This window comes from Lactobacillus agrestimuris (assembly GCF_943193025.1).
GTDB lineage: Bacteria > Bacillota > Bacilli > Lactobacillales > Lactobacillaceae > Lactobacillus > Lactobacillus agrestimuris.
The window spans coordinates 57,672-102,458 of sequence record NZ_CALPCQ010000004.1; the positions used below are offsets into that span (position 1 = coordinate 57,672).

The following is a 44,787-nucleotide window of genomic DNA, read 5'->3' on the forward strand; positions in this document are numbered from 1 at the left end:
GATCAAGGTGATGGTGCCAAGATTACTTATTATAAGGCCCAAAGTGGTGACGATGAAGCTCACTTTATTATTTCTAAAATTAAAGATGAAGTAGCTGATAGCAAGTATAATTACAAAGACTTCGCCGTTTTGTACCGCACTAACGCTCAATCACGTACAGTCGAAGAAGCTTTTGTTAAATCAAATATTCCTTATCAAATTGTTGGTGGTCACAAGTTCTACGACCGTAAGGAAATTAAGGATGTAATGGCTTATCTGAAATTGGTGGCTAATCCATCCGATACCATGAGTTTGAATCGAATTATCAATACACCTAAACGTGGAATTGGTGCTGCAACCGTAGATAAGTTATTGGCATTTGCGGATGAAAACAATTTCGATGCTTTGAAGGCGATGGATAACGTTGCGATGTCATCTATTTCAACTCGAGCAGCGGCTAAACTTAGTGATTTTGCTACTAAACTTCATGATGCAATCAATTTTGCTAAAGATCATTCAGTAACCGGCTTAACTGAAAAGGTCCTTGAAGACTTTGACTATAGTACTACCTTAAGAAATGAACATACGATTGAAGCTGATACTCGTCTTGAAAACTTAGATGAATTCTTGTCAGTTACCAAGCGTTTTGATGATAAATATGAACAAGACGAAGATGATTCAAATCCATTAAGTGATTTCTTAGCTGAAGTTTCTCTTTTAAGTGATCAAGATGATATTGAAGATGATGATAACCAAGTAACTTTGATGACTTTACACGCTGCTAAAGGACTTGAATTCCCAGTCGTATTTTTGATCGGAATGGAAGATGGATTGTTCCCACTTTCTCGTTCAATGATGGATGATTCTCAACTTGAAGAAGAACGTCGTCTTGCTTATGTTGGAATTACTCGTGCCAAGAAGAAGCTATTTTTAACTAACGCATATTCCAGAATGATGTATGGCAGAATTCAAAATAATCCTGCTTCAAGATTCTTGGATGAAATTGAAGATAAGGATATGGATATTGAAAGCTCAAGTGGTGTAAGTTCTGTGGCTAGCTCATATGGTAAGCAAGTTGCTCCTTTTGCACGTAAAGCTGAAGCTGCCAGAGCTGAAGTTTATACTGCTAAGAAGGCTTCCGGTGCTGTTGGTGCAGAAAAGAAGGGCTGGAATGTTGGCGACCAAGTTGAGCACAAGGCTTGGGGCCGCGGCGTAGTTATGAAAGTTAATGGCGAAGGTGAAGATATGGAACTTGATATTGCCTTTGCTAATAAAGGTGTTAAACGTCTTCTTGCTGCATTTGCACCAATTAAGAAGGTATAATAAGAATATATTTAAAAAATAGTCAGGAGGATAAGATGGCAGATATAACTCTTGATGAGGCGAAAAAGGAAGTTGTTGCGTTAAGAAAGCAACTTAATGAATGGGCCGAAGCCTATTACTCAAAAGATGCGCCAGAAGTTGAAGATAATGTTTACGACCAAAAGTATCAACGTTTGATTGAACTTGAAAGTCGCTACCCTGAATTAGTTACACCTGATTCAATTACTCAAAGAGTTGGTGGTGAAATCGATAGTGAGTTTACTAAGGTACGACATGATGTGCCAATGCTATCGATGGGGGATGTCTTTTCAAAAGATGAACTAAAAGAATTTGATGCGCGAATTCAAAAATTAGTTGGACATCCAGTAGCTTACAATGTCGAATTAAAAATCGATGGTTTGTCACTTTCACTTGAATATGAAACAGGGAAGTTAGTCCGCGCTTCTACTCGTGGTAACGGTTCAGTTGGTGAAGATGTAACTGCAAATGCACGCTATATTAGCGACATTCCACAGACTTTGCCGAGACCATTAACTACAGAAGTCCGTGGTGAATGTTACATGGGTAAAGAAGCTTTTGCCAAGTTAAACCAAGAACGTGATGAAAAAGGTTTACCAGTATTTGCCAATCCGCGTAATGCTGCTGCTGGATCTCTTCGTCAGCTTGATGCCAAAGTTACTAAGAAGAGAGATCTTAGCACTTTCATTTATACTTGGGTTAACCCACCAGAAGACATTACTAGTCAGCACCAAGCAATTGAAGCAATGCATGATCTCGGCTTTCATATCAATGAAACGGGTCGTAAGTTAGCTAATTTAGATGAAGTATTTGCCTTTATTGATGAATACACTGAAAAAAGAGATAGTTTAACTTACGGAATTGATGGAATTGTATTAAAGGTTGATGATTTAGCTTTACAAGCAGAGCTTGGTAATACCGTTAAAGTTCCTCGTTGGGAAATTGCTTATAAGTTTCCACCAGAAGAACAAGAAACTATTGTCCGTGATATTGAATGGACTGTTGGCCGTACTGGTGTGGTTACTCCAACTGCGGTTATGGATCCGGTTCAACTTGCTGGAACGACTGTATCACGTGCCGTTTTGCATAATCCAGACTTGCTTAAGCAAAAAGATGTCCGCATCGGTGATACAGTAAAAATTCATAAGGCCGGGGATATTATTCCAGAAATTTCGGAAGTTGTTTTATCTAAACGTCCTGCGAATTCAGTACCTTATGAAATTCCAACTGTGTGTCCATCATGTGGACAAAAATTGGTGCACTTAAAAGATGAAGTTGCTCTGCGCTGCATCAATCCATCTTGTCCTGCACAAGTTGAAGAAGGAATTATCCACTTTGCATCTCGTCCGGCTATGAATATTGCTGGATTAGGACCAAAGATTGTTAAACAATTGATTGATAATGACTTAGTTCATAATGTGGCAGATTTGTATCACTTAACTCCGGATGAATTAGGTAAACTTGATCACTTTAAAGAAAAATCTATTAACAACTTATTAACAGCTATTGATAATTCAAAGAAAAATTCAGTTGAACTTCTTTTGACTGGACTTGGAATTGATCATGTTGGTGCAAAAGCAGCGCGCTTAATTGCACAAAAGTTTAAAAATATGTCTAAGATTATGGCTGCAAGCGTGCAAGAAGTCGCAGCAATCGATACAATAGGGACGACGATTGCGGAATCTTTAACAACTTATTTTGCTCAACCTTCTGCTCAAAAATTAATTGAAGAGCTTGAAGAAAGTGGTTTGAACATGGAATATCTTGGTCAAGATATTAGTTCAGATGATATTGAAGATAATTTCTTTAAGGATAAGACGGTTGTTTTAACAGGGAAATTAGCGCATTATAGTAGAAGTGAATTTACTAAGAAATTACAGGCTTTGGGAGCTAAAGTTACTGGTTCAGTTTCTAAAAAGACTAACTATGTAATTCATGGTGAAGATGCCGGTTCTAAGCTTACAAAGGCCGAAAATCTTGGTATACCGCTTTTAACTGAAGAAGAAGCAATTGCACAAATAGAATAAAGGACAATCTAATTGTGAAAAAATATTTTCAAATTTTAGCTTTACTTGGAGTTGCGACAACTTTAACTGCTTGTGGTAATTTGAAAAAGTCAGATTTGGCTAATAATGCTACCACAACTTCAAATACGCGCACAAAAAGCTATCAAACGACTAATACTGGTAAAAATGGTTATACGGTTTTACTTAAAAATGGCCGCTATGTAACTAGTCAAATCAATGGTCTAACGGCCACTGATAACGATAATTCGGTTGATACTCGTGAACTTGAACGTGGCTTAATTCAAATCTCTAAGAAGATGTTTTCACCAAGTTCATATGTCTTCCAAGAAGGTCAATATTTAGATTCTTCAACTGTAACTGATTGGTTAGGAAGAAAGTCCAAAAGTAATCCAGATGGACTTAATCCAGCTGCCGGAACTAAGAAAAACTATAATCCATACTATTTAGAAGAAATTATTGAACAGAATTATTTACAAGGCTCCAATTCTTCTTACCATCTTGGTGGGATGAGTTTGGGATTGGCCATGAATTCAGTTGACTACTATCAAAAAGTAAAAGATGGTCCTCAATATCAAATGAATATTTCTCGAAGCACTCAACGTGCTCAAGGTGAAAAGATGGCCGAACAAATAGTGGCTCGTTTGCGTAAAAAGAAGGCTTTAAAGAATATTCCAATTACTATTGGACTCTTTTCTAAAACTAGTAAAGATTCATTAGTTGGAGGAAGTTACTTTGCTTATGGGACAGCGGCCACTAATAGTAGTAAAATAACTAAATGGAATACTGTTTCGGAAAAAACGCAAGTTTTACCAACAGTTGGTAATGCTAAAGCTATTAATAGTCATGATGCGTCGAATTTTAACAGTTTTAAGACTGCCATTCAAAATTACTTCCCTAATACTAGTGGAGTAACAGCAACTTTACGCTATGAGAATGGCAAACTTGCTCAAGAAAATATTTCAATTACCACTCAATTTTATGGTTATGAGCAAATTCAAAGCTTTACGCAATTGGTTTTATCAACAGCTAAGAAATATTTAGCTAGCGATGTTCCAATTGAGATAAAGATTGGTTCTGTTGATAATGTACAGGCGTTAATTGCTAAGGAAACAGCTGATAGTAATTACCAAGTCCACATTTACGGCGGCGAATAGGAGGTATTTGAGTGGAAATCACAGAAGAATTGATTAAACACGTTGCTGAACTTTCAAGACTTGAATTCAGTGATGATGAAGTCGAAACATATACAAAACAGATGGATTCTATCATCAACATGGCTAATGAACTTTCAGAAGTTGATACTGAAGGTGTTGAAGAAACAGTTCAAGTCGTTGATCGCGATACTGTTTTCAGAGAAGATAAGCCAGAACATTGGCAAGGACAAAATAGAGAAACATTAATGGAAAATGTACCTGAAAAGGCTAATGGCTTCATTAAGGTTCCTGTAATTATTGAGAAGGACGATAACGAGTAATGAATTACTTAAACGAAACTATTGACTCATTAAACAAAAAACTTGCCAGTGGTGAACTTTCAGCAGAAGATTTAGCAAAAGCTACTACTGAAAACATTAAGGAAACTGACAAGAAGTTAAACGCTTGGATTACTGTTGAAGATGATGCAAAACCTGCAGAAAATCTTAACTTTGCTAAGAATAAATTGGCTGGTATTCCAATTGCTATTAAGGACAACATTGTAACTAACGGTGTTAAGACTACTGCAGCAAGTCATATTTTGGATAATTTTATGCCAATGTATGATGCAACTGTAATCACTAAGTTAAAGGATGCACAAGCTACCTTTGTTGGTAAAACCAACATGGATGAATTTGCGATGGGTTCTTCAACTGAACACTCATACTTTGGTGCAACCCACAACCCTTGGAACTTAGATAAGGTTCCTGGTGGTTCATCTGGTGGTTCTGCAGCAGCAGTTGCTGGTGGTCAAGTTGTAGCCGCACTTGGTTCAGATACTGGTGGTTCAATTCGTCAACCAGCTGCTTTTAATGGTATTTTTGGTATTAAACCAACTTATGGTCGTGTATCACGTTGGGGTCTTATTGCGTTTGCTTCATCACTTGACCAAATTGGTGTAATGACTAAGCGTGTTAAGGACTCTGCTGAAGTTTTAAACGTAATTGCTGGTGGTGATGAACACGACTCAACTGTATCAACTCGTGAAGTACCAGACTTTACTAAGTTTATTGGTCAAGATGTTAAGGGGCTTCGTGTAGCTGTTCCTAAGGAATACATGGATGCAGTTAGTGGTGAAATGCGTGAAGTGATTCAAAAGCAAATTGATACTTTGAAGGATGCTGGTGCAATTATTAACGAAGTTTCACTTCCACATACTAAGTATGTTGTTCCAACATACTACATTGTTGCTTCAAGTGAAGCTTCATCAAACCTTCAAAGATACGATGGTATTCGATACGGCTATCGTGCTAAGGATGCTAAGAACTTGCTTGATGTTTACCTTAAGTCACGTTCAGAAGGATTTGGTACAGAAGTTAAGCGTCGTATTATGCTTGGTTCATTCGCCCTTTCAGCAGGTTCATACGACAAGTTCTTTAGACAAGCTGCTAAGGTTAGAACTTTGATCTGCAACGACTTCGAAAAGATTTTTGCAGAAAATGACGTAATCGTTGGACCAACAACTACTGAACCAGCATTTGGTATTGGTGAAGAAGTATCTGACCCAATTAAGATGTACAACAACGATATTTTGACAATTTCGGCTAACTTGGCAGGTATTCCTGCAGCTAGTGTTCCAGCAGGTTTAGTTGATGGAATGCCAGTCGGCTTACAAGTTATGGCTAAGCGTTTCGATGAAGGTAGCGTCTTCAGAGTTGCTGACTTTATTGAACGTTCTAACAAGTTTTATGAAAAAACACCAACTGCAATGGAGGATTAATTGAATGAATTTTAAATCGACTATCGGACTAGAAGTCCACTTCGAATTAAAGACCAAGAGTAAGATTTTCTCTCCTTCGCCAGTATCATATGGTGCTAAGCCGAACACAGAGACAAACGTAATTGACTGGGCTATGCCTGGTGTCTTGCCAATGGTTAACAAAGACGTATACCGTTTAGGTATTATGGTAGCTTTGGCAACTAACGCACATGTTTTGCCAACTACTCACTTCGACCGTAAGAACTATTTCTATCCTGATAACCCAAAGGCTTACCAAATTACTCAGTTCTTCCAACCACTTGCTCGTGACGGTTACATCGAAGTTGAAGTTAATGGTAAAAAGAAGCGCATCGGTATCCATGAAATGCACATCGAAGAAGATGCCGGTAAGAACACTCACGGAACCAATGGTTTCTCATATGTTGACTTAAACCGTCAAGGTGTTCCACTTCTTGAAGTTGTTTCTGAACCAGATATGGAAACTCCAGAAGAAGCTTACGCATACCTTGAAAAATTACGTAAGATTGTTCAATTTACTGGCGCTTCAGACGTTAAGATGGAAGAAGGTTCAATGCGTGTTGATACCAACATTTCTATCCGTCCTGCTGGTCAAAAAGAACTTGGTACTAAGGTCGAAATGAAGAACTTGAACTCATTTGATCACGTACGTCGTTCACTTGCTTATGAACAAAAGCGTCAAGAACAAGTTCTTTTATCAGGTGGTAGAATTCAAGTTTCAACTCGTCGTTTTGATGAAGCAACTGGTAAGACTGTGCTTGAACGTGTTAAGGAAGGTGCGGCAGATTACCGTTACTTCCCAGAACCTGATATTGCACCAGACCACATTAGTCAAGAATGGATCGATGAGATTGCCAAGACTCTTCCTAAGTCAGCATATGAACGTTATGATGACTATGTAAATAAGTTTGGTATTAAGCCATACGATGCAAATGTTTTGCTTCAAACTAAGGAAAGTTCAGACTTCTTCGATGCAGCCGTAGCAGCTGGTGCAGACCCAACTCTTGCAGCTAACTGGATGAACACTCAAGTTAATGGTTACTTAAACGATAACCGTGTTGAACTTGCTGATGTAAAACTTACTCCAGAAAACTTAGCTAAAATGATCGAATTGATCAAGGATGGTACTATTTCATCCAAGATCGCTAAGAAGGTCTTTGCTGAAACTATCGAAAACGGTACTGATCCTAAGAAGTATGTTGAAGAAAAGGGGATGGTTCAATTATCAGACCTTTCAGTTCTTGAACCAATGGTTAAGAAGGTTGTTGATAATAACCCTCAATCTGTTGAAGACTTCAAGAATGGTAAGGACCGTGCTATTGGATTCTTGGTTGGTCAAATCATGAAGGAAACTCGTGGTAAGGCAAACCCTAAGGTTGTTAATAAGCTCCTTAACAAGGAACTCGCAAGTCGTTAATTTTATAGAAAAACTAGGTAGTAATTATGACTAAGAAAGCAAGATTAATTTATAATCCTGTCTCAGGTCACGAACAAATGCCAAAGAATGTGGCCGATATTTTGGATGTTTTAGAACAGGCTGGTTATGAAGCTAGTGCCTTTAGAACAACTCCTAAGCCAATGAGTGCTCAAAATGAAGCAACACGTGCAGCCGAAGAAGGCTTCGATTTAATTGTTGCTGCAGGTGGAGATGGAACCATTAATGAAGTTGTTAATGGTTTGGCATTTTTGGAAAAGAGACCCAAAATGGCGATTATTCCAGCCGGTACAACAAATGATTATGCGCGTGCTTTGGCTATTCCACGTGATGATATCTTAGAAGCTGCGAAAGTTATTTTAAAGAATAATAGCCGCAAGATGGATATCGGAAAGGCTAATTTTGGCGATCGAACACAATACTTTGTAAATATTGCTGCTAGTGGTTCATTAACTGAACTTACATATGGTGTTCCTTCGGAAGTTAAGTCAGCACTTGGCTATGCAGCATACTTAATTAAAGGTGCTGAAATGCTTCCGAGACTTACTTCAAATGAAATGCGTCTAACTTATGATGATGGCGTATATGAAGGTAAGTTATCAATGTTTCTTTTAGGAATGACCAATTCAATTGGTGGTTTTGAACAGATCATGCCGGATGCTCAACTTAGCGATGGGTTATTCCAATTGATTGTGGTAAAACCATCTGATCCAGTTAATATGATGAAATTAATGGCTCTTGCATTGAATGGTAAGCATGTAGATGATCCAAATATCATTTACACTAAGACTACAAGTCTTAAGGCAGAATTGATAGGGGAAAGTAAGGATACTGAATTACCGGTAAACCTTGATGGTGAAATTGGTGGTTATTGTCCAGTAACTTTTGAAAACATGAAACAACATATTGAATTCTTTGTTGGTGGACCAGAAAATTAATGACATAAATAAAAGAGGATTAGCACGAAGCTAATCCTCTTTTTTGCATATTCAATTTTTTATCTGTCGCTGCTCATACCAAAGATTTGAAGTAAGAACATAAAGATGTTAATGAAATCAAGGTATAAGTTAAGAGCACCCATGATTGCAAGTGAACTATCAGATACTTGACCATTGTAACTTGAGTAAATGCGCTTAGCACTGTGAGCATCGTAGGCAATCCAAAGAGTAAAGATAATTACGCCGATGAATGAGAAGATGTAAGTTACTGCAGCGCTGTGTAAGAAAAGATTTACAAGCCAAGCTACTAAGAAACCGATAGTTGCTGCACCGAGATATGAACCCCAGTTGGTTAAGTCACGTTTAGTGAATGTACCAAATAATGCCATTGCAGCGAAGATTGCAGCTGCTGAAACAAATGCACCACCGATTTGAGCACTAGTAAAAGCACCAGCGATAAATGAAAATTCAAAACCGTATACAACGGATAGAATCATTAATAATACGAATCCCAATCCTGGATTTGCTGCGGCTTTAAAGCTGATACCAAGACATAGGAAAATTGGTACGATAACTACGATCCAGTAAACAGCTTGTGGCATAGTAGCAAGTGCATTTGAGAAAAGTGTAGTGGTGATATAAGCAGTAGCTGCAGAAACAAGTACTGCGAGTACCATCAAACTGTACATTTTAGTCAAAAAACTGTTAACAGCAGATATATCTTGAACGTGTTTACGTTCAGGATTTGGTGAGAAATTGTCCATAAAAAAATCCCCTCTACTCTATATTTATATATACGACTACATAAATTATCATAAAAATAGAGAGGACTAAAGTCAAATTGTTGAATTTAATAATTATTTAGTTTGTTTCTTTGCCCATTTCAAGCCGATTCCAGTAATACCACTTAAAATAGAGAAGATTGGTGAAAGTAGACTAAAGAAGGTAAATGGTAAGAAGCTAAGAACGGGAACTCCCAAAGTTGAAGCAGCGAATGATCCAGCAACTCCCCAAGGAATAAGGTAGTTGATAACACTACCACCATCTTCAAGGACACGGCTAAGTGCAAGGGGTGAGAGGCCAAGCTTGTCGTATGCGACTTTGAAGGCACGACCTGGTAAGATTACTGAAAGGTATTGTTCACCAACGAAAAGGTTAATTCCGATACCAGATAAAATAGTTACGGTAATCAATTTACCTGGAGTATTAAGATGAGATACCAGTGGATCCATTGCACTTTGAACAATTTTGAACTTCATAAGCATACCGCCAAGAGAAAGAGTAGAAATGATCAAAGCAACGGTTCCCATCATGCTGGAAATACCACCACGAGTAAGAAGTGCATTAACAGAAGCATCACTAGTTTTAGCGACGAAACCATTAAGAATTAAATTGTTTAATCCTGAAACAGAAGTATGTGGATCTTGAATGAAAATCATAATTACTGTGGCAGCAATGTTAATAAATAAGGTAGGAATAGCAGGAATCTTTCTCCACGCACAAATTAACATTAATATAATTGGAACAGCAGCCCACCAGTTGATAACAAATTGGCTTTGTAAGATTGATGAAGTGTGTTCAATCTTGCCTAAATTTGAATTACCACTGTTACCTAAAATCCAGAAAAGAATAAATGAAACAAGAAAGGCTGGAATTGTGGACCACATCATATTTTTGATATGAGCGAAAAGTTCGCTTTCAGCAACAGCTGAAGAAAGGTTAGTTGAGTCCGAAAGTGGAGACATCTTATCGCCAAATACCGCACCTGAGATAATTGCACCAGCAACTAAAGCTGGGTTAGCATTCATGCTGGTACCGATACCAAAAAGTGCAATACCAACAGTTGAGATGGTAGTAAAACCACTACCGACAGCAGTACCAATAATGGCACAAACAATGAAAACAGATGGGATGAAGAATGAACCACTAATAAGTTTGAAACCAAGGACCATAATTGATGGTATGATTCCAGCTTTGATCCAAAGACCAATCAAGGCACCGATTAAGATAAAAATAAAGATTGGAATAATTGCAACGGCAATACCTTCTTTAATTCCGTCTTGGATTTCTTCCCATGTAAAACCTTTAAATTTAGCCCAGAAAGTTAACAAAAGAACAGTAAACAATACTGGAACTTCTGGTGACAAACCAAATTTAATAACCGCAAATCCTAGAATCATCAAGAGAATTGCGAGAATGGTTAATGATTCTGCAAAAGAGACTTTCTTTTTCATAATTCTTCCTCCAAATAAAAAATCCCGCTGACTATTTTAGTCAACGGGACGATTGATAACCGTGGTACCACCCAGTTTATGAGCATAAGAACTCAAACTCTATCAGATGATAACGGTTCTGAATATTTCCGAACAATTTTAAAAACGTTGTAATTCATAAACTCCGCCTGTCTGGCTCACACTAACCGCCAGTTCTCTGAACGCTGAACGAAGTCACTACTTATTCGTTTATTGTTGGTCATTATGATAGCAAGATTAAAAAAAGCTGTCAATAGTTTAATTAGAAAATTGTGTTTAAATTTCTTACATTGTAAAATAGTAAGCAGGTATTTTTTTAGAAATGAGCGACATATATGGAAAAAAATCAAATCGTAGAATTAGAAATTACAGATCTTTCATACGAAGCAATGGGAGTTGCTCATTATGAAGGTTTAACAATTTTTGTAAATAATGCTCTTCCTGGTGAAGTAGTAAAGGCTAAAATCTTGAAGGTGAAGAAAAAGTTCGCCTTTGCTAAGATCGAAGAAATTATCAAAGAAAGCCCAGATCGAATCACTGTTAAGCTTAACCAATGGGTACAAACCGGTTTGGCTTCACTTGCTCACATTAAGTATTCAAGTCAGCTTGATTTTAAACGCAATCAGGTTGTTAACTTGCTTCATAAGGCAGGAATGGACGACATTAAGGTTAATGCAACTTTGCCAAGCCCTGAAGAAACAGGCTACCGTAACAAGGCGCAAGTGCCAGTTCGTGAAGTTAAGGGACAACTTGAAATCGGATTTTTCAGACGTCATTCACATGATTTAGTGCCAATGACCAATTTCTTTACAACTGATCCAGAAATTGATCGTGTACTTGTGGCAACTCGTGATATTTTACGTAAGTATCATGTTCCAGCTTATGATGAACTTCATCACAAGGGTGAAGTTCGTTATCTTGAAGTTCGCCGTAGTCGTGCAACTGGCGAAATCATGGTTATTTTGGTTTGCCTTCATAAGGACTTTGAAAACTTGGCAAATGTTGCGAGAGAAATTAGTGAAATCGATGGTGTAACTAGCGTAATTTTGAATCACAATCCTAAGAAGACTAATGTGATTTTAGGTAATCACGACTATGTTTTAGCAGGAGAAGATCATATTACCGATAAAATTGGTGACGTAAAGTTTAATATTTCACCTAAGTCATTCTTCCAAATTAATTCACTTCAGACACCTCGTCTTTATAATTTAGCAATTGAAATGGCTGATCTTAACAAAGATGATGTTGTGATCGATGCCTATTCTGGTATTGGTACTATTGGTCTTACTGTAGCTAAGCACGTTAAGGCGGTTCGCGGGATGGAAACTATTAAGGATGCCGTGCGGGATGCTAACAATAATGCTAAGCTTAACGGTATCCACAATGCTAAATATGTGACTGGCAAGGCTGAAGAAGTGATGCCACGTTGGGCAAATGAAGGACTCAAGACTGATGTAATCTTTGTTGATCCACCAAGAAAGGGTCTTACGCTAGAATTTATTGATGCTGCAGTTGCAACTAAGCCTAAGAAGATTGTGTACATTTCATGTAATCCAGCAACGCAGGTTAGAGATCTTGAGTTGTTTAAGGAAAACGGATATAACTTTAGCGAGATTACTCCAGTGGATATGTTCCCACAGACACCACATGTTGAGAGTGTTACTGTGCTTGAACGGAGGTAAAATGAATGTCAGATAAATTAAAGAATTATCTCAGCGTGGGTATTTTTGCATTCTTTGGAGGCGCGCTACGCTGTTATTTAGGAACATTATGGCAGTCAAGTGGCGATATGGTAGCAAATGTTACAGGTTGCTTTTTGCTGGCGTTTCTAACTTATTTTTATCTGCAATTTCGAGAAGGAAAAGATTGGTTGAATACTGGACTTTCAACTGGATTTGTTGGTTCTTTTACAACTTTCTCAAGTTTTAATTTGGATACTTTGAAGTATTTGCAAGCTGGAGATGGTAAATCCGCATTTTTATTCTTTTTCGGGTCAATTGTATTAGGTTTGCTTTTTGCGGTGATTGGCATGTGGCTTGGAAATCTGGCTGGAATGAAGTTGGCAGGTGACAAGTGATGGTAGTTGTAACTGCGGGTGTAGGCGCGATTTTTGGCGCAATTGTTAGATATGCAATCACGAATTATGGTAAAGCCCATTGGTCAAGGAATTTTCCTTATGCAACTTTACTCATTAACTTAACTGGTGCCTTTATTTTGGGATTTTTATTTACTTTAAAACTTCCAATTTTTCCTTATGCATTCTTAGCAACGGGAATTTTGGGAGGATATACCACTTTCTCAACGCTGAATACAGAGCTGCTTAGCAAAATTGATGACAAAAAATACTCTATCTTTTGGCTTTATCTTTTGACTTCTTATCTAGGCGGAATTATTTTGGTTTATCTTGGCTTCTTGTTAGGTAATCTAATTTAAATATTTTAAAAGCATGATACACGATCATGCTTTTTTTCTACATTCAAACTTAATTTTAGGAGCAGTATAATTGATAAGCTAATATCTTTGAATTTTTTAATTCTTAAAACAATAATATAAGTAGCAAGAGAGGAGAAGGTTAAAATGAGAATCAGTAAATTAGTTGCAGGAATTTGCTTAAATGTTCTAGCACTATGGCTTTTAATTGATGGTGTTGTAAATGGCTTTATGGGAGTATGGGCCAACCAAAATATTGTTAGTGGAGTTTTAGAAATCATTTTGGCAGGACTATTTATTGGAGCAGGAATAGTTTATATTGCGCTTGAAAATAGTGATGGTCTTGGCGGTGATATTACAGGTTTTGTTCTACTGATTCTTGGTGGCATTATTGGAATTATAGGTGGATTCTATAATAAATGGATGTTTTTATATGCTGTTATTAGCTTAATCTTTGGAATTGGCTTCTTTGTATGGCATCTAAGAGAAAGATAATAAATTAAATAATCAAAAAGTTATGATCAGCAAAATTAAACAAGAAAAAAGCATGAATTCTCAAATTGAGATTCATGCTTTTGTTTGATTTCAATAATTTTAAAGCCCAAATGAAAGTTTGTAGGCAAGGACACCTACAATTCCACCTAAGATAGGTGCAACTACAGGAACCCAACCATAGCCCCAGTGTGCATCAGACTTGTTAGGGATTGGTAAGAATGAGTAAACCAATCTTGGTCCGAGGTCACGAGCAGGGTTTAAGGCAGGACCAGTTGGACCACCAACTGCCATAACTAATGCAGTGATTAAGAATCCTACACCGATGTTGGCAATATCAACTGATTGCTTAAAGAACATACCACGGTATAAACCAACGGCAGCGAATAATAATACTCCAGTACCGATAAATTCAGATACAAAACCATTCAATCGACTATTAGTTGAGTCACTGGTTGCAAAACATGCAAATACAATATTAGGATTCTGTGATTCCTTAATGTGTGGCCAGTAAACTGCCATAATAAGAAGTTGTCCAGCAATTGCTCCAAGCATTTGAGCAATAAGATATTGAACTACATGTGACCATGGGAATACGCCACCTACTGCTTGTGCAACAGTAACGGCAGGATTAAGATGGTTACCTGAAATTGAACCAAACATCATTGCTGGGATCATAACACCAAAACCAAAACCGAAGGCAATTAACAACCAACCACCGTTTGCTTTACCATCTTCAGGGTTTGCGGTGGTACCCTTTAAAAATGAGTTGGCAACTGCACCGTTACCAAATAAAACTAAAATCATAGTACCGAAAAATTCAGCTATGTATTTCGCTATCCAAGTATGTTCCATAAAAGTACTTTTTCCTTCCTCTGAAAAAATAGATGAAAAATAAACTGCAAGAAAAAGTATACCGAAAACTCGGCGTGAAACATAGTCTTTTTTTAAAATATTTTTTAAGATTTTTAAGAAAAAATTATTTCTTTACACTAACCGCTTTCAAGAGTGATAATTTAATGTACTAGTAGATGAGCCCTTTTGGGCTCTTTTTCATTGGAGAATGAGGATGAATAAAAAGCAAATTACGATGGTTACTTTTGCCTTGATGCTAGGTAACGTGATGTCAGGTCTAGATGGAACGATAACTAATACAGCTATTCCAGCGATAGTATCAGCTTTACATGGAATTCAATTCATGGGTTGGATAGTAGCAGTTTATTTATTAGGGATGTCGGTTTCAATTCCAATCTGGACTAAAATTGGTGAAAGAATAACGAATAAAAAAGCCTTTGAGCTCGCTTTAATTTTATTTGTTATTGGATCAACTTTAGAAGGAATTGCACCAAATATTTATTTCTTTTTGATTGCAAGAATGATCATGGGAATTGGTGGAGGAGGAATGGGTTCTCTTCCTTACATTATTGCAGGTTATGTTTTCAAAAATATCAAGAAACGAACACAGGTCCTTGGATATTTAACTGCCAGCTTCAACGGTGCCGCAATTTTAGGTCCACTTGTAGGTGGATGGTTAATTGATTCACTTTCATGGCACTGGGTATTTTACATTAATATTCCCATTGGCTTATTAGCTTTAATTATCTGTTTTGTTTACTTTAAACCAGTTACACCAAAATCAATTCCAGTTTTCGATTTATCTGGAGCGGCCTTTTTGACTTTAAGCTTAATTATATTTTTAATTGGAATTCAGATGCTGGGGATTGCGGCCAATTGGATCGTTGCCTTATTTATCATTATTGGCATAGGATTAGCAATTGGTTTTATTTGGAATGAAAAGAAAGCACGTAATCCAATAATTCCGCTCACGATTTTTAAAAAGCATGAGTTAAATGGTGATTTCTTACTATTTGCGACAACTTGGGGCGCATTTATTGCGGTTAATACATATTTACCAATGTGGGCCCAAGCCTTACTTGGAATGTCGGCTTTGGTTGGAGGAATGACTTTGATTCCGAATTCGATTGTCGAAATTATCGCTTCACAAACTGTTGCGACTTTGCAAGAGCACATTCGGACTTTTGTTCTGGTTTTAATCGGAATCATTACAATGATGATTTCAGTTGGTGGGATATTTTTGGCAGATTTACATACGTCATTATGGATATTAACGATAGTTGCTGCTTTTTCAGGAATTGGTGTTGGTTTCATCTTCGTTGCTTTACAGGTAAAGGTTCAAATTGATGCGGGGATGAAAGATATGCCAACGGCAACTTCTACTTCGTATTTGATCAGAATTCTTTCACAGACTATCATGGCCGCAATTTATGGGGTAATTATGAACCTTTCACTTGAACATGGAATTGCCCATAGAACTGATATTACAATGAATATGATGAATAAACTAAGTGATGCATCATCTGCTAAAACTCTTCCACAAAATTTAGTTCCAACTATGAGAACAATTTTCCATGCGGGCATTAAAGAAATCATGTTGGTATCATTTATATTGCTTTTAATTGCATTTGTAATGAATTTTTACTTTAATTGGAAAAAGGAAGAGCAATAGGGTTGAGTTTTTTAATTTTAGCCCCCATAATTAATGTAATGTGTAAAGTCTTGATCTCTTTAGGTGATCAAGACTCTTTATTTATTTTAAAAGTGAGGCGAAATGATGAACAAAAAGCAAATATCAATGGTGACCTTTGCCATGGTCTTAGCTAATGTAATGGCAGGGGTGGATAGTACAATTATTAATACTGCGATTCCGGCTATCGTGGCTGATTTACACGGAATTCAATTTATGGGCTGGATCATTGCTTTAATGTTACTTGGAATGGCTGTTTCCACGCCAATTTGGAGTAAAATCGGCGAAAAAATTGGTAATAAAGCGGCATTTGAAATTTCATTATTGTTATTTGTCCTTGGATCATTATTTCAAGGTTTAGCACAAGATATTTATTTTTTCTTAGTTGCTCGTACAATCATGGGAATTGGTGCCGGAGGGATGGGATCAATTCCTTATATTATGGCTGGACAGATTTTTACTAATATTAAAAGGAGAACCAAAATTTTAGGTTATCTTGGTGCCAGCTTTAGTGTGGCAGCGATTGTTGGACCATTAGTTGGTGGATATTTGGTTGATTCTTTGTCATGGCATTGGGTCTTTTATATTAACGTTCCGATTGGACTTGCAGCTACAATTTTATCGGTACTTTACTATCGTGAAGATGTTGTTAAACAAAAAGAAAGTTTTGATATTTTAGGCTCATTTTTGTTAGTAGTCGGCTTGGTTTTAGTCTTACTCGGCATTCAAATGCTAGGTATGATCAATCCAATTATTATCGTAATTTCAATTATTGTTGGTTTGATTTTGTTAATTCTTTTCTTCAAGCATGAAAGAAAAGATGCAAATCCAGTTATTCCGATCTCAATGTTTAAGAATAGGGCCTTAGTTGGTGATTTGTTGCTATTTTCACTTACTTGGGGTGCCTTTTTAGCGGTTAACACTTACTTGCCAATGTGGGCACAAGGCTTACTTGGCGCGAGCGCTTTGGTCGGAGGTATGACTTTAATTCCTAACTCGATTGCGGATACTACCGGAACACTAGTGGTTAATCCACTTAAAGCACGCTTTAGTGATAAGGGCTTAATTTTGATGGCAATCATTTGTATGATGATTTCAAGTTTAGGTCTTGTTTTAATTCCAATTAATACTAATTTTGAATTGCTTGCTTTGATTGGGCTCTTTTCTGGTTTTGGTGTTGGTTTCATCTTCGTACTTTTACAAGTTAAAGTTCAAGTTGATGCAGGTGAAGAAAACATGGCGCCAGCAACATCACTTTCTTATTTAATTAGAATTCTTGCTCAAACTATTATGGCTGCTATCTATGGTGTGATTATGAATCTGGCTTTGGATCACGGAGTAAAAACTCATCATGGAATTACAATGAGCATGATGAATAAACTAAGTGACGCTAAGTCTGCAGAAAGTTTACCTACGCAATTGTTGCCAACTATGAGAGGGATTTTTCATAATGGCTTAAGAGCAATTATGATTTGTGCAACGATTTTATTGATTGCATCAATTATTATTAATCATTACTATAATTCTAAGAAGACAAATTAACTCTATTTATAATACCTGGGCTTGTTACAAAGTTCAGGTATTTCTTCAATATGCGGAAAATTTGATATAATAAGCAAGTAATTGTTTTTATATTAGAAAAGAAGGATATTATTTTAGAATCTAAGCCCGCCCGATGGGGCACAAGAGCATACCGTGACGCTAAAAAGTTGTATTTGAGTGCGTTTCCTGCTTGGGAACGATTCTCAATGCCATCACTTCTAGCAATGTCACTTCGACCAAGTGTAAAATTTCATGCACTCTATGATAATGATAAGTTTTGTGGGATTGCTTACTATGTTGAAAGTGATTCGACAGTATATTTGACCTATTTGGCAATTAATAAAGATCTGAGGGGACAAGGTTACGGATCAAAGATCTTAACCATGCTTGAGGATCGTTATTCAGATAAACAAATAGTGATTGATATTGAACCAGTTATTCCTACGGCTAAGAATTATAAGCAAAGAGTGAGCCGTTTACGCTTTTATGAACGCAATGGTTTTCACCGAACTGATCAAAAGTTAAAGGATCAAGATGGTGAGTTTGAAGCTTTAACGACTGGGAAGAGGTTTGATAAATCAGGATTCATTCGAACTTTGAATAAGATGAGTTTTGGTTTGTATCAATTTAAAGTTGAAAAGTAAAACTAAAATCAAAAAAAGACGGCTAAGGCCGTCTTTTTGCGATCTATTGATAAATTTTACCATCTTGCTTTTTCTTTTCATGAAGTGCCTTTTCACTAGCTGCTTCCTTAGGCAAGATCCAGTTTAAAAGCATTCCCATGATGGTACATAAAGCAACTGAAGTTAATTGGAATGAACCAAGTTGGAGATAAGCACCACCGATTCCAACAACTAAGATAACTGAAGCAATTAACATATTACGCTTTTCGCTAAAGTTGATCTTATTGTCGATTAAAATTTGTAAACCATTTGATGCGATAGTTCCAAAGAGTAAGAATGAAATACCTCCAATTACGGGCATTGGAATTGATTCGATTACTGCTGCAACTTTACCGATAAAACTAGTTAAAATTGCACATCCTGCAGCACCTGCAAGTACCCAAACTGAGTGAACTTTAGTCATGGCAAGGACACCAATGTTTTCACCGTATGAGGTTGTTGGAGGACCACCAATGAAACCAGCGATAATTGTTGATAAACCATCTCCAAGCATAGTTCTGTGAAGACCAGGATTCTTGAAGAAGTCACGTTTAGTCAACGAGTTAAGAACCATAATGTGACCCATGTGCTCAGTCATAGTAACAAAGGCGATTGGAGCCATAGTTAAGATGGCTGCTGGATACCATTTGAAGTGATAGCTAATTCCTGGCATGTCAAGAGCTGGAAGTGAGAACCAAGCAGCCTTAGCAACACCAGAGAAGTCGACAATTCCTAAGAAGCAGGAAAGAACGTATCCACAAACAATTCCCAACATAATTGAGATTAAACTTGTGAATCCTTTAAAGCACATTTGGAAGATTAAAGTCATTATCAAAGTGAAAATTGCAACTCCAAAGTATGTTAAGTCGTACTTTTGGTTTTTAAGCATCGCATCATTTGCAGCAGTTGTTGCAAGTGATAGTCCGATTACGATAATGATGGGTCCAACCACAATTGGTGGCAAAACCTTGTTAACCCAACCGGATCCAACTTGTCCAATAATGATTGAAACAATGACATAAACTAAACCCGCAGCAACTGCACCTTGAGCAACTGCTGGATAGCCGTCAGTTTTCATTAAAGCCTGCATTGTTGCAACGAAGGCAAAACTTGAACCAAGATATGCTGGAATTTTAAATCTTGTACAAAGCATGTGTACGAGCGTACCAACGCCAGATGATAGAAGTGCAATACTTGGACTGATTCCGATTAAGATTGGTACCAATACAGTTGAACCGAACATAGCAAACATGTGCTGCATTGATAACAAAATTCCTTGACCTAGAGGCGGCTTTTCGTAAACATCTAAAATAGCGTCATCATTATGAAATTTTTCGTTATTTTCCATTCCTACTCCTTTACCTTTTTACAATAAATTTACTTGATGACCTAAAGAAAAAGACCGTCTGAACTCAGAGTCCAAGACGGTCTTTCTGTTTTTGGCATGCCAAAAATAGCATACAAACGCAGATTTCCTTCTTAGCCTCACGGGACTAATTTAAAGGTCATCGATATTAGCTATTATTTAACTAGGTTTTTCAATAAATGTCAACATGAAATATCATCAACTACTATTCATATAATTGTAGTTTGCTAATTTTGAATGTTATACTCAATTTAGTAAACGGTTACAGTTTTGGAAATAATTCATCAATTAAAGAAGAATATCCTTCTTTTGGAGTAGGTTTATGGTAATAAATGAAAAACAATTGGAAAAGCTGGGAGCTTTTGAAATAAGTTCGGAAATGTTGAAATTGGCCAAGAAGAATCAAAAGAGTAATGTCTTTTTGAATGCTGGTCGTGGTAATCCCAACTGGATAAATACTTTGGCAAGATTGGCCTTTTGCCGAATTATGGAATTTGGTGTGAGGGAGTCGCGTTTGACAATCGATATTGGAGACATGGCCGGTTACGTTCAAACAAATGGCATTTATAATAGATTATTAAAGTTTCTTAGTCCAGATGACAGACGTGAAGATAAATTTATTGTTGATTCTTTGACTTATTTAGATAAAGAATTAGATTTACCGCTTGATGAAGTAGTTGCTGAAATGACTAACGGGATTATCGGTAATAATTATCCTGTTCCAAATCGAATTCTAAAATATAGTGAAATTATTCTAAATAAATATCTTGAATCCACTCTTTATGATGGCGAAAAGCTAGCTGATTCAACCGACTTATTTGCAACTGAAGGTGGAACAGCGGCCATTGTGTATGCATTCCATTCTTTATCAGAAAACCATCTATTAAAACCCGGTGATAAGGTTGCAATCAATACACCAATCTTTACGCCATATTTAGAAATTCCAGAATTAAATGACTATGAATTGATGGAGCTTGATTTAGGATCTCATGAAAAAGATGATTGGGAAATTCGTGCATCGGAACTTGAAAAATTAGCAGATCCATCAGTTAAGGCTTTCTTCGTTGTAAATCCAAGTAATCCGGGTTCTAAAGCATTTGATCGTAAGGCACTTACAGCAGTTAAGCATGCAATTGAGAAGAATCCTAACTTAATGATTATTACCGACGACGTCTATGGCACTTTTGTTTCTGACTTTAAGACAATTTATAGTGTTGCACCGCATAATACCATGCTTGTTTATTCATTCTCGAAACTTTATGGTGCAACCGGTTGGCGTTTAGGTTTAATTGGATTAAATCAAGAAAATATTTTTGATAAGAAGATTAGTGAACTTGATGAAACTGATAAGAAAGAATTGGCTACGCGTTATGAGCATGTTGTTGTTGATCCAGCCAAAATGAAATTCATTGATCGAATTACTGCAGATAGTAGATCAGTTGGACTTTATCACACATCCGGGCTTTCTACACCACAACAAATTATGGAAGATCTTTTTGCTTTGACTCATTTAGTCTATGCATCAGGTTCAGTGGATTCATATATAAATGAATCGAGATTATTAGTTAATAGACGTTATGAGGATCTCTATAAGAGTATTGGTGCTAAGGAAGATGTGAGTCGCACTAATGCTAAGTACTATTCATTAATTGATATTTATAAAATTGCGGAAGAAAAGTATGGTAGTGATTTTGAAAAGTATCTTGAAGATAATTTTGAACAAGTTGACTTTTTGCTTAAATTGGCCGAGAAAAATGGAGTTGTGCTTATGGATGGTGTTGGATTTGGCAGCAAAGCAGGAGAACTCAGAGTTTCAGAAGCAAATTTGCCAACTAAGAAGTACAAAGTAATCGGTCAACAAGTACTAGATCTTTTGCAAGAATATCATGAAAGTTTTGAAAAGAAAAATAAATAGTCGCTTTCAAACTGTATTGTTTGAAAAAGACTATTATTAGTTCTAAAGTTGAGGTATTAGGAGATATTTATGATTTGATGAAAGTGTGAGTATTATGACAAATAATGCGAGCCCAAAAAAGTTGACATTTATGTCAATTTTCTTTTTGGGTATTAACGGAGTTATTGGTTCTGGGGCATTCCTATTACCACAAACTATTTATAAATACATGGATTTGATGAGTGTTTTCGTAACAATTTGTGCAGCTATCACTGTAAGTATGGTTGCTCTATGTTATGCTGACTTATCAAGTAGATTTACTGGATCCGGTGCAGCATGGCTTTATTCATATAATGCATTTGGTAGATTCATGGGATATGAATTGGGGATTTTTACCTGGTTTTTGGGATGTTGTACTTATGCAGCCGAAATCGTTGCTCTTCTTACAACATTAAAGAGTTTCTTACCAATTTATAACAATCAGGTTGTTTACTTTGTAACAGCATACGGATTGATTGTACTATTTTCGATTATTAACTTCTTTGGACGTTCTTTGGTAAAAGCAGTGGATAATATTTCATCTGCGGCCAAAATAATTACGATTATTTTCTTTATTATTGTTGGTGCTTTCTTTATTCATATGTTGAATTTCCAACCAGTTATTCCAAAGGTTGCAACTACTAGTGTTGGATCATATTTCAAGAATTTTGGTGCGGCATTTAGTGTAGTCTTTTACATGTTTACTGGATTTTCATTTATTCCTATTGCTGCTAAGCAAATGAATAATCCCGAAAAGAACATTCCTAGGGTTTTGATTGCAGTTATGATTACTGTTACCATTCTTTATTCATTGATGATGCTTGTAGCAATCGGTATCTTAGGTAGCAAGATGGTTAATTACAGTACTCCAATTGCAGCAGCATTCCAAAAGGCTGTTGGTGAATGGGGCTATGTTTTAATTATTGCCGGAATGCTAATCAGTATTTTTGGGGTAGCTTTTGCTAGTTCATTTAATACTCCAGCATTAATTGCTTCACTTTCTAGTGAACACTCAATGCTTCCAGCATGGATGGGTAAAAAGAATAAGCATGATGCACCTTGGGTTGGTATTCTTATTTGTGCAGTTATTACTGGTATTTTAGTGACCCAATCATACTTGTTCTTAGTTTCATGTATCGTTCTTGCATCATTTGTTCAATATGTTCCATCAATTATTGCGGTAATTAAATTCAAACATACAAATGAATTTCCAAACCATGGCTTTAAGCTTCCTGGCGGCTATATTATTCCAGTTTTAGCTTTGTTAATTTCCTTCTATATGGTAACCAACTTTACTTGGAAGACTTTGCTTGTTGGTATCGGAGTTGGAATTTTAGCTGCTGTTCTATACTTCTTTATTAAAAAAGATGAGAATGAAGAGAAGAAACATCAAAGTTATCTTGAACAGATGAGAAATAAACCGACAAATTCATAAAAAATCCTAAAAGAGTTCCTGTAGCTAAGTAGTACAGGAACTTTTTTTAATCTATTTGTTTAACAACATTAAATTCAAAAAGAATTAAGTTTAAAACTACGATTGCAGAAGTAATTAGGAAAACCATACTGTAAGAGGATAGACCAGAAATTGTAGATCCAAGCAGTGGTCCAATAATATTACCAATATACATAGCTGACTGATTCCATGAAAAAATTCTTCCAGTAATTTTTGGAGGACAATTTTTGGTAAGCATAGTCTGTACTTGTGGGAAAAGACAGGCATCTGAAAATCCGACCATAAAACGAAGAATCCCAAGTTGAATTGTATTTTGGACAAAGGCCGTTAAAAAGAAAAATATAATTGCCGCAATAAATCCACCGATAATAATTTTATGGGTTCCAATTCGATCACCTAAAGCACCAAATCTTGAGGCTACTAAAAAGGTAGCAATTCCTGGTAAAGCGGCAATAATACCAGAAATAAAGACTACATTGCCATGACCGTTAAGAAGCTGTCGAACATATAAAGAAACGATTGGATTAATTGAATTGTTGGCTGATTGAATAATTAAAGTTGTGAGTAATAATCCGAAAATCAAACGTGGGCTACGCAATTCTTTGATGACACCACTAGCTTTATCCAATTTATGTTCCTTGATTGGTTTAAAGTCAGTTTCATGAACAAAAAAGAGTGAGAGAAAGAAACAAATTAATAGTAGTCCGCCCGTAATGAAGAAAGTTACTCGATAATTAACAATTGATGCCATTGCACCACCCACAAAGGGTCCAAGTAAATTTCCAGCAGTAAAGGATGATGCCATAGTACCTAAAGCTTGACCGGCTTTAGCTTTTGGTGTTTCTGTAGCTATTAAGGTATTAGAGTTTGAAACAAAGCCAGAAAAGAATCCTTGAAGCATTCTTAAGAAAAATAATTGCCAAACATTTTGGACGAGCCCCATTGCAGCTAACACTATAGCCATTCCAAATGATGCCCGAAGAATCATTAATTTGCGTCCTTTTTGATCAGCTAATTTTCCCCACCAGGGTGAGACAATTGCAGAAACAAAGTAAATTCCAGAAAAGACGAATCCTGACCAGAAATTTAATTGTTGGTGGGTGAAGTTACCAAGTGTATCAATGTAGAGTGGTAAGAAGGGCATTACTTCAGAAAATGCAATACCTGCTAAAAAGACGGCAATTGATAAAACAAATAAATTTTTCTTCCAAATAGGTTTTTCAGCACTCAAGTTAAAGACTTCTTTCTTATCGTTTTTCTTCTAATAATCTTACTACAGATTAGTTTTTGATTTAGAAAGAAATAAAAATTTAGTAGAATTAATGACAGATAGAATTAATCATCTTGGGAGGATTAATATGAAAAAAGAACAAGAAATTAAAATGTTGAAAGAGTTCTCAGACGCAAATTCTACTTCAGGTTTTGAAGAAGAATTCGTTAAAATGTTTAGAGACTATGTTCAGGATACAGCAAATGTTGAAATTGACGGGATGCTTAACCTTTACGCTTCAAAAAAAGAAAATAAGGGTAATCGTCCGGTTGTTCAACTTGATGCACACTCAGATGCTGTTGGCTTTATCACACAAGCAGTTCGTCCAAATGGGATGATTAAGTTTGTTCCACTTGGTGGTTGGGTTAAGTACAACATCCCTGCTTTGAAGGTTAAGATTAGAAACCGTGATGGTGAGTACATCCCAGGTGTTGTTGCAACTAAGCCGCCACACTTTATGACGGCTGCAGAAAGAAACAATGTTCCAGAAGTAGCAGATATGTCAATTGATGTGGGCTCTCTTAGTCGTGAAGAAACTATTAATGACTTCAAGATTGATACCGGTTGTCCAATTTTTGTTGATGTGAAGTGTGAATACAATGACAAGACCGGTCTTTTCTTTGGAAAAGATTTCGATGATCGCTTCGGTGCGGGTGCGATGGTTGATATTTTGGATAATTTAAAAGGTGAAGAAGTTAACTTTGATCTTGTTGCTGCTCTTTCTTCGCAAGAAGAAGTTGGTCTTCGCGGTGCATATGTTACAGCGAGAAAGGTAAAGCCTGATTTATGTATTGTTCTTGAAAGCTGTCCAGCTGATGATACCTTTGAACCAGAATGGTTATCACAAACTGGTTTAAAGCGTGGACCAATGCTTAGAGATATGGATACAACATTTCTGCCAAATCCTAAGTTCCAACAGTATGCATGTGATTTAGCTGATAAGAATGGCATCCCTTATACTCGTTCTGTTAGAACAGGTGGGGGACAAGATGGTGCTGCAATTTACTACGAAAACGGTGCTCCGACTATTGTTATCGGTATTCCTGTTCGCTATGAGCATTCACCATACTGCTTTAGCGCATATAAAGATTTTAAGGCTTCAGTTGATTTAGCAACAGCTATCATTCGGGATATGACAAAAGAGAAACTTGATAGTTTTAAGTTGATTTAATTTACTGATTTTGAATAATTATGGTATAGTGTAAGCAGTTTATGAATAAGTCACTAGGGGTGCTGCAAAGCTGAGATAATACCCTTTGAACCTGAACAAGATAATACTTGCGTAAGGGAAGTGTGAAAAGAGAAAAATTTCAACTCCTTTTGACTTATTATTAGTCGAAAGGAGTTTTTTATGTTTAAGAGATCTTCAAAATGGGATATTAAGGCAATTATCTTAGTTGCTTTAATCGGAATTATCATGGGTGTAATTTATACCTATGGTTTTAATAATCTTTATAATTTAGCAAAATTAGCACTGCTTCCAACAGGTTATGCACCTGTAATGGATATGGCTTTTTCAGGCCTATGGTTTATGGCTGCGCCACTTGCTATGTATTTTGTTCCAACTGTAGGGTCTGGTACTTTAGGTGAAGTACTTGCATCTATAGTTGAAATGGCAATTGGAGGTCAATGGGGAATTTTGACTGTAGTTGAAGGCTTAATTCAAGGGGCAGCTAATGAGATCGGATTTTTCCCTAAAAAAGCACGTTATGAAAAATTTACTTGGGCTAGTGTTTTAACAGGTGCAGTTTTCGCTAGTTTTGGCGCATATATTCCACAATATTTTATTTATGGCTGGTATAAGTATTCAATTAGTTTACAAATCGCAATGCTAATTGCGGGAGTGATCTCGGCACTTGTTTTTGACGGAGTGTTAGTAAAATTAATTACAAACTTATTTGATAAAGTTTTAAAACCAGAAATAGCTTAGAAAAAAATGCTATATCACAAATTAATTATGTGATATAGCATTTTTGTTTTATTTATTTGTCAAAATTGAACTTATCTTCGTCTTAAGCATATCGATTGCAACATTATTTGCACCGCCCTCAGGGATGATAATATCGGCATAGCGTTTAGTTGGCTCAATGAATTGGTGATACATTGGCTTAACAGTAGAAAGATATTGATTAATTACAGAATCAAGTGATCTTCCACGCTCTTTCATATCTCTTTCTAATCTGCGAATAAAACGAATATCGTCATCTGTGTCAACATATGCCTTAATGTCCATAAGATTCCGGATATCTTCATTAAATAGAACTAATATTCCTTCGAGAATGATGATATCTGCTGGTTCAATATGAACTGTTTTATCGCTTCGAGTGTGAGCAGTGAAATCATAGGTTGGCATTTCCACAGATTTGCGATGTAAAAGCTGGTTTATTTGAGCTTCCAAAAGTGGCATATCAAAAGCATCGGGATGATCATAATTGATCTGCTTACGTTCTTCCATTGAAAGTCCAGTATTGTCTTTATAGTAGGAATCTTGAGTTAAAATTACAATTCGATCTTGGTCTTTGTCGGCAATTCCTTCAGCGATTTCATGAGCTATAGTAGTTTTTCCACTTCCAGAACCACCAGCAATACCAATAACCACGGGTTTATTAAGTGCTGTCATCTTCTTCTCCTTTGTTAATCAAGTATCATATTAACGGTAAAAGTCTGCTGTGACAATACCCAATCCGTGATTATGAGAGCTTATTAAGAAAAATAAATAAAATAATCTTTTTATTTTAAAGCTATATTTGAATAGTTATGGATTTAAATATCGTACAATATATAAAATTATGCAGTGTATAGACCCGTAGAAAGTAAACTATTGAAGCAGTTTGATATTTAATTGTGTGGAAATTAGTAAGATTATCTTTTTTATTTTTTAAAAAAAGGGTAAAATGTAGATAATATTATTTAAAGAAAGGTGATAAACCACATGACACCAATTATTGAATTTCAACATGTTGATAAATATTATGGTAAATTTCATGCCTTAAAAGATATTAATTTAACTATTCATGAAGGCGAAGTTGTAACAATTATCGGACCATCCGGCTCAGGTAAAAGTACGCTTATCCGTACAATGAATGGGCTTGAAAAGATTAATGACGGTAAGTTAATCGTTACAGGTTACGACTTAGCTGATAAAAAGACCGACATCAATAAAATTCGTAAGAATGTGGGGATGGTTTTCCAACACTTTAATTTATATGAAAACCACACAGTTTTAGGCAATATTGAACTTGCTCCAAAAGTTGTCCTTCACCGTTCTAAAGAAGAAAATGAAGCAATTGCTATGGATCTTCTTAAAAAAGTTGGATTAGAAAATAAAGCTCATATGTATCCACGTAATCTTTCTGGAGGACAACAACAACGTGTAGCAATCGCTCGTTCACTTGCAATGAAGCCAAAGGTAATTCTTTTTGATGAGCCAACAAGTGCTCTTGATCCAGAAATGATTCAAGATGTATTAGATGTCATGAAGTTCGTTGCTGACGAAGGAATCACAATGGTTGTGGTTACTCACGAAATGGGTTTTGCGCGTGAAGTTGGAAATCGACTTCTTTTCTTTGACCAAGGTCATGTACTTGAAGACAGAAAGCCAGAAGAATTCTTTGAACATCCAAATACTGAACGTGCAAGAGAATTCTTAAGCAAAATCATTACCAATTAATTGAGGTGGTACTATGCGAAAAATATGGAAGAAGATTATTCTTGTTTCCATGCTTTTAATCGCGGCTGTAAGTTTATCCGCCTGTGAAAGTTATGGTAACGAGCTTCAAAATAAGAATGCTGTTTATAAAAAAGTAAATGCATCAAAAACGATTATCTGGGGAGTTAGGAATGATACCAGATTATTTGGCTTGATGGATATTAAAGAAAATAAATTGGTTGGTTTTGATATCGATCTTGCTAAAGCAATTACCAAGCAGATGTTTGGTAAAGATGGTAAAGCTGTTTTATTTCAAACTTCTTCAAAAACTAAGATTCCAGTTTTAAAAAATGGTAACGTTGATGCTTTGATGGCAACTGTAACCGTTACGCCAGAACGTGCTAAAGTTGTTGATTTTTCAACGCCATACTTTAATGCTGGTCAATCTTTGCTTGTCCCTAAAAATAGTAAAATTAAGAATGTTAAGGATTTGAATAAACCTGGTATAGTAGTTGTTGCGGTTAAAGGTACAACTGCTGTAGCCAATATTAGAAAATTTGCGCCTAAGGCTCGCGTTCTTGAATATGATGATTATGGTCAAGCCTTTACTGCATTAAAGGCCGGTCAAGGTCAAGCTATGAGTACTGATAATGGTATTTTGGCTGGTATTGCATCAGAAAACAAAGGCTTCCATGTTGTTGGGGGCACCTTTACCCACGAACCATACGCAGTTGCAGTTAATAAGGGTGAAGACAAACTCGCTAAGCAAATTGATAAAGCTTTGAAAGAATTAGAAGAAAACGGAACATATGACCGTTTAATGCATAAATGGTTTGATGGAATTCCTGGATTTAGTATTAAGGAGGCTGAAAGATAATGTGGTCATTATTAACTGATAACTGGCAGACTTTCCTTATCGGCTTCTGGAATACTGTTTGCTGTAGTATTTTAGCTTTGATCTTTAGTTTGATTATCGGATCAGGTTTTGCAATTTTGGAAACCAATCCAAATAAGTTCTGGAGAACTATTGCTAAGATTTATATTGAAATTTTTAGAAATATTCCGCTTTTGGTTATTGCAATGATTTTCTACTTAGTAATTCCACAATTCTGGTTTAAGATGAATGGATTTACTGCAGGAACCATTGGCCTTACTCTTTATACTTCGGCTTTTATTGCTGAAACTGTTCGTTCAGGAATTGAGTCAGTTGGTGATGGACAAATGGAAGGTGCAAGAAGTAATGGTATGACTTATTGGCAAGCAATGCGCTATGTCATTTTGCCTCAAGCATTTAAAATTGTGATTCCACCGCTAGGTAACCAATTTGTCAACTTAATTAAAAACTCATCAGTTTTAGCCTTTGTTGCTGGATTTGATTTGATGTATCAAGGGGATGTTATTGCCTCAAGTACTTTCCAAACAATTCCAACTTATATTATTGTTGGACTCTTCTACTTGATTTTAACTTTACCTCTTTCGTACTACATGCAACATTTGGAAAACAAGTAAAAGGAGGAATGAATTATGGATTTTGGTCAAGCTTATTCATGGATTAATATCCAATTCCTTCTTCGAGGATTGTGGGTAACAATCTATGTTTCAATAATTTCAATTTTATTAAGTTTTATTATTGGCCTAATTTTAGGAACGATTCGTTATACAAGGGTTCCTATTTTATCAAAGATTGTTGGCTTTGTAGTTGATATTATTAGAAACCTGCCACTACTTTTAATTATCTTTTTCACGTATTTTGGCCTTCCAGCAATGGGCTTGCAGGTGAACCCAGTGGTAGCTTCAATTATTGCTTTGGTAGTCTTTGAATCGTGTATGATTGCAGAAATTATCCGTGCCGGTATTGCTTCAGTTCCAGTTGGACAAATGGAAGGTGCAAGAAGTAACGGTATGACTTATATTCAGGCTTTGTTCTATGTCGTTATGCCACAGGCCTTAAAGAAAATGATCCCAACGCTTTTGTCACAATTTGTTTCATTAGTTAAGGATACTTCACTTGCAACAATCATTATCTTGCCTGAGCTCTTATACCATGCTCAAATTGTTTACAGTCAAGATACTAATTATATGATTCCAATGTACTTGATTATTGCAGTCATGTACTTTATTGTTTGTTTCTGTTTATCAATGTTTGCTAACTATTTGCAAAAACGTTTTGATACAAAAACAAACTAGTTTTCTTTAAAATACTAACTACATGATATATCAAGTGTAGTTAGTATTTTTTATTGGGTAAAAGTTATGGATATTAATAAACAACTTACCGACCTTGAAAGAGTCGAATTAACTAAAAAAGCTTATGATGAATTAAAACTCGGTGAACAAATTGTTGTTAATGATCACTTAATTGGAACAGTAGTGGAAGCAATTTATGCTCAGGATGGAATGAGAGCATTTGTTATTGCTAATCAAACAGAAGTTACGATTTTATATAAAGGTTCATATGGAATTTCTAAAGGCAATCCAACTACTTGGAGGGATGAATGGCTACGGACGAATTTGCCAATTTTGGTTGCGTTATTAGTTAATGAACGACGAGTTCCTAGTCAATTGAAATCTGCGGCTCAAGTTTTAAATAAAACTCTTAAAAAGCACCCATATGTGCATTTTTATTTATATGGACATTCACTTGGTTCAATTAATGCACAGTATGCTTTGGCAAATTGTCATCATCCACAGCAAATTGCTGGAGCTTATCTTTATGAGGGGACAAATATTTGGCTATTGCTAGATCAAAAGCAACGAAAAATTGTTAATAAACTTCGTCCGAAAATAAATAATTATGTTGATATTTATGATCCAGTAACTTTAGGAATTACTGCTAGTCATCATATGGTTGGAAAGCTTTGCTATGTAGATAGTGAACCGATGCCTCCAATTAAGCAACATATGTGGGGCGGTTACCAGTTTGATAAGGAGGGAAAATTAAAACTCCGTGAAGTTGATGCCGCCTTTTTAGAGGAAAGTATGAGCGAACGAAAGTTATTAAAACGTTCGAATGATTTGGCCAAAACTATTGAAACAATGGGACAAAAGTATCAAGTTAAAGAACTTGTTACTAAAAAGAGGTTGGCTTTGCAGCATCGACTACCTGATCATGAGTCTTGGAATAAATTAACAGAAATTTTTGATAAAATCGGTTACTTAAAGGATAGAGATAATTGACACAGTATATTAATATAAATAAAAATTTCGAGACGTTTAATTAGTATTATGGGTGAATACCTGTTATGGTGGAGCTGTTAGAGGTTTTAAGAAATAAGGAGGATAATATGAAATATCCAAAGACTAAAGAAGTTTTGAATCAATTAGTAGCAGATTTAACACAAATGCACATGATTGTGCACCAACACCACTGGTACATGCGTGGCAACCGCTTCTTAAAGCTTCACCCATATTTAGATGATGTAATGGCTGAATTAGCTTCTCAACTTGATTATGTATCAGAAAGATTAGTTACATTAGATGGTAGCCCTGTTTCAACTTTAGGTGAAATTGTGGAAAAGACTAAGATCCCTGATGAAAAAGGAAATTGGGATGAAACTATTGATGAACGTTACGCTAAGATCGTTGATGGTTACCATTATCTTGATAAATTATATGAAAAAGGTATTGAAGTCAGTGCCGAAGAGGGCGATGACTCAACCAACGATATGTTAATTTCATTCCATACTGCAATTGAAAAGAGAATTTGGATGATGTCAGCCGAAATCAACAAGGCTCCAAATCTTGATAAATAGATATTAAAAATTAAAAATGGCTTCTCTGCGCATTTAACAGAGAAGCCATTTTTTGTGCCAAGCTTTATACTTATTTCAATTTGAATAAAAAAGAAACAACGCCAATTTAAATTTCTTTCAAAATATTTTTTTGATTTCTTTCTGTTATTGTTATGAAAGAAATAATATTATCTATAACTTTTATAGGTGATTTAAGTTGTAAAATCATTTTCTATTCCTCATGAACTCTGTAATTTTAGCAATGGATCCGTTATTTTGAAATTATTGCCTTTTAAAAAACATATGTTATATTAATACATGTTCAAAACATATACAAACACAGAGATATAGATTAAGTCGGAGAAATAAAAATGTTATCAAGAAATAATAAAATAAAAAAGATGGAGCAAGCTGCTCAACGTCAAAATCACTTTAGTATTAGAAAATTAACTATTGGTACTGCTTCAGTTTTACTTGGTACTTCATTGTACTTTGGCACTCAAACTAGCCAAGTACATGCCGAAGTTAAGAGTGGAAATGGTGTTCAGTCCACTACAGTTGGAGACAGCGAAGCTCCTGCAAGTTCAGCAGCTAAGCCGCTTCAAGTAGCAAGTTCAGCGGCAGTTAAGACACTTCAAGTAGCAAATTCAGCAACAACTAAGTCAAGTGCTGCATCATCATCAAGCGCAGCAACTTCAAGTAGCGCTGCTACTATAAGCGCAGCTAGTTCAGCAGCTTTAAGTAGCGTTGCCACTTCAAGTGCTGCAAACAATGATATTGAAACTACTACTTTAAAAATTGAAACTAATAAGGATGTAAAGAAAGTTGATGCTAAGAAGCTTGTAAATGCTTTAGATGAAGATAAAACTTCGACTAACAAGGCTACTGAAAAGCAATCATACCAAGTTAATATTAGCTTTTGGAATGATGTAACTAATGCACCATTAACTTATACTGGAAAATTACCTGCAACTAACGGTAGTTTTAATCAAGAAGTAAAAGCTGGTGATCTGGTAGGTATTTTGGGAATGGCCCCAACTGGATATAAGTTACTAAACCCAGAAGCTATTACCTCTAACTTTGAGATGAAAGGTAATCTGGCCTATGTAGATGGTCATGATGTTGATATTACTTTACACTACGCACCACTCTCACCAATTTACGTAGAATATGTAAATGAAGAAAACGGTAAAGTTTTATCTACTACAGGAGTAGGTTCAAATACTTCAAGTAGTCAAAGTATTGCCAATACTGCGGGCGATGTTATGTATCCTGGCGAATCTAAGTTTTTAGTTCACGCCATTGATATCCCTGGTTATGAATTAGTTTCTGATCCTGAATATATTGGTTACTATGATCAAGTTCAATCAGCAAATAACTCAAATCCAATTATTGTGCAATTTAAATATAAGAAGATCACTCAAAATGATGATCCTAAAGAAATTAAAGCAGGAGCTAACGTAGATGGTCAATGGTTTGGCCCAGTTTGGGAAAAATTACCTGGTGGATTTAATGCTACTGGTGTATATGGTGTAACTTACGAAGAAGAAAATGGTGACATTGAAGCTAAATACCAAGCGATGATTGATCGCTACCAAAAACAAGGCTATTCCTATGTAGGAACTTTTAATTACCATAAGAATAGTGATTACTTCAACTTTAACGAAGCTGGAATTTCAGTTGATTTAATTCCTAATAAACCTGTCAAAGTTCATTATGTTGACGAAAATAACAAAGAACTTCAACCTTCAATAGAAGTTGCACAAAATCCTAATAACCCCGATCAAACCAATAACGGTATTAATGATGCAGCTCACTGGCATCCAGAAGGACATTGGGCAGTAGAAGCTAAAGATATTCCTGACTATGTTTTGACTAAAACTTATGGTGCTACCAGTGGTAGTTATGTTCCTTATGAGTATAATGTAACTTTTGTTTACACTAAAAAAGAAACCAAAGTTCCAACTACTCCACCTGTAGATAATAAGGAAGTAGCTGGCGCAGTATTGTATATCGATGATACTACTAAAACTACATTAGATACTGTGAAGCTTGAAGGTAAAGTAGGTCAAAAGATTGACTATAACACTGATCCTACAATCAAGAACTATGAAAAACAAGGCTACAAGTTAGTTTCAAGCGACTACAAGAACGGTGATGAAACATTCACTAACGGTAGTAATGTATTTGAAGTCCACTTCAAGCATGGAACTACTCCTATTAATCCTAACCACCCAGGTATCCCAGGTGAACCAATCACCACGCCAGAAGGCCCTAAGTTCCCAGATGGTACTTCAAAAGAAGACCTTGAAAAGACAGTAACTCGTACAATTACTTATGTTGCAAGCAGTCAAAAAGATGGCTATCCATTTACTGCACCTAAGACAGTAACTCAAAATATTAAGTTTACTGCTGAAGGAACTATTGATAATGTAACTGGTAACTTAGTAACTGTTGACAAAGATGGTAATATTATTAACCAAAAAGGTGAATTAACTTGGACTCCAGAAGACAGTACTTTAGATGCTGTAAACTCACCAGTAGTAAATTACTACCACGTAGTAAGCGTCAGTGCAGATTCTAAAGACAACGTAAATGTTGATGCAACTACTGTTAACCATGATAGTAATAACATCAATGTTGTTGTAACTTACGCACCAAACGGTCACATTATCCCAGTTGATCCAAATGGAAACCCAATTCCTGATGTACCAACTACAGACTTACCACCATATCCAACTGATCCAACCAACCCTTCAAAGGTTGTACCAAATGTACCAGTACCACAAATTCCTGGCTACATTCCAGATATTCCTGGTAAGGATCACAACGTGCCAACTCCACCAAATCCAGGTGATGATGTGAAGGTACCTTACATTAAGAAGGAAACTGCAACTGTACCACCATTGGTAGATACTAAACCAGAAGCAGTAATCGGAAGTGTAACTTACATTGACGATACCACTGGTAAGACTTTATCAACTACAACTATTGCCGGTGAAGTAGGTCAAAAGATTACTTACACAACTACTTCAACTGTTGATAAGTACGAAAATGAAGGTTATGACTTTGTTTCAAGTGACTTTGAAAATGGTAACGAAGTATTTGAAAAGACTGGCAACAAGTTTGAAGTTCACTTTACTGAAGGTATTATACCTGTAAACCCACAAAATCCAGGTAAGCCAGGTGAACCATTAAATCCTGATGATCCAGAAGGTAAGGGTCCTAAATACCCACAAGGTACTGATGAAAAGAGTCTTAACAAGACTGTAACTCGTACTATTAAGTTCGTTGATGAAAATGATAATGAAGTAGCTAAGAGTATTGAACAATCAGTTCACTTTACTGCAAGTGGTGTTCTTAACAAGGTAACTGGTGAATGGATTACTCCATTAACTTGGTCACCTAAAGAAGAAGCAATTTTAAGTGAAAAGGTTCCAGTTGTAGAACACTACCACGTAGTTAATATTAGTAAAGATGGTAATGGATTAACTTCTGTTAACGGTGTAACTCTTAAGGCAATAGATAGTGATTATGATGTAGTGGTAACTTACAAGGAAAATGGACACATTATTCCAACTGACCCAGAAGGTCACGTAATTCCAAACGCACCACAACCACAATACCCAACTGATCCTAAGAACCCAAGTGGTGTAACACCAAACGAACCAGTACCAGAAGTACCAGGTTACACTCCAGAAAAATCAACTGTAACTCCACCTAACCCAGGTGAAGATATTCCAGTTGTATATGTACCAGTAACTCCAAGTACTCCAAGTACTCCAACTGATCCAACTCCAGCTCCACAGCCACAACCAAATCCAGATACTAATGTTCCTGATGAACCAACTCCAGAAGTACCAAATGAAGGTGCGCCAATGCCACATCCACAAACTCCTGAAGTTCCAGAAGAACCAGCTGATGACACTTCAAATACACCAGCACCACATGCCACAACTCCAGAAACTCCAGTTTCTGAAGAAAAGGGTGAAGTGCCAGTAGTTCATGCAGCAAGTGATAATGAAGAAGCACCAATGCCACATGCAACTCAAGAAGCATTACCACAAACCGGTGAAAAGACTTCAGTTTCTGGAATTATTGCCGGAGCATTGGCTTCAGCATTAGGTATCATTGGTTTGGCTAGCCGTCGTAAAGAAGATAAGTAATTAGTTGATTAAACTAAAAGATTTAATCGTCTAAAAACTAAACTGTCGATAGAATATTCAAAGCACCTAGTTAGGTGCTTTTTTGTTATAATTAAGTCGATATATATTTTGTTAATTAAAGAGGAAAAACATGGATAAACAAGAGCAAGATCGCTTAAAAAAAGAAGCTGCGAATAAAGCAGCTATGATGGTGAAATCAGGATCAACTTTAGGTGTTGGTACAGGTTCTACAGTAGCTTTCTTTATTGATGCTTTAGGCGAACGTAAGGATAAAGAGGGTTTTAGCTTAGCTCATATTGTTACTACTTCTAACAGGAGTAAAAAACAACTTGAAAGTTTAGGATTTAAGGTAGAAGAATTATCAGCAATCGATCAAGCAGACTTAACAGTCGACGGTGCTGATCGAGTTGATGATGAATTAAATGGAATTAAAGGTGGTGGCGGTGCCCTAACTTTGGAAAAGAATGTTGCCATCAATTCTAAAAAGATTATTTGGATTGTAGATGAATCTAAGTTAGTTCATCGCTTAGGTGGCTTCCCGCTTCCAGTTGAAGTTTTACCAATTTCATGTGAACAAAACTTTAAGCGTTTTGAACAAGAAGGCTTGAAACCTCAATGGCGAATGGATGAAAATGGTGATCGCTATGTAACTCATTATGGTAACTACATTATTGACTTGGCAGCTGATCCAGTTCCTGCGCCACACGGATTAGCAGATTTTCTTGACCATACAGTTGGTGTAGTCGAACATGGATTATTCCTTGATATGTGTGATAAAGTAATTATTGCTCATAGCGACGGAACAATTGAAGAAAAAGAAAGATAAAAAAATAGCAGTGGACAAATCACTGCTTTTCTTTTTTAATTAATTTAAATGATAAAGTGAAAGGAAGATTTCAATGACAAAAAAGCCATTAATCATTTCTACTGATCCAGGTATTGATGATATTGCTGCAATAACCATCAGTCTTTTTTCAAAAGATTTAGATGTAAAAATGATTGTTCCAACTTGGGGTAATGTTGCACTTGAATATACCTTACAAAATACCCTAAATCTTGAAAAGTTCTTACATACTGGAGTTCCAGTAGCTGAAGGTGCAAATCAACCATTGGTAGCACCTAAAATTAGTGCGGCATCAGTTCATGGTAAGACAGGAGTTGCAGGTTTCGACTTTGAAGAAGCCACTAATGAATTGGTTGTTCCAGGTCTTGCTGCAACTTTAATGTACAATGAAATTATGGATAGCCCTGAAAAGGTAACTTTGCTTGGAATTGGACCATTAACTGATTTTGCCTTACTTTTAAAGCAATATCCAAATGTGGTTGAAAACATTGAAGAGATTGTAATTATGGGTGCAAATATCGGTCGTGGAAATCACAGTCCACTTGCCGAATACAACATTGCAGGGGATCCAGAAGCCGCTCAGGTTGTTTTTCAAAGTGGTTTACCAATTAAAGTTGCACCTCTTGAAATTGGCAATAAGACCCACATTACGCCCGAAGAAATGCGTGAAATCGATAAAAGCGGCGAAGTTGGTCATATGCTTTATTCACTCTTTTCAAATATTCATGAACCTGATGGTGACCCAAGAATTAAAATTTTTGATCCAACAGCCGTCGGATTGATACTTTGTCCAGAGGTCTTCACCATAAGGGATGCAAATGTTCAAATTGAAACTAGTGGTAAGTTTACATACGGTGCTAGTGTAATTGATTTTATGTCAGAAGAAGTTAATGCACAAGTTGCTACTGATGTTGATGTTGATTCATTTGCAAATTGGTTTATTGATGGCGTAAGAAAAGCAGATCAAGGAAGACAATAATGGCTGACTTTGTATATCGCAAGGTGATGCAAGATATAAAAAATAAAATATTAAATAATGAATATCCCGAAATGCGATTACCAGATGAGCGTAGTTTGGCCGAAGAATATTCGGTCAGTCGTTCATCAATGAAAAGAGCACTTGGAGTGCTAGAACAGGCCGGAATTGTATTTAAAAAAAGAGGTAGTGGTACTTTTATTAATCCACTCTATCTAAAAAATAAGGCACTTTTTCGTTATGATGGTTCAAATTTGGGACTAACAGATAGTTTTAAAGTTCCAGGTAAAAAACAGACTATTAAGCTTATTGATTTTAAAGTCGTCAAAGCTTCAAAAGGTATCGCTCAAGACTTATTCTTGAATTCAAATGATTTTGTTTATGAATTTAAGCGATTGCGTTTACTAGATGATCAACCATTTTTGATTGAAACAGGATATTTACCAATAAAAATTGTGCCAGAATTGACGCCAGAAATTTTGCAAAGATCATTGTTTAATTATTTAGAAGAACAACAAAATAAGGCAGTAACCAAATCATTTTTGAATATCACAGTTCAACCATCAAGTCTTGAGGATCAATCATTAATGAAATTAAGAGATACTGAACCAGTTGGAGTAATGGATGGTATTTTCTTTTTAGATGATGGAACGCCCTTTGAAGTTTCTAATATGCGAGTTCATTACGAATATATGAGATTCAACACCTTTGTAAATTTAAATGAATAACTAAAGATTTGAATTACTAAATTAAAAATAAATTTTAAATTAAAATTGACAAAAAAGATTTATCATGCTTTAATTATAGCAACAAAAGGAAAGGAGAAATACGATGAATAACTTATACTCAATTCATAACTTTTTTAACTTTGCTTACTTTATGTAGAGTTTGTACTCTTTTCTTGGGTACAAACTCTGAACCGTTTGTACCTGAGCAAAGTTATTTGGATTGAGGCTTTGCTAGGTAATCTAGTAAAGCAAAAAAGGTTATTATCGCGTTTCTTTACGTGGAAAAGTTTTTTGAAAGCTAACTAGATTACTGTGGTAGAACTAGTTAGCTTTTTTATTGAAATTTTATAAAGAGAGGATAAGAGATGAAGTTTGATCTTCTGAGAAAAGAAAGTATCGGTAGATACTTAAGTACCGATAAAAAATTTGTCAAAACTTTGGGAGCAAAAGACTTATTGGCTTTAGGAATAGGTGCTGTAATTGGAACTGGAATTTTTATTTTACCAGGTACAGTGGCTGCAACAACTGCAGGACCAGGAGTTACACTTTCATTCTTGGTTGCTGCACTGGTTTGTGGTTTGTGTAGTATGTGCTATGCTGAATTATCTTCAAGTATACCTGTAGCTGGGTCAGCATATTCATACGGTAATTTGCTTTTTGGCGAAATTATTGGTTGGATTCTCGGTTGGGCCTTAATTTTAGAATATATGCTTTCTGTAGCGGCAGTTTCTTCAGGTTGGGCAGCTTATTTTAACGCTTTATTAAATAGTGTAGGTTTATCCTTGCCCCATGCTCTAACAAATGCTTATAATCCGGGACAAGGAACATATTTTAATTTGATGGCTGCCGTTAGCGTCTTATTAATTGCTCTCATGTTATCAAGAGGATTAAAAGAATCAATGAGAATTAATAATATTGCTGTGGTCCTCAAAATAATTATTATCTTTGTTTTTGTTGGTGTAGGACTATTTTTTATTAAACCTTCAAATTACAAACCTTTCTTACCATTTGGCACTACGGGAATTTTTCATGGTGCTACGACAGTTTTCTTTGCCTTTCTAGGTTTTGACTGTGTGTCTGCTTCTGCAGCAGAAGTGAAAAATCCTAAAAGAAATATGCCAATTGGAATTATTGGAACCTTAATAATTGCAGCTATTTTGTATATGGCAGTTTCAGTTGTTTTAACAGGAATGGTTCATTTTGATAAATTAGATGTTGCCAACCCTGTTGCCTTTGCTTTGCGTCAAGTTAATCAAGGCTGGTTAGCTGATCTTTTATCTTTAGGAGCATTAGTTGGAATGAGTACTATGATGATTTCAATGACTTATTCTAGCTCGCGATTGGTTTATTCTATTGGTCGTGATGGCTTATTACCTCCAGCTATTGGTAAAATTAACAAAAAAGGTTTACCTGCAAATGCGTTATGGTTGGTTACTTTAATTATCATCTTAATGGGTGGATTCTTCTCATTAGATGAATTAACTCACTTAGTATCAATTGGGACTTTACTTGCATTTACCTTTGTTTCGTTTGGTGTTCTTTTGCTTAGAGGGAGAAAAGATTTACCAAAGCCAAGTTTTAAGGTGCCATTTTATCCAGTATTACCAATTATTTCCGGTTTAGCATGTATTGGTATGATGTGTTTCTTGCCACTTAATACATTTATTTTTGCTGGAATCTGGTTTGGAATTGGATTGATTATTTATCTAACTTATGGATATCATCATAGTAAAATTAATACAAAATAAATTATAAGGGCGAGAATATTAAACTCTCGTCCTTTTTTTCATGTATTAATTTGTAATATTAATTGTATATTCAAAATTGGATCGTCCCAATTTTTATAAAAGTTGAACTTTTGCAAAATGCTGGTATTATAAAGTTATAGCAAAAAGAATTTAATGAGTTGCAAAAGGAGATAATTATGTCAGTTAATTATGATTCACAAGATTACTTAAAGAGTGTAGATGCATACTGGCGTGCAGCAAACTATCTTTCAGTTGGACAATTGTTTTTAATGAAAAATCCACTTCTTAAAAAGCAATTAGTAGCCGAAGATGTAAAACCAAAGCCAATTGGTCACTGGGGTACTATTGCTCCTCAAAACTTTATCTATGCCCACTTAAACCGTGTGCTCAAGAAATATGATCTTGATATGTTCTATATCGAAGGTTCAGGTCATGGTGGTCAAGTTATGGTATCTAACTCATACCTTGATGGTTCATATACTGAACGCTACCCAGAAATTACTCAAGATGAAAAGGGTATGACAAAGCTCTTCAAGCGTTTTAGTTTCCCAGGTGGTGTGGCATCTCACGCTGCTCCTGAAACTCCAGGATCAATTCATGAAGGTGGGGAATTAGGATACGCACTTTCACACGGTGTTGGTGCAATTTTAGATAATCCTGATGTCATCGCTGCAGTTGAAATTGGTGATGGTGAAGCGGAAACTGGTCCACTTGCCGCAAGTTGGTTTAGTAATAAGTTTATTAATCCAATTAAAGATGGTGCAGTTCTTCCAATTTTGCAAATTAATGGTTTCAAGATTTCTAACCCAACCATTACTTCAAGAATGAGCGATGAAGAATTGACTGAATACTTCCGTGGTATGGGTTGGGACCCACACTTTGTTTCTGCATTTAAGGGTGGCCGTTTCGATGGTGAAAAGGATATTATGCAAGTCCACGAAGAAATGGCTAAGACCATGGATGAGGTAATTGAAGAAATTAAGGCCATTCAAAAGAATGCGCGTGAAAATAATGATGCAAGTATTGCACATTGGCCATTAATTATTTTCCAAGTACCAAAGGGTTGGACTGGTCCTAAGAAGGACTTAGATGGTAATCCAATTGAAAATTCATTCCGTGCTCACCAAATTCCAATTCCTGTTTCTCAAGATGACATGACCCATAAGGATATGCTTGTTGATTGGCTTGAAAGCTACAAGCCTGAAGAATTGTTCAATGAAGATGGTTCACCTAAGGATATTGTCTTAGAAAACACTGCTAAGGGCGACAAGCGTATGGCTATGAATCCAATCACTAATGGTGGTAAGGATCCAAAGCGTCTTAACATGCCGGATTATCGTGATTTTGCTTTGAAGTTTGATAAGCCAGGTTCAATTGAAGCTCAAGATATGGTTGAATGGGCTAAATACTTAAATGAAATTTCTAAGTTGAATCCAACCACTTTCCGTGGATTTGGTCCAGATGAATCTAAGTCAAATAGATTATTTGAACTTCTTGATGATCAAAAACGTCAATGGGAAGCTGAAATTCATGAACCAAATGATGAAAACTTGGCACCAGCTGGTCGTATAATTGACTCACAACTTTCAGAACACCAAGATGAAGGTTTCCTTGAAGGTTATGTTTTAACTGGTCGTCATGGATTCTTCGCTACTTATGAAGCATTCGGCCGTGTAGTTGATTCAATGCTTACTCAACATATGAAGTGGCTCAGAAAAGCTAAGGAACAATACTGGCGTCATGATTACCCTGCACTTAACTTTGTAGCAACTTCAACTGTATTCCAACAAGATCACAATGGTTACACTCACCAAGATCCAGGTATTTTAACTCACTTATATGAAAAGAATCGTCCAGATCTTATTCATGAATACTTGCCAGCAGATACTAACACTTTGCTTGCTGTATCAAATAAAGCATTCCAAGATCGTGAAAGTATCAATGTTTTAGTAACTTCAAAACAAGAACGTCCACAATGGTTCTCAATTGATGAAGCTACAAAGCTTGTAGATAATGGTTTAGGTTACGTTGATTGGGCTTCAACTGATAAAGGTGCAAAACCTGATGTAGTCTTTGCTTCAACTGAAACTGAACCAACTCTTGAAACTTTGGCTGCAATCGATATCTTACACAAAAAGTTCCCAGATCTTAAGATTCGCTACATTAATGTTGTTGATATTATGAGATTGATGAACACTAAGGATAATCCAAAGGCAATTTCTGATGAAGAATTTGACCGCTTATTCCCAGAAGATGTTCCGGTAATCTTTGCATGGCATGGTTACAAGAGTATGATGCAATCAATTTGGTTCGGAAGAAAGCGTGCTAATGTTCATATTCACAGTTATGAAGAAAATGGTGATATTACTACTCCATTTGATATGCGTGTCTTGAACCACTTAGACCGTTATGACTTGGTTAAAGATGCAGTAGAAAGTATCCCAAGTTTAGCTGGTAAGAATGAAGACTTCATTAATGAAATGGATTCAATGCTTGCTAAGCACCACCAATACATTCGTGATAATGGTAAGGATATGCCAGAAGTTACTGAATGGAAATGGGAAGGGCTTAACTAATAAGATCATTAGTCTAGTATAAAACACTCTTAATTGAGTGTTTTTTTGTATAATAAATATATGATAATCTGATTTGGGAGATTTTATATGAAAAAGGGTCTTGTTCTTGAAGGTGGAGCAATGCGTGGCCTCTTCACAGCAGGAGTTATTGATGCATTGCTAGAACATAATATTGAGTTTGATGGTGCAGTTGGGGTTTCTGCTGGGGCTGCTTTTGGCGTAAATTATAAATCAAAGCAGATAGGGCGTAGTTTACGTTATAATTTACGTTTTGCAGGTAATCCACGTTATGCAAGCTGGAAATCCTGGCTAAGATCTGGAAATTTATATGGGGCCAATTTTTGTTACCATTTAATTCCTGATGAACTTGATAAGTTTGATAAAAAAGAATTTATACAGAATCCGATGGAATTTTGGTCTGTTTCTACTGATGCTAGTACAGGTGAAGCTAATTATCACTTGTTAACAGATTGTGGATATCTTGATCTTGAATGGGTTAGAGCGTCAGCTTCAATTCCATTTTTTGCTAACCCTGTCGCAATTCATGGTCATTTTTATTTTGATGGTGGGGTATCTGACTCTATTCCGATTAGATTTGCACAAAAACATTACGACAAGAATGTCATAATTACAACTCAGCCGAAAGAATATCGGAAGGCAGCAGATAGATTATGGCCGATTGAAAAAATAGTTTTAAGAAAATATCCAAATGTTCTCAAAAAAGTAAAGACTAGATCACAAGATTATAACAATTGTTTAGACTATATTGAAAAAGAAGAAATCGCAGGAAGTGTTTTTGTGATTAGACCACCAGAAGCCTTAGATATTGGTACAATAGAAACAAATAAAGATAATATAAAACGAGTTTATAATATTGGTTATTATGAGGCTGAAAGGCAATTAGAAAAATTAGTTGAATTTCTAAGAGAGGAAGACTGATGAAAAGGTATCGTCCGAGTACAAAATTAGTGATGATTGGTGTAGTTTTGATGTTGGCAGGTGTAATTTGTTGGGGTATAGAGTCACCACTTAAAAATAATCCCAATACTTTGTTTTTGTTTCCATTAGGATTATTATTTATTTGTAGTGGTGGGCTAGAGCTAACCATAACTGCATTCATTACTTTGCGAAAAAATGATCTTGCAGCACGAAAAAGAATTGAAGAAGCACAAGAAAAAAATAAAAGATAAGAAATGATTTTACTTATATAAAATTGGAGCATTTAAGCAAATTTTTTAATATAATATAGTCTTAAGGGACGAATACTCATTGAGTGGACCATAAATTAGGAGGTAACTTACATGGAATTCGATGAAGTTTTTAAAAATGAAAGGGTAACTAGAAAGTTTACCAATAGGAAAGTCTTAGATCGAGTAATAACCAAAGTCATTAAAGAAGCTCAGCACTCTCCATCTTTACTTAATTCACAACCTTGGAAAGCTTATGCAGTTACAGGCGAAAGCTTGGAACATATTAAAGAAGAATTTAAGAAAAATACTGCTGCTAAAGTGCCGGCTGCTGATGAGTTTGCATCAATGTTATCGCTTGAATGGGATACTTTTCCAAGTCAAAATATGGCTATGATGGGAGCATCACAAACATACTTTTTTAGAAATAAGATTAATTTATTTAATCAAGCTAATAATGAATTGTTTAATGCTCCTGTAATTGTATATTTAACTATTCCAAAGAATTAACCAGCATGGTCAGTATTTGATTTAGGAATATTTGCACAAAGCATTATGTTAGTTGCAATTAATAATGGTTTATCTG

Annotated in this window: 38 protein-coding genes, 1 pseudogene and 1 riboswitch (1 of these 40 cut by a window edge); of the genes and pseudogenes, 33 read left to right on the top strand and 6 right to left on the bottom strand. The window is 35.9% G+C overall.

The window, feature by feature from the left end; translation table 11 throughout:
* The 7 genes in view from pcrA to NFR82_RS01975 are tightly spaced (at most 35 nt apart) and all read left to right on the top strand, a layout consistent with a single transcriptional unit that may run on beyond the window.
* A protein-coding gene (gene pcrA, locus NFR82_RS01945; RefSeq protein WP_251716467.1) for a DNA helicase PcrA crosses the window boundary here: on the top strand, window positions 1–1,302 show its 3' portion. 939 nt of this gene lie to the left of the window's left edge; the window shows 1,302 of its 2,241 coding nt (coding positions 940–2,241); its start codon lies beyond the left edge, outside the window; its stop codon occupies window positions 1,300–1,302.
* Between the two features lie 35 nt (window positions 1,303–1,337).
* Window positions 1,338–3,347: an NAD-dependent DNA ligase LigA gene (gene ligA, locus NFR82_RS01950; RefSeq protein ID WP_251716468.1), complete on the top strand. Its 2,010-nt coding sequence runs from the start codon at window positions 1,338–1,340 to the stop codon at window positions 3,345–3,347.
* A gap of 14 nt (window positions 3,348–3,361) precedes the next feature.
* A complete protein-coding gene (locus NFR82_RS01955) occupies window positions 3,362–4,501 on the top strand; it encodes a CamS family sex pheromone protein (RefSeq protein ID WP_251716469.1) in 1,140 nt (379 codons plus the stop codon).
* A gap of 11 nt (window positions 4,502–4,512) precedes the next feature.
* The gene (gatC, locus tag NFR82_RS01960; RefSeq protein ID WP_251716470.1) at window positions 4,513–4,821 is read left to right on the top strand and encodes an Asp-tRNA(Asn)/Glu-tRNA(Gln) amidotransferase subunit GatC; all 309 of its coding nucleotides are present in this window, start codon (window positions 4,513–4,515) and stop codon (window positions 4,819–4,821) included.
* Entirely contained in the window at window positions 4,821–6,260 is a 1,440-nt protein-coding gene (gene gatA / locus NFR82_RS01965; RefSeq protein WP_251716471.1) for an Asp-tRNA(Asn)/Glu-tRNA(Gln) amidotransferase subunit GatA, read from the top strand. Before gatC ends, gatA begins: the two co-directional genes overlap by 1 nt.
* A 4-nt stretch (window positions 6,261–6,264) precedes the next feature.
* Entirely contained in the window at window positions 6,265–7,695 is a 1,431-nt protein-coding gene (gene gatB, locus NFR82_RS01970; protein WP_251716472.1) for an Asp-tRNA(Asn)/Glu-tRNA(Gln) amidotransferase subunit GatB, read from the top strand.
* 26 nt (window positions 7,696–7,721) lie between these two features.
* Window positions 7,722–8,651, top strand: coding sequence for a diacylglycerol kinase family lipid kinase (locus NFR82_RS01975; RefSeq protein ID WP_251716473.1), 930 nt, complete (start codon window positions 7,722–7,724; stop codon window positions 8,649–8,651).
* 59 nt (window positions 8,652–8,710) lie between these two features.
* Here the strand turns inward: NFR82_RS01975 and NFR82_RS01980 are convergent, their stop codons facing one another.
* Both NFR82_RS01980 and nhaC read right to left on the bottom strand, forming a co-directional pair.
* Window positions 8,711–9,415 (bottom strand): Bax inhibitor-1/YccA family protein, encoded by a 705-nt coding sequence (locus NFR82_RS01980; RefSeq protein WP_251716474.1) that lies wholly within the window; start codon window positions 9,413–9,415, stop codon window positions 8,711–8,713.
* A 93-nt stretch (window positions 9,416–9,508) separates the two neighbouring features.
* A complete protein-coding gene (nhaC, locus tag NFR82_RS01985) occupies window positions 9,509–10,888 on the bottom strand; it encodes a Na+/H+ antiporter NhaC (RefSeq protein ID WP_251716504.1) in 1,380 nt (459 codons plus the stop codon).
* A gap of 350 nt (window positions 10,889–11,238) precedes the next feature.
* On the opposite strand from nhaC, the gene rlmD reads away from it, so the two are divergent.
* From rlmD to NFR82_RS02005, 4 genes are all read left to right on the top strand, one after another.
* Entirely contained in the window at window positions 11,239–12,585 is a 1,347-nt protein-coding gene (rlmD, locus tag NFR82_RS01990) for a 23S rRNA (uracil(1939)-C(5))-methyltransferase RlmD (protein WP_251716475.1), read from the top strand.
* A gap of 5 nt (window positions 12,586–12,590) precedes the next feature.
* Window positions 12,591–12,980 carry a fluoride efflux transporter FluC gene (locus NFR82_RS01995; protein ID WP_251716476.1) on the top strand — a complete coding sequence of 130 codons (390 nt, stop codon included), beginning with the start codon at window positions 12,591–12,593 and terminating at the stop codon, window positions 12,978–12,980.
* A complete protein-coding gene (crcB, locus tag NFR82_RS02000; protein WP_251716477.1) occupies window positions 12,977–13,336 on the top strand; it encodes a fluoride efflux transporter CrcB in 360 nt (119 codons plus the stop codon). The genes NFR82_RS01995 and crcB overlap by 4 nt, the downstream gene beginning before the upstream one ends.
* A gap of 144 nt (window positions 13,337–13,480) precedes the next feature.
* Complete coding sequence (locus tag NFR82_RS02005) at window positions 13,481–13,828, top strand: hypothetical protein (protein WP_251716478.1); 348 nt, start codon at window positions 13,481–13,483, stop codon at window positions 13,826–13,828.
* Window positions 13,829–13,927: 99 nt separating this feature from the next.
* Here NFR82_RS02005 and NFR82_RS02010 read toward each other — a convergent pair whose 3' ends face one another.
* A complete protein-coding gene (locus NFR82_RS02010; protein WP_251716479.1) occupies window positions 13,928–14,680 on the bottom strand; it encodes an MIP/aquaporin family protein in 753 nt (250 codons plus the stop codon).
* Between the two features lie 214 nt (window positions 14,681–14,894).
* Here NFR82_RS02010 and NFR82_RS02015 point away from each other — a divergent pair, with 214 nt between their 5' ends.
* The 3 genes from NFR82_RS02015 (at window position 14,895) to NFR82_RS02025 (ending at window position 18,556) form a co-directional block, all read left to right on the top strand.
* Window positions 14,895–16,352 carry an MFS transporter gene (locus tag NFR82_RS02015; RefSeq protein WP_251716480.1) on the top strand — a complete coding sequence of 486 codons (1,458 nt, stop codon included), beginning with the start codon at window positions 14,895–14,897 and terminating at the stop codon, window positions 16,350–16,352.
* 105 nt (window positions 16,353–16,457) lie between these two features.
* Window positions 16,458–17,912: an MFS transporter gene (locus NFR82_RS02020; protein WP_251716481.1), complete on the top strand. Its 1,455-nt coding sequence runs from the start codon at window positions 16,458–16,460 to the stop codon at window positions 17,910–17,912.
* A 173-nt stretch (window positions 17,913–18,085) separates the two neighbouring features.
* Entirely contained in the window at window positions 18,086–18,556 is a 471-nt protein-coding gene (locus NFR82_RS02025; RefSeq protein ID WP_277612418.1) for a GNAT family N-acetyltransferase, read from the top strand.
* A gap of 43 nt (window positions 18,557–18,599) precedes the next feature.
* Here NFR82_RS02025 and NFR82_RS02030 read toward each other — a convergent pair whose 3' ends face one another.
* Window positions 18,600–19,922: a solute carrier family 23 protein gene (locus NFR82_RS02030; RefSeq protein WP_251716483.1), complete on the bottom strand. Its 1,323-nt coding sequence runs from the start codon at window positions 19,920–19,922 to the stop codon at window positions 18,600–18,602.
* 340 nt (window positions 19,923–20,262) lie between these two features.
* Here NFR82_RS02030 and NFR82_RS02035 point away from each other — a divergent pair, with 340 nt between their 5' ends.
* Together NFR82_RS02035 and NFR82_RS02040 are read left to right on the top strand one after the other, a co-directional pair.
* Window positions 20,263–21,855 carry a bifunctional aspartate transaminase/aspartate 4-decarboxylase gene (locus tag NFR82_RS02035; protein WP_251716484.1) on the top strand — a complete coding sequence of 531 codons (1,593 nt, stop codon included), beginning with the start codon at window positions 20,263–20,265 and terminating at the stop codon, window positions 21,853–21,855.
* A 94-nt stretch (window positions 21,856–21,949) separates the two neighbouring features.
* Window positions 21,950–23,308 (top strand): APC family permease, encoded by a 1,359-nt coding sequence (locus NFR82_RS02040; RefSeq protein WP_251716485.1) that lies wholly within the window; start codon window positions 21,950–21,952, stop codon window positions 23,306–23,308.
* A 46-nt stretch (window positions 23,309–23,354) separates the two neighbouring features.
* On the opposite strand, the gene NFR82_RS02045 is transcribed toward NFR82_RS02040, so the two are convergent.
* Entirely contained in the window at window positions 23,355–24,557 is a 1,203-nt protein-coding gene (locus tag NFR82_RS02045; protein ID WP_251716486.1) for an MFS transporter, read from the bottom strand.
* Window positions 24,558–24,684: 127 nt separating this feature from the next.
* On the opposite strand from NFR82_RS02045, the gene NFR82_RS02050 reads away from it, so the two are divergent.
* A complete protein-coding gene (locus NFR82_RS02050) occupies window positions 24,685–25,767 on the top strand; it encodes a M42 family metallopeptidase (RefSeq protein ID WP_251716487.1) in 1,083 nt (360 codons plus the stop codon).
* A 45-nt stretch (window positions 25,768–25,812) separates the two neighbouring features.
* A riboswitch (TPP riboswitch) is annotated at window positions 25,813–25,903 on the top strand.
* Window positions 25,904–25,947: 44 nt separating this feature from the next.
* Window positions 25,948–26,526 carry an ECF transporter S component gene (locus NFR82_RS02055; RefSeq protein ID WP_251716488.1) on the top strand — a complete coding sequence of 193 codons (579 nt, stop codon included), beginning with the start codon at window positions 25,948–25,950 and terminating at the stop codon, window positions 26,524–26,526.
* Window positions 26,527–26,574: 48 nt separating this feature from the next.
* Here NFR82_RS02055 and udk read toward each other — a convergent pair whose 3' ends face one another.
* A complete protein-coding gene (gene udk / locus NFR82_RS02060; RefSeq protein WP_251716489.1) occupies window positions 26,575–27,216 on the bottom strand; it encodes a uridine kinase in 642 nt (213 codons plus the stop codon).
* 312 nt (window positions 27,217–27,528) lie between these two features.
* Here udk and NFR82_RS02065 point away from each other — a divergent pair, with 312 nt between their 5' ends.
* The 15 genes and pseudogenes from NFR82_RS02065 to NFR82_RS02135 all read left to right on the top strand — a co-directional run.
* Complete coding sequence (locus tag NFR82_RS02065) at window positions 27,529–28,266, top strand: amino acid ABC transporter ATP-binding protein (protein ID WP_251716490.1); 738 nt, start codon at window positions 27,529–27,531, stop codon at window positions 28,264–28,266.
* Window positions 28,267–28,279: 13 nt separating this feature from the next.
* Complete coding sequence (locus NFR82_RS02070) at window positions 28,280–29,122, top strand: transporter substrate-binding domain-containing protein (protein ID WP_251716491.1); 843 nt, start codon at window positions 28,280–28,282, stop codon at window positions 29,120–29,122.
* Window positions 29,122–29,754, top strand: a complete 633-nt coding sequence (locus tag NFR82_RS02075) for an amino acid ABC transporter permease (RefSeq protein WP_251716492.1) — start codon at window positions 29,122–29,124, stop codon at window positions 29,752–29,754. The genes NFR82_RS02070 and NFR82_RS02075 overlap by 1 nt, the downstream gene beginning before the upstream one ends.
* Before the next feature lie 15 nt (window positions 29,755–29,769).
* Window positions 29,770–30,432 (top strand): amino acid ABC transporter permease, encoded by a 663-nt coding sequence (locus tag NFR82_RS02080; RefSeq protein ID WP_420908725.1) that lies wholly within the window; start codon window positions 29,770–29,772, stop codon window positions 30,430–30,432.
* Window positions 30,433–30,498: 66 nt separating this feature from the next.
* A complete protein-coding gene (locus NFR82_RS02085) occupies window positions 30,499–31,422 on the top strand; it encodes a DUF2974 domain-containing protein (RefSeq protein ID WP_251716493.1) in 924 nt (307 codons plus the stop codon).
* 107 nt (window positions 31,423–31,529) lie between these two features.
* Window positions 31,530–31,997, top strand: a complete 468-nt coding sequence (locus NFR82_RS02090) for a Dps family protein (RefSeq protein ID WP_251716494.1) — start codon at window positions 31,530–31,532, stop codon at window positions 31,995–31,997.
* 350 nt (window positions 31,998–32,347) lie between these two features.
* Window positions 32,348–36,142 (top strand): mucin-binding protein, encoded by a 3,795-nt coding sequence (locus NFR82_RS02095; RefSeq protein ID WP_251716495.1) that lies wholly within the window; start codon window positions 32,348–32,350, stop codon window positions 36,140–36,142.
* A 130-nt stretch (window positions 36,143–36,272) separates the two neighbouring features.
* Complete coding sequence (gene rpiA / locus NFR82_RS02100; RefSeq protein ID WP_251716496.1) at window positions 36,273–36,968, top strand: ribose-5-phosphate isomerase RpiA; 696 nt, start codon at window positions 36,273–36,275, stop codon at window positions 36,966–36,968.
* Between the two features lie 73 nt (window positions 36,969–37,041).
* Window positions 37,042–37,965, top strand: a complete 924-nt coding sequence (locus NFR82_RS02105) for a nucleoside hydrolase (RefSeq protein WP_251716497.1) — start codon at window positions 37,042–37,044, stop codon at window positions 37,963–37,965.
* Window positions 37,965–38,690, top strand: coding sequence for a GntR family transcriptional regulator (locus tag NFR82_RS02110; RefSeq protein WP_251716498.1), 726 nt, complete (start codon window positions 37,965–37,967; stop codon window positions 38,688–38,690). The genes NFR82_RS02105 and NFR82_RS02110 overlap by 1 nt, the downstream gene beginning before the upstream one ends.
* Window positions 38,691–39,055: 365 nt before the next feature.
* On the top strand, window positions 39,056–40,438 hold the full coding sequence (locus NFR82_RS02115) for an APC family permease (protein ID WP_251716499.1): 1,383 nt from the start codon (window positions 39,056–39,058) through the stop codon (window positions 40,436–40,438).
* Between the two features lie 176 nt (window positions 40,439–40,614).
* Window positions 40,615–43,014 carry a phosphoketolase family protein gene (locus NFR82_RS02120; protein ID WP_251716500.1) on the top strand — a complete coding sequence of 800 codons (2,400 nt, stop codon included), beginning with the start codon at window positions 40,615–40,617 and terminating at the stop codon, window positions 43,012–43,014.
* An 87-nt stretch (window positions 43,015–43,101) separates the two neighbouring features.
* Window positions 43,102–43,953 carry a patatin-like phospholipase family protein gene (locus tag NFR82_RS02125; protein WP_251716501.1) on the top strand — a complete coding sequence of 284 codons (852 nt, stop codon included), beginning with the start codon at window positions 43,102–43,104 and terminating at the stop codon, window positions 43,951–43,953.
* Window positions 43,953–44,204, top strand: coding sequence for a hypothetical protein (locus NFR82_RS02130; protein WP_251716502.1), 252 nt, complete (start codon window positions 43,953–43,955; stop codon window positions 44,202–44,204). Before NFR82_RS02125 ends, NFR82_RS02130 begins: the two co-directional genes overlap by 1 nt.
* A gap of 111 nt (window positions 44,205–44,315) precedes the next feature.
* A pseudogene (locus NFR82_RS02135) lies at window positions 44,316–44,787 on the top strand (nitroreductase family protein); the annotation flags it as partial.

Coding starts and splice junctions, on each gene's coding strand:
- NFR82_RS02030 (WP_251716483.1), bottom strand. CDS start 19,922: ATGGAAAATAACGAAAAATTTCATAATGATGACGCTATTTTAGATGTT.
- NFR82_RS02055 (WP_251716488.1), top strand. CDS start 25,948: ATGTTTAAGAGATCTTCAAAATGGGATATTAAGGCAATTATCTTAGTT.
- NFR82_RS02050 (WP_251716487.1), top strand. CDS start 24,685: ATGAAAAAAGAACAAGAAATTAAAATGTTGAAAGAGTTCTCAGACGCA.
- gatB (WP_251716472.1), top strand. CDS start 6,265: ATGAATTTTAAATCGACTATCGGACTAGAAGTCCACTTCGAATTAAAG.
- NFR82_RS02090 (WP_251716494.1), top strand. CDS start 31,530: ATGAAATATCCAAAGACTAAAGAAGTTTTGAATCAATTAGTAGCAGAT.
- NFR82_RS02095 (WP_251716495.1), top strand. CDS start 32,348: ATGTTATCAAGAAATAATAAAATAAAAAAGATGGAGCAAGCTGCTCAA.
- NFR82_RS01980 (WP_251716474.1), bottom strand. CDS start 9,415: ATGGACAATTTCTCACCAAATCCTGAACGTAAACACGTTCAAGATATA.
- gatA (WP_251716471.1), top strand. CDS start 4,821: ATGAATTACTTAAACGAAACTATTGACTCATTAAACAAAAAACTTGCC.
- NFR82_RS02085 (WP_251716493.1), top strand. CDS start 30,499: ATGGATATTAATAAACAACTTACCGACCTTGAAAGAGTCGAATTAACT.
- NFR82_RS01975 (WP_251716473.1), top strand. CDS start 7,722: ATGACTAAGAAAGCAAGATTAATTTATAATCCTGTCTCAGGTCACGAA.
- NFR82_RS02120 (WP_251716500.1), top strand. CDS start 40,615: ATGTCAGTTAATTATGATTCACAAGATTACTTAAAGAGTGTAGATGCA.
- NFR82_RS02035 (WP_251716484.1), top strand. CDS start 20,263: ATGGTAATAAATGAAAAACAATTGGAAAAGCTGGGAGCTTTTGAAATA.
- NFR82_RS02015 (WP_251716480.1), top strand. CDS start 14,895: ATGAATAAAAAGCAAATTACGATGGTTACTTTTGCCTTGATGCTAGGT.
- ligA (WP_251716468.1), top strand. CDS start 1,338: ATGGCAGATATAACTCTTGATGAGGCGAAAAAGGAAGTTGTTGCGTTA.
- NFR82_RS02010 (WP_251716479.1), bottom strand. CDS start 14,680: ATGGAACATACTTGGATAGCGAAATACATAGCTGAATTTTTCGGTACT.
- NFR82_RS02065 (WP_251716490.1), top strand. CDS start 27,529: ATGACACCAATTATTGAATTTCAACATGTTGATAAATATTATGGTAAA.
- NFR82_RS02070 (WP_251716491.1), top strand. CDS start 28,280: ATGCGAAAAATATGGAAGAAGATTATTCTTGTTTCCATGCTTTTAATC.
- NFR82_RS02125 (WP_251716501.1), top strand. CDS start 43,102: ATGAAAAAGGGTCTTGTTCTTGAAGGTGGAGCAATGCGTGGCCTCTTC.
- NFR82_RS02080 (WP_420908725.1), top strand. CDS start 29,770: ATGGATTTTGGTCAAGCTTATTCATGGATTAATATCCAATTCCTTCTT.
- NFR82_RS02075 (WP_251716492.1), top strand. CDS start 29,122: ATGTGGTCATTATTAACTGATAACTGGCAGACTTTCCTTATCGGCTTC.
- NFR82_RS02005 (WP_251716478.1), top strand. CDS start 13,481: ATGAGAATCAGTAAATTAGTTGCAGGAATTTGCTTAAATGTTCTAGCA.
- rlmD (WP_251716475.1), top strand. CDS start 11,239: ATGGAAAAAAATCAAATCGTAGAATTAGAAATTACAGATCTTTCATAC.
- NFR82_RS02020 (WP_251716481.1), top strand. CDS start 16,458: ATGAACAAAAAGCAAATATCAATGGTGACCTTTGCCATGGTCTTAGCT.
- udk (WP_251716489.1), bottom strand. CDS start 27,216: ATGACAGCACTTAATAAACCCGTGGTTATTGGTATTGCTGGTGGTTCT.
- NFR82_RS02110 (WP_251716498.1), top strand. CDS start 37,965: ATGGCTGACTTTGTATATCGCAAGGTGATGCAAGATATAAAAAATAAA.
- NFR82_RS02130 (WP_251716502.1), top strand. CDS start 43,953: ATGAAAAGGTATCGTCCGAGTACAAAATTAGTGATGATTGGTGTAGTT.
- NFR82_RS02105 (WP_251716497.1), top strand. CDS start 37,042: ATGACAAAAAAGCCATTAATCATTTCTACTGATCCAGGTATTGATGAT.
- rpiA (WP_251716496.1), top strand. CDS start 36,273: ATGGATAAACAAGAGCAAGATCGCTTAAAAAAAGAAGCTGCGAATAAA.
- NFR82_RS02040 (WP_251716485.1), top strand. CDS start 21,950: ATGACAAATAATGCGAGCCCAAAAAAGTTGACATTTATGTCAATTTTC.
- NFR82_RS01995 (WP_251716476.1), top strand. CDS start 12,591: ATGTCAGATAAATTAAAGAATTATCTCAGCGTGGGTATTTTTGCATTC.
- NFR82_RS02115 (WP_251716499.1), top strand. CDS start 39,056: ATGAAGTTTGATCTTCTGAGAAAAGAAAGTATCGGTAGATACTTAAGT.